Source organism: Poseidonibacter lekithochrous, from assembly GCF_018861145.1.
Classification (GTDB): Bacteria; Campylobacterota; Campylobacteria; order Campylobacterales; family Arcobacteraceae; genus Poseidonibacter; species Poseidonibacter lekithochrous_A.
The window spans coordinates 1-57671 of the sequence record NZ_JAHKQT010000042.1 but is presented as its reverse complement, the minus strand read 5'-3'; the positions used below and the strand labels follow the sequence as shown (position 1 = coordinate 57671).

The window sequence follows — 57671 nt, the reverse complement described above, 5'->3', positions numbered from 1 at the left end:
ACATATATTTGTGATTTCAATATGAACTTTTCTAAACTTTTTAATAATAAGAACCTTTGATAATTTTTCTTGTGATTGTATCAAATCCTTAATAAAATACACGCAAGAACTTAACAATACCTAATCAAGAAATAACCAAGCTTTGATTATAATTGCATTTTAATTAAAGGTATAGAATGGAAATGATTTTAAATGAAAATGATTTAGTTGTTGGTGCATCATTTGAAAATGGAACAATACAAGATTATGTTGATGAAAGAAAAACTTTTGGACTAGTTAGAATTGAAGAAGATAGTGCTAATTGGTTTTTATTTAACAAGCAAGAAAGTGATGATGAATTACAAGAATTATATAAAAAGGTATTAAAAGAAGAGCACTTTATTCAAGATGATTTTGGTGAAGAAATTGTTGTTTTTAATAAACAAGGAAACAGAAATTTTGATGAGTTTATTAAAAAAATTGATTCATATTTAAATGATGAAATGGGAAATATTTTTTAAACTCCCATTTTATCAAATCTACTTAAGTACCTAATCAATAAATAGTTTTTTATAAACCGTATCAAAGTTTTGAATACTATTTAAACTAAACTCTAACTCTTTTTCTTTAGTCCAGTATAAAAATCTATTTCTTAGTTTATTTGTACTAATTGGAAAACTAACAATATATGCAGTTGCTAAAATATCATTTGTCCAAGTATCAATAAATTTATATTCATACTCACTATATAAACTTGGATACAAGCTTTCTTTATATTCTTTTCTAATCGTATATTTTGCTTTTTGATTTGCATCTTCTAAAAATGAATTATCATATTTATATACATTTAGGAAAATTCTCTTATCATTATAAAAATATTTATTATATCTATATCTAACAGTTGTAATATCAATAAACTTATCTATATATAATTCATGGAGCTTTGTTATTTCATCTTTTTCATTTTGTGATAAAGATGACTTAGTTAGAGGATAATTATATACTCTACTTGTTGACAAACTATCAATCTTTCCATCTTCATTTTTTATAGGATAGGAATAAATTGTTCTACTCTTTTTAACAATTTCATAATAGTTTTTTATTGCATATTTAAATATCAAATCCGAATACATCAAACTTAAAAATCCTAATAAGGCAAGAAAAAAAACTATACTACTTTTAAAGAGCCTAAAGAAAAGAAAACTAATAAAAAAGCAAAAAGAAATATATGATAAGTTTGCTGGTATAAATAAAAAACTTTCAGGTACTACTAACTCAAAAGGAGGCATTTATTAACCTAATAAATAAGGTAAATCACGCTTTAAACTCTCAAGTAAGTCTTCGTTTAAAAAAAGTTTAGAATAGACTTTATCATCATTTTTATAACAATTTGCACATACATATCTATTTCTTTTTATTAGCTCAACAGCACCTTCTAAATCAACTTGTAAAGCCTCATTTTTAGTGTAATATAAGTACATTTCATTTAAAGAATCTTCTAATTCCGTATCTTTTAAAAATACTACTGATTCATCCATAAATTCAATAACATTTTCACCACTTGTTTTAATATTTAAAAATGCATTTTTAACATCATTAAATCTCATATCAAATTTTGCACCAACTAAAAGAACTTCCTTCAAGTTTTTTAAATCATTTTCTTGAAAATAATATTGTAATAATAAATTTATATAATGATCTTTAATATCACCATCTAAATCTTCAATATATTCAAAAACTTCATTTGCATTTTCTATTTTTTTATTTTGAATTAACTCATTATGTAATACACCAATTTCGGCAATTATCTCATGTAATCTATCGCTCATATAATACCTTATTAAAATTTTCTTATTATATCAAAAAATTATTTCTAATTTATTTATTAAAAGGAATTGTAAGAACAAACTCTATTCCTTTATATACTTTATCTTTATGTTGAAATTCTATATTATGTGCAAAAATTGAGCCTTTAAACTGTTTCGTCATAATTTGATTAGTCATATATAAGCCAATTCCAGTACCAATAGATTCATGTTTTGTAGTAAAATATGGCTCAAAGATTTTTTCTATCAAGTCATCTTTTATACCTCCACCATTATCTTTTATTCTTAAAATAATTCCTTTTTCTTCTTTTTTAATACTAATATTAAAATACCTATCAGATTTTTTATCAGATAAAGCATCTTTTGCATTATTATAAATATTTAATAAAGCTTGAATAAAAATATTCTCATTATAATCATGACTTACATTTTCTATATCTTCACTATATTCAATAAAATTACTATTAAAACTATCAATAGTAAGCTCCCTAACTCTTTTAATAGTATCTTTTAAATTATTATGTTCAACCGTATTTAGATTGTCTTTGAAAAAGTTTCTAAAATCATCAATTGTACATGAGAGATGCTGAGTATGTTTATTTATTTTATCAAGATTATGAGTTATTTCTTTTTTATCAAGATTCTCATCAAATTCTAAGTTTAATTTTAAACCTGTAGCAACTGTTGATATTACAGATAAAGGTTGCCGCCATTGGTGAGCAATATTTCCAATCATTTCTCCTATTGCAGATGTTCTTGATTGTTGGAAAATCATTCTTTGTTGTAAAAGATGCTCAGTTATATCAGTCATATATCCTAAATAATGTGTAATAATTCCATTTTCATATAAAAGAACTGTATTATCTAAAATCCATTTTTCTTTACCATCTTTTGTTTTAATTCTATATGGATCATGTTTTATATAATCTTCTTTTCTCAGTATTGCATTTTTAAATTCCTGATTAGTCTTTCTCCAATCTTCTTTATTTACTAATGAACGATATGTCATATTTTTATTTATAAATTCATCACTTTGATATCCACTTAATTTATAAATACTCTCAGATACATATTCTATACTTTTACTATCATCATTTTTCCACTTGAAAAGAACTGTATCTCCTTTATCAAAGAAAGAAAGAATACTTTTTTGATATTTATTTAATTCTTCAAAGGTATTTTTATCAGTAATATCTTCAGAAATAGAACGATAACCTACTTTTTTATTATCAATGTATAAAGGTTCCATATATATATTAAAATATTTTACTTTTCTGTTTTTAGTATAGTTTTTAAGTTTCCCAATCCAAGCTTTGTCATTTTCTATTGTATTCCAAATATCTTTTAATATCTCAACACTTGTATCTTCATGTCTCATAATTTTATGAGTTTTACCAAGAAGTTCTTCTTTTTTATAACCTAAAACTTTACAATATGCTTCATTTGCATCTGTGATAATACCTTTTAAATCTGTAGAAATAATCAAAACATATTTATTTACCATTTTTTGCTGTTCAAAAATTTCATTATTTGCTATTGTTAATTTTTTATTTATGATATTGATTGATCTATTCTTATAAATTACTAATAATAAGATAATAATAAAAAAAGCACTTAAATACAATATTTTACTGTAGTCAATGATTTCTTCGACTTTAATTTCAATCCATCTTTTTAGAATTGTTCTTAGTTCTTCTTCATTGATTTTATCTAAAGATTTTTGCATAATTGAATTCAACAGTGGTTCATCATTTCTTGAAGCAATACTAAGTTTGATATCAAATTCTAGTTTACCTGCAATTTTTAAATCATACATTCCGTGCTTTTGCATGTTATATCCAATAGCAGGCATAATATCTATATATCCAAAAAGTTCTTTATTTTGAACTTTCCTAAGCCCCTCTTCTGCATTTTTAACTTCAATTATTTTAATGCTAGGATTCCTTTGTCTTAAGACATTAATGAAGGCATAACCTTTTACTATCCCAACTTTCTTATTTCCAATACTTTTACTATCTTTAATAAAAAGTTGATTTAGTTTTGTAGCAATAACAAAAGGTTCAGTAGAATAAGGACGCGTAAAATTCATACTCATTTTTCGACTTGGAATATCCATAGCAACAGGTAAAACATCACATTTTCTATTTCTAATATTTTCTAAAGACTCTAACCATGATTTTGTAGGAACTAATGTAATTGGTAAATTAATTAACTTTGAAGTCAAGTTCATAATATCAGCACCAATTCCTTTATGTTTTCCATTTTCATCTATTTGCTCAAAAGGAAGCCAATTAGGTAAAACACATATTTTTATTTCTTTCTTTTCTTTTAAATACTCTTCTTCTTCATTTGTAAAATTTAAGAATAATTTCATATTTTTTTCTAGAGAGATGATTTTTTCAGATTTATTAAAAAACCATTTATTATCTAAACTTAATTTTTCAGATTTAGAGATTGAAGCTAATCCTTTATTTAAAATTGAAAGTGCTTCGGGGTAATCTTTTCTCAATGAAAAAACCAAATTAATCGTACTATTTGGAATAAAATCAATTATTTTTATATATGGCAATTCTAATTTATTTGCTAAATAAATTAATGTATAACTTCCAATAATAGCATCAACCTCACCTTTGATTAATTTAGTTAATATTTCTTCCAAAGACCCTAAAGGAACTAACACAGAATCAGTATATTTTACAGCTAATTTTTTATCAAAAAGATTTGATTTTTGATAAGCTAATCTCTTTCCTTTTAAATCATCTAAGGATTTAATATTCTTAGGATTATTATTTGCAACAATTAATATCTTTTTTGAAGAGATATAAACTTTTGAAAAGTTAAATAGTTCTTTTCTACTTTCATGAATAGCACTAGTACTTAAACCATCAATTTCTTTCTTCTTTGCTTTATTCAACATATCATTCCAAGAACCTGCAACGATTTTAAAATTAGCCCCAGTATTTTTATTAACTAGATCTAAAATATCTTGGTCGTACCCTGATATATTTCCATCTTTTTCTTTTATAATATAAGGAGTCCACTGCTCATCAGAACCTAAAGTAATTGTAGGGTTTGCTTTTAACCAATTTCTTTCTTCTTGTGTTAAATTAACATTGAAAGCATTGTTGTTATTCCCAAAAAGATTTGTAAATAGTAAGAAGTATATAAGAAATATAAACTTATGAGTCATTAAAAGTCCTGTGTTCATTTTTTTAAATTTTATTATAGGGTAAATTTGTTCTAAATAACTTTATTTTTACTAAGAATAAGTCAATATAACCAAATAATAACTATTATTATGAAAGTTTAATAACGCTTATATCATTTTAAGATATACTAAGAACAAAATTGAAGAAAGGAGCTATTATGGCAAAAGGTAAAGACGTTCAAAAATCTGTTAAAACAGCATCAACAAAATCATTAAAAGAAAAAAGAGCAGAAAAAAAAGCTAAAAAAGCTGGAAAGTAAGTTTTATTATAAAGAGTTTGGTGTCAGCATAGACACCAAATTTTTTAGTTCTTATATTTATTATTCTTTAGCAGAACCATCTTCTGTAGTACTAGTTTCATCATTGTTTTTAGCTAGTTTTTTTTTACGTTTTTCTTCTTTCTTTTTCTCTTTTTCTATTTCTCGTGCTCGTTTTTCATAATTGTAATTTACTTTAGCCATTATTAATCCTCTTGTTTTATATTTTTACCAATATTCTCTTTGAATATTCAGTATAACAAACTTCTATTACATTTAACTTTAACTTTTAGCTTCCTTATATATTAATAATCAATGTTATTAAACATTTTTATATTATTTATTGTACTATTATGCTTACTAAAAACATTATGTTTTTAAACGGAGTAAAGATGAGTTTATTGAAAAATAAAGAAAATATTATACTATTAATAATACGTTATGCTCCTTTACTTTTTATTTTATTATTTTCTTTATGTTTTACATATTATCTATCTTCTCAACACTCCTCAAATCTTATAAAAGAAAAAAACAATATTAAAAATGAATATATAACAACAAAGAAACAATACATAAAAAATAATGTTGAAAATACTGTTAATCAATATATTCAAGATATTTTTCCAAAATCTAGAGAATTATTAAAAAATGAATTAAAACATAAAGTAAATTTGGTTTACAAAATAATTCAAAATATATATCAAAAGAATAAAGGGAAAATACCAAAAGAAGAAATTATTCAGCATATGAAAGAAGCTATAGAAACTTTACGTTTTAGTAAGGGGGAAGGATATTTTTTCATTTATGATTTAGATGGGAATAATATTTTACATCCAATACTTAAAGATAGAGAAGGTAAAAATTTTCTTAATATAAAAGATACACATGGTACTTTTATTGTGCAAGAATCAATAAATATAGCAAAAAGTAAAGAAAAAGAAGGATTCCAAAAATGGTTTTTTCCCAAAAGCGTTGACTCTTTAAAAGAGAAGGAAAAAATTGGTTTTATCAAGAGTTTTGAAGAATACAATTGGTTTATAGGTTCAGGAATTTATATTCAAAATTTTGAAGAATTATTAAAAAAGAAAATCTTAGACCATTTAGAGAAAATAAACTACAGTAATAATGAATATATATTTATTATAGATTTTAAAGGTAATTTAATACTTAAAGACAATGAAATAATTCAAAATATTAATATTTTTGATAAAGAAAATTTTATTCCAATAAGTAAAAAATTTCTAAACTTTATAGAATCAAATGACAATTCTATATTCTTAGACTACAATATAAAAAATAAAGAAGACAAAAACTATTCAAAAATATCATATATAATGAAAAATCAAAAGTTACAATGGATATTTGGAATTGGTTTCAACTTACAAAAAGTGGATATTTTAATAAAAAAAGAACATGAAAAACTTACTAATGAGTATAATAATAACATCAAGTATTTAATACTTGTTTCTCTTCTTGTGACAAGTATACTACTTATAATTTCATATTTTCTTTCAAAGATTATAGAAAAAAAATTCAATGCTTATGAAAAATCAATTATAAACCAAGAAAAAATAAAATTTGAATCTATGAGACAAGAGTTAAGAAATATTTTTGATAATCTTCCTATGCTACTATTTTATAAAGATGCTAAAAACAATATTTTAACTGTAAATAAAAAAGTTGCCCAATCGCTTGATAAAACAATTGATGAGTTGACAAATATCTCTTCGAAAGAGATTTTTCCTAATGACCATGAAAAGTATTATCAAGATGATTTAGAAGTTATAAATACAAAAAAAGCAAAATTAGAATTTATAGAATTAGTTGAAACAAAAGATGGTTATAGAACTCTAAGTACTTCAAAAATTCCTATCTTTGATAATAAAGGGAATGTAGTAAATATTATGATATTTTCAATAGATATTACAGATAAAGAAAGCTTAGAAAAAGAAAATACTAAACAAAGAAGTATCTTATATCAACAAAGTAAATTTGTAACAATGGGAGAGATGATAGCAAATATTGCTCATCAATGGAAGCAACCATTGTCTACAATAACTACAGCTTCAACAGGATTAAAAATTCAAAAAGAGATGGAATGTTTAAGTGATGAACAATTCATATCAGCTGTTGACGTTATTAATAACTCCGCTCTGTATTTAGCACAAACAATTGATGATTTTAGAGATTTTTTTAAACCAGACAGAAATAAATTTGAAGAAGTTAGTATTTCACAAATAATTGATAAAACATTAAAACTTTTAGAACCAAAACTTAAAACTCAAAATATTAAGATAATAAAAAATATTAAAGATACAAAAATAAATACAGTTGAAAATGCACTAATACAAGTTTTAATAAATTTAATAAACAACGCAAGAGATGAGCTAATTAAATATGATTATAAAAGACTAATTTTTATAACCTCATATAAAAAAGATGACTACTTATACATAGAAATAAAAGACAATGCAAAAGGAATTTCTCCAAATATTTTAAATAAAATATTCGATGCATATTTTACAACAAAAACAAAAAAAGAAGGAACGGGAATAGGACTTTATATGTCTAATGATATTATTACTAAACTCTTAAATAGTGAAATTTATGTAGAGAATAAAGAGTTTTCTTACCAAAATGAAGAGTATAAAGGTGCAGAATTTACAATCAAATTAAATATACAATTTTTTTAAATATTAGAACTTGGAATAGATAAAGTAAATAAAGCCCCTAAATCATTATTTACCACCTTTATAGAACCTTGTAAGTGTTTTTCAATAATAGTTTTAGAAATATATAAACCTAAGCCTGTTCCATTTAAAGACTCTTTTGTTGTAAAATAAGGTTCAAAGATTTTATCCATAAAATCAATAGGAATACCTCCTGCATTATCACTTATCTCTATAAAGGTAATATTTGATTCATCATAAGTTCTAATAATTATCTTTTTTGATTTAATTGATGTATTTAAAAGAAGTGCATCTTTTGCATTATTAATAATATTAATTATGACTTGAAGTAACTCATTTTCATATGTATAAATTTTTATTAGTGACCTATTTATAAATTCTACTTCAATTTGATTATCTTTAAATGCTTTCTTATTAAAACCTAATACTTTTTCTATTACATTTTCACTGCTAATTTCAATAAGCTTTTTATCTTTTTTAAAAAAGTTTTGAAAGTCATCTATTGTTTTAGATAAATATTGAGTAGTTTTAATTATATCTTTTAAATTATCAAAATCATCACTAGTATCTGGCTCTTCTAACTCTTTTTGCATGCAAATACCACTAGCTATTGTACTAATTATAGACAAGGGTTGTCTCCATTGATGTGCAATTATCGCAATCATTTCTCCCATTGCAGCATGTCTTGCTTGTATTAACATAATATTTTCTTGTGCTTCTAGTGTTTTAGCCATAAGAATCTTTTCATCAATATTTGTCTCAACTGAGATAAAATGTGTAATTTTATTACTTTGAGAATCAGATATTGGACTAATTGCACTTGCAAAAGAATGAACTTCTCCATCTTTTGTATTATTTTTAAAAATTCCTTTCCATGTTTTACCTTCTGTAATTGTATCCCATAGCGTTTTATATTCTGATTCCGATGTATAATTAGATTTAAATAAACTTGGAGTTTTCCCTATCATTTCATCTTCTGAGTATCCTAAATCATTACATATCTCTTTATTAACATAAACAATTCTAGCATTTGTATCTGTAATGATTACACCTACAGGTAATTGTTCTAAAATAGTCCCAAAAATGTGAAGTTTTTCAGATCTTAGCCTTTTTTTAGTGATATCAACTACTGAATATAAATGAATATCTTTTGTATTAAAATTAGATTTCACATGAGAAAGTTCAATCCATTTAAAAACATCCCTCTTATCTCTAATTTCAATTTCAAAAGTTTTTTTTGAAAAAGACTTTGTCCACTCAAGAAAAGATTCAATTTGTGATAAATCTTTAAAAGATGAATAAATATATGGATTTAATGCATTCGTTTTAAAACCAAATATTTCACTTGCTTTTATATTATATTTTATAGTACAAAATTTATCATCTAAAACAATATATCCAATAGGCGCATCCATAAATAGTAGTGTTAGTTCTGCTTGTGATTCTAAAAGTATATTTTCTTTTTCTCTTAATTCTTGATTTTGTAATTCAAGTTCTATTTGGTAGACATTAAGTTCATGAATTAATTCTTTAATATCACTAGATGAATAGTCATAATTTTCATAGTTATCAAGTAATTTTAAAGCCTTGTTTCTTAAGTTAGACATATTCCTCTCCATTAGGTTTAATTCTATCATCTCAATCTTTAAATATTACTGCCTTTTTAGATATAATAAACTATATTTTAAATGTTTAGGAAAGTAGTTATGCAAAAAGAAAAAAGAAATGATGAATTAATAATTGTAGGAATAGGAGCTAGTGCTGGAGGATTAGAAGCCTTACAAGCATTTTTAAAATATTTACCAGTTGACACTAATTTTGCATATATCACAGCTCAACATTTATCTCCAACATATAAAAGTATGATGGTAGATTTACTTTCAAAAGATTCACCAATAGAGATAAAAGAAGCTAGAAATTCACAAAGAATTCTTGCTAATACAATGTATATCTGTCCGCCTAATAAAAACATTATTATTGAAGATGAACAAATTATCTTAATAGAACCTAAACAATTAACATATGGACCTAGACCATCAATTAATATATTATTTGAATCAATTGCAGCAAATAAACAAAGTAAAGCAATTGGAATTATCTTAAGTGGCACAGGAAGTGATGGTTCAAGAGGCCTTAGAGCAATTAAAGCCGAAGGTGGTTTTACAATAGCTCAACAACCTCAAAGTGCAAAATATGATGGTATGCCTAATTCTGCGATTAATACAGGAAATGTTGACTTAATACTTGATGTAGAGGTAATGGGCCAAGAAATACTTGAAATTATAAATTATCCAGATAGTGCAAAAAATGTTAGTATTGGTGGAGAAACTACACAAATTTATAAAAATATTTTAAATAAATTACAAAGAAATAAAAATATCGATTTCTCACTTTACAAATCTTCTACTATAAATAGAAGAATTGAAAGAAGAATGGCTGCTTTAAAAATTACAAATCTAAACAATTATTCTACTTATTTAACTGAAAATGAAGAAGAAATCGAATCATTATTTAATGATATTTTAATAGGTGTAACATCATTTTTTAGAGATGAAGATGCATTTAGATCACTATCAAAAGAATTAACAAGTTTAATAAATAAAAAAGAAAATAAAAATATACGAATTTGGGCACCAGGATGCTCAACTGGAGAAGAAGCATATTCAATAGCAATATTATTAAGTGAAATATTAGATAAAAATATTATAGACTATAAAATTCAAATTTTCGCAACAGATATAGATGATAGATCAACTTCTTTTGCAAGAATGGGACGTTACCCGGAAAGTACACTTTTAAATATTGACAAGAAATATGTAAAAAAATATTTTACTGTAAAAAGTGATGAGTATGAAGTTATTAAACCTATTAGAGAAATGTGTATTTTTTCAAAACATGATATTACAAATGACCCTGCCTTTATGCGTCTTGATTTAATAGTTTGTCGTAATCTTTTAATATATTTTACAACAGAATTACAACAAAAACTTTTTCCAATCTTTCATTACTCTTTAAACGATAATGGAATACTTTTCTTAGGAAGATCTGAATCTATTGGATCTTTTAATAATCAATTTAAAATTATTGATAAAAAATGGAAACTTTATCATGCTTCATATTTAGGGCAAAAAGTTCCTCCTGTTATTCATCAATCAGCTAGAAAGTCCTCTTACAAAAAGTTTGAACTTGAATCTAATCCTTTACAAAATATGCCTACAATATCTGATATGATTGTAGAACATATACAAAGACATATTATTCCTAAATGTATAGTTATAAATGACATTTTTGATATGATTTTTATAAAAGGTAAAAACCCCTATTTAATTCATCCTGAAGGTGAAATTACACAAAATGTATTTAAAAATATACATAATGGCCTTTCAATGGAATTAAGAGCAGCTTTACATACTTGTAAAAAAGAAGAAACCGTTGTAAAAACAACTTTTCATCGTATTAAGATTAATGATGAAGAGAAATTTGTAAGATTGATTGTAACACCTTTAGATAATGCTCTAACAAATGACTTATATTTAGTTGCTTTTCAAGAAGAAGATAGTGAAAATCTTAGAAGTTATGATATTCTTGAAACTGTAAATAATTCAAATGAAGAAGTAGAACGATTAAATTTAGAATTAGCAAGAACAAGAGAACATTTACAAACTGTTGTTGAAGAATTAGAAACTTCAAATGAAGAAATGCAAAGTTTAAATGAAGAGTTACAAAGTTCAAATGAAGAGTTGCAAAGTTCAAATGAAGAGCTAGAAACTACAAATGAAGAATTACAATCAACAAATGAAGAACTCCAAACAGCTTATACAGAAATGCGGTCAATGTTTGAAGAAAGAGATAATGATGCACAAAGAATGTCTACTGTTAAAAATGAAGTTGAAAACAGTAACTTTAGATTACAAAGTGTTTTAAATTCTGCAAAAATTGGTATCTTTGATTATGATGTATTATTAAAAAAACAGATATTTATTGATGATAATTGGGCAAATATATTTGGATTTGAAAAAGAAGAAATCTTAGCTACAACACATGATATTATGTCATGGTTTGAGACTAGAATACATCCTGAAGATATTGACATTCGTACACGAAATTTTGAAAAATTATTACTTGGAAAACAAGATAAATATGAAATAGAACTTAGAGTCTTAGATAAAAATAATGAATACAAATGGATTAAATGTTTTACAAATGCTATTAAAGATAGAGAAACTGGTGTTTTAAGAAGGATATTAAATACATTAATAGACATAAGTAAAGACAAAGATGACTTAATAGAAATGAAATCACTTTCTTATAGATTAGATAATGCAATAAAACTGACAAAACTAGGTACTTGGGAATGGAATCTTCAAAAAGATAATATATGGTGGTCAAACCAGATGTATAGCATATATGGATTTTCAAAAAATGAACCACTATCCGTGGCAAAAGTTGAAAATATAATTCATCCTGAAGATTTAAAAAAGCATCAAGATTATTTAGATGAGATTTTAATGAGTGGAGAAATTTTTAATATTGAATATAGAATTATAGTAAATAATGAAATAAAAAATATATGGGCAAAAGGAACTGTAATTAAAGAAGGGAATAAAGCTACTCATATAGTAGGTGTTGTACAAGAGATTATTAAGCCTAAAGAAAAAGATATTTAAATATGAAATATCTATTATTTATTTTTCTTAGTATTACTTCTTTATTATCAGCACCAATAGATTCAAAATTATTTGAAAACATTCAAGATACAAGTTATTTAAAAGAAATAGAAAGTTCAATACTACAATCACAAAAAGATAAGCTAAAAGATATTGAAATAATAAATACTGAAAAAAGACATCTAAAACAATTATATGAAGTTTATCCAATAAAAGTTAGCATTAAAGAGTTTGATTTAAACTTATTAAATCAAGAAAAAAACTTAATAGAGTCACTATTAAAATCAGTATTTTACATCTCTGAGATTAAAATTAAAGAAAAAAGTCAAAATCAGTTATCTTCTGAAATACAGAATAAACTAGTTTTATTAAAAAAAAGAATAGAAAATATAATTGAAGAAGATAAAAAGAATTTATTAACTTATCAACTACAATATGCTTACTATAAACTTCAAAGAAACCATATCCAAAATAGATTAGATTTATTTATTCAAGCTAGAGATACTGTATTTAAATCAATAATTACAACACTAGAAAAAAGAACAAAACTTCTTGAAATTGATACACAAGAAGAAATAGAATCCTTTGATGAAAAAATGAAAAAGTTAGTTGTGCAAAAAACTAGTTTAGAAATTGATTTAGAAAAAGAAATTATAAACGAAAATATCAAAAATAAAGAGTATTTAACTAAAGAAATTTCAAAATATGAAGACTTAATTCAAAAAGTATCAATTGAAAAAATTGACTTATTAAATAAAACTATTTTTAGTAATTTAATGCAAAATAAACATAAAGAGTACTTAAAAATACAAGAACAAGTAGATTCTTTAGTAGTATCTTTAAAAGGTGAGATAAAAGATACCTACCTAGAACAAAATAATATGATAAAAGATATTGCAAAAAAGATTCTAGGAAATACAAAAATTTTTATAGGAAGTTCTTTAACTCAAAGTGTTAACTATTTTCAAGAATTTAAAAATCTATTTACATCTACACTTTTTGTATTTAACGAACAAGCTATAAGTTTGTTAAGTATTATAAGAGCTCTTTTTTTAATAACTTTAGGTTTTGTTCTTGGTTCATTATATAAAAAATGGATAACTAAAATTTCATTAAAATGGCCGAATATGAGCCAAATGTCTTTAAAACTTACATCAAATGTAGGTTTTTATCTAATAGTATTTATTACAATTATGATTTCAATGAGCAGTCTTGGAATTGATATGTCTTCTATATCTTTAATTGCAGGTGCTTTATCTATTGGTATTGGATTTGGATTACAAACTGTAGTTTCAAATTTTATATCTGGAATAATTTTAATGTTCGAGAGAACTATTAGGATTGGAGATATCGTAGAAATAAATGACCTATTAAAAGGTACCGTAACAGATATAAGAATTAGATCTACGACTATTAAAACATTTGACAATATTGATATTATCATTCCAAATTCATCATTTATTCAAAACAATGTAATTAATTGGACTTTAGATGATCCAACAAGAAGATTGCACATATCTTTTGGAGTTGCTTATGGAACTAAGGTTGAAAAAATAAAAGAAGTGATTTTAGAAGAATTAAAACAAAGTAATTTAATTTATGTGAAAAATGATGAAAATAAAAAACCTGATATTAGATTTGAAAATATGAATACAAGTAGTATAGATTTTGAATTATTAGTTTGGGTAAAAGCAAATGACAAGATCAATGCAAACTCAATAAAATCTGATTTTTTAACACTAATATATAATTGTTTATATAAACATCAAATTGAAATTCCATTCCCTCAATTAGATTTACATGTAAAAAGAGATTCAAATAAAAATTTAAACTTATAAATATTAAAAATATTAAAGAAAATATACTAAATAAGAAGCCAATTTATCGGTCTTTATTTGGTCTTAAAAAAAATTAAGAAATTTTTTAGCTAAAAATACTTTTTATGATTTATAATTTCATATTAAATTACAAATGGTAGGAAAAATGAGAAAGTTAACAAACAAAGATTTAGTAAACTTATATTATGAAGAGCTATGGAATAAAAAAAATAAAGAATATATTGATATTCTTTTTGATGATGATATTACTTTTCATGGTTCACTAGGTCTATCTTCAAATGGGAAGAAAGAGTTCGAGCAATATATGGATATGATTCATACTGCAATACCTGCACTATTTCATAGTATTATTGATATGGTTGTTGATAATGAAAATATTGCAGTAAGAGCTCTATACACAGGAAAACATACAGGTAAACTTTTATCTTATGAAGCTACAAACAATAGAATTAGATATAATGGAGCTACTTTTTTTAAATTTGAGGAAGGTAAAATAAAAAGTGTCTGGGTATTAGGTGATTTAAATACTCTAATTAAACAATTAGATAATTCTGATAAATAGTATTAATTATTACAAAGGATATGGATGAATGATAAAAAGATTGTAGGCAGAAGAGAAATTATTTCTATTCTAGATCTTAACTTAATTGATTTAGATGCAAAAGTAGATACAGGTGCAGATTCAAATGCATTACATTGTGACAATATCGTTATTGAAGGCGATATGGTACACTTTTGTCTATTAGATGAAGTTCATGAGTCTTATCATGGAAAAAGAATGTCTATGCCTCTTCATAAAGTTAAAAAAGTTAAAAGTTCAAATGGTGAAACACAACTTCGTCCATCTATAAAAGTTTCAGTAGAATTTTTTGGAAAGAAATACAAAAGTGTAATATCTCTAACAAATAGAGCAGATATGAAGTTTCCTATGTTAATAGGAAGAAGATTCTTAAAAGACAGATTCATAGTAGATGTATCAAAAGAAAATTTAGCAAAAGAAGGCAAATAATGAAACTATATATATTATCAAGAAATCCAAGTTTATATTCAACAAAAAGATTAGTTGAAGCAGCCCAAGCAAAAAATTGGGATGTTAGAGTAATTGATTATTTAAAATGTACTATTGAAATCATGAAAGGTGAATTAGTAATTAATTATCTTGGTAAAGTTTTACCAACACCTGACGCAATTATTCCAAGAATTGGTGCTAGTAGAACATTTTATGGTACGGCTATGGTTAGACACTTTGAGATGATGGATGTATTTAGTACTTCAGGAAACTTAGCAATTGCAAGAAGTAGAGATAAGCTAAGAAGTTTACAAGTTCTATCTAAAAATGATGTAGATATGCCAAAAACTGTTTTTGCTTCAAATAAATCAAGTGCAAAGGATGTAATTGCTTTAAGCGGTGGAGCACCTTTAGTTTTAAAAATTCTAGAAGGAACTCAAGGGGTTGGAGTTGTTTTAGTAGATAGTGAGAAGGCTGCAAAATCTGTATTAGATGCTTTTTATGGAATGGATGTAAACTTACTTGTGCAAGAATTTATTGAAGAAGCAGGTGGAGCAGATATTAGAGCTTTAGTCGTTGGTGGAGAAGTAGTTGGTGCTATGAAAAGACAAGGTCCAGAAGGTGATTTTAGATCAAACTTACATCAAGGTGGAAGTGCAACAGCTTATAAACTAAATAGAAAAGAAAAGTCAACAGCACTTGCAGCAGCTAAAGCTATGGGATTAGGACTTTGTGGTGTAGATATGATTCCATCAAGTAGAGGTCCTTTAGTTATGGAAGTAAATTCATCTCCAGGATTAGAAGGTATTGAAAAATCAACTAAATTTGATATTGCAGGAAAAATTATGGATTATATTGAAAAAAGTGTAATTCCAGCAGATCCTACAAAGAAAAGAAAAATTAAAAGAGATAATATTGGAGCATAAAAATAGAACTATAGAATTTGCAGGTATCCAAATACAAAAAGGTACAAATGTAACTATAAATCTAGAACTACCAAAACTTTATCACTCTCCAATGGATTTACCAATAAGAGTAATAAGAGGTAAAAAAGATGGTCCGGTTATGTTTATAAGTGCTGCAATTCATGGTGATGAATTAAATGGTATTGAAATAATACGAAGATTTAGAAAATTAAATATTTTAAAAAGACTTAAAGGAACTATTGTTCTAATACCTATTGTAAATATATATGGGGTTATGACACTTTCTAGATATATGCCAGATAGAAGAGATTTAAATAGATCTTTTCCTGGAACAAAAAAAGGTTCCCTTGCAAGTCGAGTTGCAAAAGTATTTTTTGATGAAATTGTTTCTAAATGTGATTTTGGAATAGATTTACATACAGCAGCAATTCATAAATCTAACTTGCCACAAATTAGAACAAATTTGGATAATGAGTTTACTTATAATTTAGCAAAAGTATTTGAAGCTCCTATTGTTTTACATTCAGAACTAAGAGATGGTTCATTAAGAGCTGAAGCTTTTGAAAAAGGTATTCCAGTACTTTTATATGAAGCAGGAGAAGCTTTACGATTTGATGAAACATCTATTAGAATTGGTGTAAAAGGTATTGTTAATATTCTAAGAGAATCTCAAATGCTTCCAACAGTGACTAAAAAGAAAAAGTTTAAAAATCCAATTATTACAAGAAGTAGTCAATGGATTAGATCAACTGAAAGTGGCGTAATAAGAACTATTAAAGCTTTAGGGGATATGGTAATAGAAGGCGAAATAATTGCTTATGTTGATGAACCTTTAGGTGATGAAAGCTTTGAGATAAAAGCTACTTTTGATGGTGTTATTATTGGGAAATCTGAAATACCTTTAATTCAAGAAGGTGATGCAATTTTTCATATCGCACAATTAAAAGATTTAGAGATTGCTGAAAACAAGATGGAATACTTTAATGAAGATGCAATAGAAACAAGTGAATTTACTGAACTAAAAAAAGAAGAAAGTATAGAATAATACATACTTTCTTTTTCTAAACTTTTATTTTACCTACAATATGATAGAATCTCCATTCAAAAAATAACTCTTAAATAATCTTTTAATTAAGGATAATAATAGCGTGAAAAATCTACTAAAAGCTCTAGGAATAATTATTTTGCTATGTGAAATATCTTTTTCAAAAGAAAATAAACTAGATAAAATAATAAAAAATAATATTTTAAAAGTTTGTATTTGGCCACAATATTATGGAATATCATATCTTGATCCTAGAACGCAGAAATTAAGAGGTATAGATAGTGACTTAGCAATTGAACTAGCAAAAGATTTAAATGTAAAGCTAAAATTTGTTAAAAGTAGCTTCCCAACTTTAATAAATGATATTACAAATAATAAATGTGATATTGCAATGTTTGCGATTGCAAATACTGCTAAAAGAGAAGCAAAAATGAGATTTACAACCCCACATTTAAAAAGTGATATTTATGCAATCACAAATAGAAGCAATAAAAAAATAAAATCATGGGATGATATTGATAAAAAAGGTGTTATTGTAACAGTTTCAAAAGGAACTTATCACGAACCTATAATGAAAAAGAAGTTACATAAGGCGACACTTGTAATAAAGAAAAACTTCAAGCAAAGAGAAGATGAAGTTCATTCTGGTCGAGCTGATGTATTTATAACAGATTATCCATATAGCAAAAAAATGCTTGCAAAAACAAATTGGGCAAAATTAATAATTCCAAAAGAAACATATCACTTAACTCCCTATTCTTGGACTATGGCTTATGGATATGATAGCTTTTATCAAAGAGTTGAACAATTTATAAAAGACATTAAAACAGATGGTAGATTAATAAAAATAGCTAAAAACAATAGTTTAGAACCTATTGTTAATTTAAATTAAAAGCTTTTTATGTTTAAAAAAATATTAAAAAAAGATATCTTTATTATCCTATATGCTTTTATATTTATACTATTTATAATCATTGCAGGAATAAAATATTCTTCAAATATTCTAAAAGAAGAAATTGTTAATAAACAATTAAAAATAACCCAATTAAATGCAAATTTTTTAGCAGAAGAACTCAATATAAATATTAATAATATTGAAGTTTTTATTGAAAATATTGCTTCAATTATAGATTTACAAAATGACCAAATTGCAATAAGTAATTCATTGTTTCGTAGTCTAGATAAATTCCCTCAAATTAGATCTATTAATATTATAAATAAAAATAAAATTTTATATAGCTCAAATAATAAAAATATTGGATTTAATATTAAAAACTATAATTTTATTCCTAAACCACTATTTAACAATAATATAATTAGAGTATCTTCAACTAAAAAAGGAAGAGATGTATATTCAACATTAAATGATATATCTTCTAATAAAAATATTGATGATAGTTATATCCCCATACTAAAAGAAGCATTTATAAATGGTGAAAAATATTCTGTAATGATTAACTTAAATACAAATTACTTTTTTAATAAATTCAAAAATACAGATAAGGACAATAATCTAGATATACAATTGTTAAGAATTGATAAGAAGCTATTAATATCAACAAATAAAAGTAGTATACCTGAAGGGAAAATAGAGTCTAATTATATTTTAGAAAAAGCATTACAATTTAATAAAGCAAGCGATGTATATGATATAGATAATGATAAAATAATAACTTCATACTCTTTAACAAAAGACTATCCATTTATCTTAGGAATAAAGTTAGATTATAAAAAAAGTCTTTTAGACTGGAATGAGAAAAGTTATCAATTTTTTATTATTTCTACTATAATTATTTTTATTTGTATGATAGTTGTTCTAATTTTTATTCTTCTTTTTAAAAGAGGAAAAGAACGTGAAGTACTTGAAAAAAATAAATTTAAATTGTTATTTCAAGATTCACATTTAATGACTGTAATGATAAATAAAAGTGGTCAAATAGAAAATATCAATAATTTAGGTTTAGAATTTTTAGGTAAAAAAGAATTAAAAGAAGTAAAAAAAACCAACTTCTGGGATTTAGATTGCTGGGAGATAAATGAAAAGAATAAAATAAAAAAGTTTTTTGAAAGTAATCGAATTAAAAAAAGAATTAACCTTCAAATAAAAGCACTTGATATAAATAAAAAAATAGCAATCTTTGACTTTACTTTATATACTATTGATAATATTGAAGATGAATTTAACTATATAGCAATAACTGAAGATATAACGGAGAAAAAGAGAAAAGAAAGAAGATTAGAACAGTCATATACTGTATTTAATCATACTAGAGATGGTATTATCATTACTGATAAAGATACTAATATAATTGATGTAAATAAGGCCTTTGAACAAATCACAGGGTATAGTAAAAAAGATACAAAAAATAGAACTACTCGAATATTAAAATCAAGTTTAAATGATAAAAAGTTTTATGATGAAATGTGGAAAAGTATAAATGAACAAGGTTTTTGGGAAGGTGAAATAAGTAATTTAAATAAAAAAAGAGAAATTTACACAGAATGGCTAACAATAAATACAATATATGATGAAAACTCACAAGTACTAAATTATATAGGTATATTTAGTGATATTACTGAACAAAAAAATAAAGATCAAGAAATAAATGAAAAACAAAGGCTCTTATTCCAACAATCAAAAATGGCCTCATTAGGTGAAATGATTGAGAATATTGCACATCAATGGAGACAGCCTTTATCTGTAATCTCAACTGCTTCAACTGGGATAAAAATAAAAAAAGAATTAGATATTCTATCAGATGAAGAAGAACTAAAATCCTTAGATACAATTAATCACTCAGCACAATTTTTATCAACTACAATCGATGATTTTAGAAGTTACTTAATAAATGATAACAAGAAAGACAATTTTAATGTTGGTGAAACTATTGACTATTCATTAAAACTATTTAGCTCTAAACTTCATAATAGAAATATAACTATTATAAAAGACTATGAAGATACATATATTTGGGGAATAAGAAATGAATTTGTTCAAGTGTTAATAAACATAATTAATAATGCAAACGATGCCTTTGAAGCTATAACACAAGATGAAAAGTATATTTTTATCTCAACAAGACAGATAGAACAAAATATAGAAATAGAAATAAAAGATAATGCAGGTGGAATACCTGAAAAGATTTTAGAAAAAGTTTTTGATCCGTATTTTACAACAAAAGACAAATCTCAAGGTACAGGTATAGGTTTATACATGAGTAGTCAAATGATAAGAAATCATATGGATGGGCATATTCATGTAAAAAATAAAACTTATAAATTTAATAATATAAAATGTACAGGTGCCTCTTTTATTGTAACATTAAAAAAAGGGAATATTTAGGACTTATTTATTAAGAATTAAATAAATTCAGCTCTATTTCTTCCTGCATTTTTAGCTTTATATAATGCCTTATCTGCTCTTGAAATAATTGTATCAATTGTATCACCTTTTACAAAAGTAGTTGCTCCAAAACTTACAGATTGATTAGGACAATCTTCAAAACTATATTCTTCTATTTTTTTTCTCAATACTTCACAAAGGTTTATTATTCCATCTTTATTTGTATAAGGACAAATAATCAAGAATTCTTCTCCTCCCCAACGTCCTATTAAATCAATTTCTCTAATATTGTTCTTTAAAATATTAGCAATTGATATTAAAACTTTGTCTCCAATTAAATGACCATAGTTATCATTTACTTTTTTAAAGTTATCAATATCTAATAAAATTATCCCAAGTGAAGAACCATGTCTTATTGCACGTTTTATTTCATAATTTGAAATATCATCAATTCTACTTCTGTTTGCAATACCAGTAAGTTTATCAGTAATAGATAAATGTTCAATTCTTTTTTTATCCGTAATATCATTTCTAATTGCACTATAACCAATAACATTCTTATTATTATCATAAGAAGGAGAAACAATAACATCAGCCCAATAAAAAGTTCCATCTTTTTTTAAGCTTTTAATCTCTCCTTTCCATACTTTTTTACTTTTAATTGTCTTCCACATTTCACTAAATACAATATCTTTCATATCTTGGTGTCTAAAAATATTATGATTTTTTCCAATTATTTCTGACCTTTTATAACCAGTTAAATTACACAAAGCATCGCTAACTTCAATAATTACTCCATTTATATCAGTGCTTGATATTAAAACATGACTATTTATCATTTTCAGATATTTTTCATTCTCTTTATTTGCTAGTTCTAATTTATTTCTAGCATTTTCTAATTTTCTATTCCAATAAATAAAACTACCTATAACTAAAATTGAAATCAATATAATTTTTATAATTAGGCTATAATCAACTTTCTCTTCATATTTAAGAGTAATCCATTTATTAAAAATATTTTGTTTATCTTTTTCTTCAATATTAGTAATTAGTTTATTAAAAATATTCAATAAAATTTGATCATCATTTCTTACTGCAGTTCCTAATTCCCAACTTTCATCAAACTTAGCTGCGATTTTAAGTTCTCCTGCAAATTCTCTTTGAAATAAATACCCTATTGAATTTAAAGTACCTATATATCCAAAAAGTTGGCCATCTATAACTTTTTCTAAACCTTCATTAATATCTGTTACTTCAATAATATTTAAATTAGGATAAGACTTTTTTAATATTTCAGTAAAAGCATATCCTTTGGGAATTCCTAATTTTTCATTTGATAAGTTATTAAAATTATTAATAAAACTTTTATCAGGTTTTGTAGCTAAAACAAGTGGCGTTATCAAGTAAGGAAGGCTAAAATTCAAATACTTACTTCGTTCATCAGTTTTCATAGCTAAAGAAATGATATCGCATTTTCTTGATTTCGTAAATTCTAAAGTTTCATTCCAAGTTTTAGTTCTTATAATATTTATGGGAATAGACAACTCTTTTCTAAACTTATTAAAATAGTCAGAACTTAAACCTATGTGTTTACCATTTTTATCAAAAGCTTCAAAAGGCATCCAATTAGGATCAATACATGCATTTATTGACTTCTTATTTTTTAGATATTCAAGTTCTTCTGAACTTAAACTTTGTTCACTCTTTATCTTATTTGGATTATCTAAGAACCATTTATGTTGGATATCTAATAGTTTTGATTTTCCTATTGCATCTAAAGATTTATTTATAATACTTGTAGCTTCAGGGAAATCCTTTCTTATACTAAAAACCATGTCTAATTTATCTTCTAAAAATATTAAAGGCTCTAAGTATGGCATACCAATTTTATTTGCTACATATAATATTGCAGCTTCAGATATTAAAGCATCTACTTCTCCAAGACTTACAGCTTTTATTGATTCAACGTAAGTATCAAAAAATACGATTTTAACATTTTTAAGTTTTTTTGCTATTTTTAATTCTAAAAGATTATTTCTTAAAATAGCAATAGATTTGCCTTCAAGGTCTTTAAGTGTAAAGATTTCCTTATTCTTTTCTTTTTTTCTAGTAAATATTAGTTTTTGCATAGAACCATATACATTTGTGAAATCAAACTCTTCTGCTCTTTCTTTATGCGCTATACTCATAGCTAAACCATCGATATTATCTTTTTTCACTTCTTCTAAAACATTAGTCCAAGTATCAATAAAAAATTTGATTTCTAATCCGCTTTGTTTTTTTATCTCATTTATAATATCAACATTATGACCACTTATTGTTCCATCAGTATTTTCTATGATATAAGGAATCCATCCTTTTCCTATACCTACAGTTAGAATAGGATGGTTTTGAATAAATTGCTTTTCTTTATGCGTTAAATTTATCTCTGCAGAAGCAAAACAATTAAAAAAGACTAATATTATAATTATTTTTATTAAATAAGTTTTATTAAAATAATACATGAATACCTTCTTACTTTGAACATTATAACGAAGTTATGGGTTACAGTTTCATTAAAGTACATATTTTTAATATAAATAATGATAAAATAATAAATTTAATAATAAAAACCTTAAGGTAATAATAAATGAGTGAATATTCTTTTCTACTTACAATTGCTATTGTATTTATATTTGGAACAATGAGTCCAGGACCTAGTTTTATACTTGTAGCTAAAACAGCTGTATCTAAACCTATTAATGAAGGAATTGGTATTGCTCTTGGATTATCATTAGGAGCAGTATTTTTCACTATCTTAGCAATCTTTGGTTTATATACATTATTTCAAGCAGCACCATTTCTTTATTCATTATTTAAAATCTTAGGTGGAATGTATTTACTTTATTTAGCTTATAAAATATTGAAACACTCAAGTGAAACTTTAAGTGCAGAAGAAGTAAAGATACAAAAAAAATCAAAAAGTTTTTTTAAAGCATTAGGCTTTGGCTTTTTAACACAAATTAGTAATCCAAAAACTGCAATTATTATTGGTAGTATATTTGCAGCTTTATTACCTCAAGAACTTCCTCAATATGGTGAAGTATTATTATGCTTATTAGCATTCTTTATAGATTTTGCTTGGTATTCTTGCATTGTTTTTCTATTATCAACTAATAAATCTCAAAAATTATATTTGAGATTTAAAAAATACATTGATAGAGTTGCAGGTACTATTTTAGCAGGTTTAGGAATAAAATTAGCAATTGATTTTTAATTTACATTAATCTTAATGGTAAACTTAGCACCTCTATATTCTATTCCTTCAAAATTATATGATACGTTTTCTACTGTAAGATATCCATTTAAATGATTTTTGATAATTTCCTCACTCATATATAAACCAATTCCCGTACCTTGAGATTTGTGTTTAGTTGTAAAATATGGCTCAAAAATTCTATTTATAATTTCTTCTTTGATTCCATCCCCATTATCAATTATTTCTATATATGAAATATCATCTTTTTGATAAGCATTTATAAAGATAAGCTTTCTCTCTTTTTCTTTAATAAGTACGATATCTCTTGCATTATTTAAAATATTTATTAAAACTTGAATAAGTTCATTTTCAATTGAAAGTAATTTATAGTCTTCAATATTTTTTATAACTTTAATATTTTTTACTTTATATTGAGAACTAATTAATTTAAAAGTTTTAGATAAAGTATCAGAAATATTAAATTCTTTTATCTTGTTATTATTGGGATTAAAAAACTCTCTGAAATCATCTATCGTTTGAGAAAGATATTGAGAAGAATTATTAATAGATGTTAATGCAGAATATAACTGATCATCAGATAAACAATCCATCTCCTTTTGCAATTTAGCTCCAGTTGAAGCTGTTGAAATTGTAGATAAGGGTTGTCGCCATTGATGTGCAATATTAGCAATCATTTCACCCATTGCAGCCATTTTATTTTCTTGATAAAGTAATTCTTCTTTTTGTTTTTTTTCTAATTCTAATTTCTTAGTATCTGTTATATCTTGAACTGTACCTAGGATAAGAAATCTTTTACTATCTATTTCACCTCTACAATTTATCCATCTAACTTCATTATCTTTTTTAATTCTATATATACTGTTATGTTCAGATCCAGTTTCGATACATCTTTTAATAGAATCTTCAAAAGAAGGAATATCTTCTTTAAATATTACACCTTTTAAATATTCAGGAGAGAATTTGTCTTTATCTTTTGTATCAAATCCAAATATATTAATACATTCATCAGACCAAAAAGATTTATTTGTTTTTAAATCTAATTGCCAATCTCCCATATTTGCTATTTGTTGTGCTTTTATTAGTCTTTCTTTTTGATTACTATTTTCTAATATTTGTTCTTCTAAATTATTTTTATATTTTAAGATTTTTTTTTCTATTAATTTTGACATATAATAAGAAAGTATTAACAAAATTATAGTGAATATAAAGCCATAGATAAAAACATTTTTTTTATAATTATCATATTTTTCTTCTAAAATAATTTTTCTTTTTTCTGTAATTTTTTTTGTATCTGATAAATTAAAACTTGTAGCTATTATCCAATTCCAGTCATCAAATTTTTTTGCATAAATTATCTTTTCATCTTTAGTATCTTCTCCTAAAGTAATTTTAGGTTTTATTCTCAAGAATCCTTCGCTTTTGGCATTTTTTTTTGATAATATCCTATTAAAGAATTCACGAGTATCTTTAAACTTATTATCTTTATATATATTATAGTTTAGAATTTCTTTTGACTCATGTAAAATTATTTCACCTTCACCATTAATGATAAAAATAAACCCTTCATTTTTATATTGAATTTTTGAAATATCATTTAACACTTTTTTTCTTAAATTTCTTTCATATTCATCGACATATTCTGCTGTTGTTATTATTAAATTATATGGCTCAAATTTTTTAACAATTCCAATCTTTTTAAACTCTTTAGATTTATCATTAGGTTTAAAATAATACCAACTTAAAAACCCTTCTCCTTTTGTCTTTGCAATTTCAATTGCTTGATGCACAGAGTAGTTGCCTTTTGCGTCTTGTCTATTTAAGATACTTGTACCCTCAAATTTAGGATTTATAGGATGAAGAATATTTACTCCTTCCATATTATGAATAGAAAAATAACTTCTTCCTTCATTAAACCTTAGAATTTCTATTGAATTTTTTATTTGATTTATTATTTCATTTTTTGAAAGAGTATCTTTATTTTTAAGATAAAGATTAGTAGCAATTTTATGTACAGTATTTATCTTTATCTTTAAATCATCTTTTAATGACTTTTCTGAATTTTGAATTTCATTTTTTATATAATTATCTATTGTATTAACATTTGAATATATTGTATTTTTCTCAATTTCAATATATTCAGTTTCAAGAAAAAGTTTTTCTTTTTTAAACTCTTCATTTTGTTCATGATATAGTAAAGTTATTATAAAAAAACTAGCTATTATTATTCCTAAAGGAGGAGAAAATCTTATGATTCGTAATAAGTATCTAACTTTTTTATCCACAATAACTCCTAATATTTTTATAGTATAATCATTATACTATATTCTATTTTTTGTTTAATATGTATATTTAACTACTTAATATATAATTCTTAAAAATTAGGCAAAAAAAAAGCTTCTAGATAAAAGAACAAAGTTCAAATATCTAGAAGCTTTTAATGGAGCTGGTGAAGGGACTTGAACCCCCGACCTGCTGATTACAAATCAGCTGCTCTAGCCAAGCTGAGCTACACCAGCAATAATAAAGTTATTTATATCAGGACTTAAACCTGTATCTACAATTTCCTATCGGATTAATAATCTGATTATTCAAATAGTGGATGGGGTAGAAGGATTCGAACCTTCGAATGACGGCACCAAAAGCCGTTGCCTTACCACTTGGCGATACCCCAAGAACTAAGTTCGATAAGCTGTAATATTTTATTTAGTGGAGCTGGTGAAGGGACTTGAACCCCCGACCTGCTGATTACAAATCAGCTGCTCTAGCCAAGCTGAGCTACACCAGCAACAATAAAAATTTTGTTTTAAAATCACAATTGTGAAATTAAAAGTGGTGTCAAGAGAGGGACTCGAACCCTCGACCTCCGGCTTATGAGACCAGCGCTCTAGCCAGCTGAGCTACCTTGACACATGGCTAAATTGGTTGCGGAAACTGGATTTGAACCAGTGACCTTCGGGTTATGAGCCCGACGAGCTACCGTGCTGCTCTATTCCGCGTTAATAAAATTATAAAAAGTGGAGCGGGAAACGAGACTCGAACTCGCGACAATCTGCTTGGAAGGCAGAGGCTCTAGCCAACTGAGCTATTCCCGCACACTATAGTAATAAAAAATCAGCCTAAATAGTATTACTACTTCTATTTAGATAATGGAGCGGGAAACGAGACTCGAACTCGCGACAATCTGCTTGGAAGGCAGAGGCTCTAGCCAACTGAGCTATTCCCGCATACATTATAATGGTGGGTCTAGAAGGACTCGAACCTTCGACCACTCGGTTATGAGCCGAGTGCTCTAACCAGCTGAGCTATAGACCCTGGTTAAAGTGGCGGACAGTGAGGGATTCGAACCCTCGGTACCGTTGCCAGTACGTATCCTTAGCAGGGATATGGTTTCAGCCAGCTCACCCAACTGTCCTTGTTTCACAAGTTTCATATATCATGAAATTTGGATGGGAATTATAATAGTAAATCACTTAAAACATACTTAAAATAAATCATTTATAATAAATATATAATAAATGAAGAAAGGAGTATAATTAAAATAGATAGTTAAGGATTAAAATTTGAAAAATTTATTTAAATTATATAATGTATTTATACTCTTACTAGTACTGCTTTTTGTTGGATTAAACTACATTTATAAAAAAGAAGAAATAAATTTCAATAAAATTAAATTACAAAAACTTACCAATAATGCTAAGAAAATAAATCAATATTTTTCATTAAATAAAGCATTTATATTTTCTTTAAGAGATATATTAACTAATAATTTACAAATAAATGAATTAAGTCACCCTTCTTATAATGAAATAAATGAAAAAGAAGATACCTACCATATCTTATGCGTATTAGATAATATAGAATCATCATTAAATGGTATTGGCAACATACAAGAAATTGATCTAGATACTGTTCATGAAATACATTCTGTTTTATATTTAAAACCATTATTTAAGACTATTCTAAACTCAAATCATGATATTAAGTGGGTTTATTATACATCGGCAAAGAACTTTATTTATATAGCTCCTAGTAAAGAAGTATGGAAGAAAGAGTTTTTATCTAATATTTATAAAAAAGAGTTTTGGATAGATACAATTCCTAGCAATAATCTTGGAAAAGAATTAATACTTACAAAACTATACAAAGATCCTGCTGGCAAAGGTTATTTAACTACATTATCATTACCAGTAATGAATGCAGATAAATTTATGGGTACACTTTCAATAGATATTGGAGTTGAAACATTAAATAAAATGTTAAATAATGATATTTTAAGGGCATCCACATACTTAGTTAATGAAAATAATTTAATTATTGCAAGTAATAATTTTTTTGGAATAGATGATGTTTTAAGTCCAAATGCGAACACTATAGAATTGTCAATATTTGATGATAAGTTAAAACTAATTTATGTTGAGAATAAAAAAGAGAAAATAGTTTCTATTATAAAAAATTCAATAGCACAAGTATTACTTTTAATATTTATTTTATTTATTATTTATATTTTATGTTATTTACTTATTTTAAATAAAAAAGTTAAAAAGCTAGCAAATAGGGATTCTCTTACATCCCTTTTAAATAGAAGGGCAATGAGAATTGAATCTAAAAAGCTACTAAATATAGCAAATCGATATAATCAAGATACTTCTCTCTTATTATTAGATATTGATTTATTTAAAAATGTAAATGATACCTATGGACATAATTTAGGAGATGTAACAATAAAAGAAGTAGCTAGAGTATTAAGTAAAAATGCACGAGAATCCGATTTAGTTTCACGATATGGAGGAGAAGAATTTCTTATTATGTTATCAAATTCAAATATTAATAGTGCATATACTCTTGCTGAAAGAATTAGAAAAGAGATATCAGAATTAAAAATAGGAGATACTAATTTAAAAATTACTATTAGTATAGGATGCACAGAATATAAAAGAGATGAAAAACTTGATAGTTTTATAAATAGAGTCGACCTTTTACTTTATAAAGCAAAAGATCAAGGGAGAAATCAAACTATTAAAGGTTAGATTTCTTTTTTATATGTTTGATAATATTTTTTCTACAACTTCACTAGGATTACTAGCTTTATATATAGGTCGTCCTACAACAATAAAATCAACTTTATTCTCTTTTGAAAAAGGAATATCAGCAACTCTTTTTTGATCCCCAGCATCTTCACCAAAAGGTCTAATTCCAGGACATAGAGTAATAAAGTCTAAAGACGTACTATTCTTAATATCTAAGCTTTCAAATGCAGAACATACAACACCATCTATTCCTGAGGCATAAGTATCTTTTGCAAAAACAGTTGCTTTTGAAGTAATATCTTCATTATATACAGCTTTAAATGCTTCATTATCAAAAGAAGTAAGAGCTGTTACAGCTAATACAAGAGGTTTGTTTGGAATATCTTTAATTCTTTGCATTACAGTACTCATAGCTTCAACACCTGCACTTGCATGTACATTAAACATATCTACTATGCCAAACCTTGCAATCTCTTCTGCAGCATCTGCCATAGTATTTGGAATATCATAAAGTTTTAAATCCAAAAATATTTTAAAATTTGGATTTATAGCTTTTAAATCTTCTAAAAACTTTTTCCCATCTCTAATAAAAGATCTAAATCCAACTTTTAACCAAACATCAAAATCTTTTATTTCTCTAACTAAATCAAGATTTTCTTTTGCTGTTGGTAAATCTAAAGATACACAAAGTTTCATAGAATTATTCATTACTTAATCTTTTCAACTTTATCAAGTAAGCCGTTCATAAACTTTGGAGCACCATCACTTGCTAATTTTTTAGCTAATTCTATTGCTTCATTAATAATAATAGCTTTTTCTAACTCTTCGTATTGAATTTCATAAACTGCCAATCTTAAAATAGATTTTTCAACTGAACCAATATCAGTTAAAATACCTTGATTTAAATGAGAAACAATCTCTTCATCTATTTTTATAATATTGTCGATAACACCATTAAAAAGATTTAAGGCAAATTCTTTTTGTTTATTTCTGATTTTTTTATCTTCTAAAATATCATCAACAAATTTAACAATACCTTCATTACCTAAGTCATAAGCATATAAAAGACCAATTACAGATTCACGTGCTTGTGTTCTAGTTGCCAAATTATTTCTCCATCTTTGAGTAAAGATCTAACATTTCAATAATTGTAACCATTGCTTCAGCACCTTTATTACCAACTTTTGAACCAGCACGTTCGATTGCTTGTTCAATTGAATCAGTAGTTAAAACACCATTTGATACAGGTTTCCCATACTTTAAAGCAACAGTTGCAATACCTTTAGTAGCTTCTGCAGAAATATAATCAAAGTGTGGTGTTGCACCACGAATTACTGCACCAACACAACAAACTGCATCATATTTTCCACTTGCTAATACTTTATCTAAAGCAAAAGGAATTTCAAAAGCACCAGGTACTAAAATTAGCTCTAGATTATCTATATTTCCACCATGTCTTTTGAATGCATCTTGTGCACCTTCTACTAATCTATCTGTAATAATATGATTAAATCTTCCATTAATAATAGCAATTTTTTCGTTACCATTAAGACTTAAGTTACCTTCAATAATATTCATTTAATTCTCCAAAAGAATAAGTAATAACAAAAAAATTACTTATTATATTTATTTATATTTTGCGATTATATCTAAAATTTGATTAGTTTAAAGAAAGATTGTTTTTATAGCTTATAAAAGGACGAAAGGTCCTTTTATTTGTTTGTGTTAATTTAAGTTTTATTTATAGTTTAATGCATCTTGAATAGCAAACAAGTCATTTATTACTTTATATAACTCATCAACTTGAACCATATTTGGTCCATCACTTAAAGCAACACTTGGATCAGTGTGTGTTTCAAAGAAAAAACCATCAACACCAACAGCTGCTGCTGCTTTCGCTAAGCTTGGAACTATTGCAGAGTTCCCCCCTGTAGTTCCTCCAGTACTTGGAACTTGAGCTGAATGAGTTGCATCAAAAATAACTGGTGCATATTCTCTCATAGCAATTAAGTTTTTCATATCAACTACTAAAGCTCCATAACCAAATACATTTCCTCTTTCACAAAGCCATACACCATTTTTATCAGAATTTTCATAATTAACTTCGCTAATTCCTCTAGTTTTTAAAACTTTATCAACAGGATGTTTCATACTTCCTGCTGCTAAAAATTGTCCTTTTTTAATATTAATAGTACAGTTTGTTTTTGCAGCTTCAACTAATAAATCAGTTTGTCTACATAAAAATGCTGGTATTTGTAAAATATCTAATACTTCGCCTGCAGGTTTCGCCTGATAAGATTCATGAATATCAGTTACTAATTTGTAACCAAATTGTTCTTTTATCTCTTGAAATAATTTTAAACCTTCTTCAAGTCCAGGTCCTCTATATGAATCTAAACTTGTTCTATTTGCTTTATCAAATGAAGCTTTAAAATAAAACTCCACTCTTTTATCTTCACTTAATGGTATTAATTTTTCAGCAATTCTCATTACAGTGTCTCTATCTTCTAAAACACATGGTCCTGTTAATATTTTCATTTTTTTCCTTTAAAAATCATTTTCTTTTCTTCACCCGTTAAGGCATAGTGAAATTCATAAATATTTTGACAGATATATTCTATATCGTCTTTTGCATGTTCATCACATGCTAATAAAATTTTATCACCTATTTTTAAATTGTGTTCAAATACAGGTAGAAGAGTAACATTATCTTCTCTTTCTAAAAGTAATGGTACCACATTATTTCTCTGTTCTTTATTATGTAAAGACGTAGCTAGTAAATCTAAATTCAAGCTATTTTCTTCATATAAATGCCTATATATCTGAGGTGTATACTTCTCATTAATACTAAATTCTATAAGTATTGGATTATCATTTATATCTTCTACTAATCTTCGTACAACTTTTGAAGCCCATATTTCATCTTTTTTAAGAATCAATCTAATAAACTTGTCAGATAAGGGATTTATTAAAGCATTTGCTGTTTTATTAATCAAAATTTTTGAAGGCATAAAAATATGATCAATATTTGCATTATCAAAAATTGAGAAATCATCCATTTCATTTTCACGTACTATTGTCATAATTTCTGGATTTAATTTCTTTGCTGTTGCTAAAACAGATAAGTTTGTTGTATCATCATTTGTTGCTGCAATAATTGCAACCGATTCTTTAATTCCAATTTCTAATAACATTTCTTTGTCATCAGCATCTCCAAAATTAATATTTTCCATTTCTTCTTTACTAAAGTTATTTAAATTACTTTTATTTATCTCAACTAATTCAACTTCAATATTATTCTTTTTTAGTTTTTCATAAATTTTTTTACCCATTCTTCCATAACCACAAATAATATACTTTCCACTTGGAAAAGAAGGAAGACTTGCACTTAAATTATCAATACGGTAAAGCCATTTTTCAAGCTTTAATAAGTTTGGAGCGACTAAAGCTATATTTACTTCTGATGAGATTATTGAGAAAGGATTTGCAATTATTTCTACATCTAAATCTTTTAAGTTTTCACTATGATTCATCGTTGTAGATTTTGCTGCAATTTTAACATATTTATTTAGTAATCTTGAGATTAATGAAATTTTTAAATTTAGTGCATCATCTTCAAATAAAGATACAATTGCCTTACAATTACTCTTTTTAATTCCCGCTAGTTCTAAAGCTTTCAAACTATAATTTTCTGAAAATAAAACAGGAACAGTAGGAGTAAAACTTTCCAAGATAAGATGATTTATTTTATTTCTATCATCTTCAATTACAACAGTTCGAACACCTTGTTTTAAAGACTTTTTTATTATTTCACTAGTAATTTGATTATAACCTAAAATAATAATAAATCGCTCTTTTAAACCTTTTATCTGTCTCGTAAATTTTGCTCTTTCAATTTCTTGTAAAAATAGCTTATCTTGAAGTAGTGAAACTAATGACCCTATTCCATAAAACCAACCAAGAACAGTCAAATAAATAGAAAAAGTTACCCAAATTCTTTGAGAATAAGTAAACTCAAAAGGAGTTTCTCCAAATCCAATTGTAGTAGCTGTATATGTAATAAAATAAAAAGCATCAAATATTCCCATGTGATAAGGATTACCTTGAGCATCAACTCCTTCTATTAATATTAAGCCTATAATTGCAATTGTATAGGTTATAATGATTACTAAAAATGGTATTCTCATTCTATGTAAAATTATAAATAATGAACTATTTTCCAAAATTAAAACCTATTTTTATCTTTTTGATTTTAATGTATCACCCACATATAATGATACTGATACAATATTTGCTAATAATGCTCCACCTGATAAAGATACAATTACTCCAATTATCTCAGAGTCTACTACATAAACATATGAAGCTACTGTCCAAATAATTGCTGCTGCTAAAAGTTGAATATCGGCAACAAGCGATGTTGCTAATAATACAGAACCCATTTGAGTTTTATCACCTAATTTTAATGTTGTTGCAATTATATTGATAATAATTGCTGCAAATAATTCATATTTACTATGAGATTCTAAAGAGTGCATTTCTCCATAAAAGAATCCAAAGTTAACTGTCATTGCTAGAATAATAAAAAATCCAGATATTACCTTATCTAAATTCATAATACTTCCCCTTTTATATCTTTTTTAATATCATGTCTTCTTTCAAATACTTTATCAATATCATCATGAATTTTTGAGTTTTTATCTATAAATATTATACTATGTTTATTTAATTGATTGATATTCTTTAATCCCATGATTGCCAACATACCTTTAACGCTTTTTAATAAGTTATTATGGTAATTTCTTACTTTATTAGCTTGTTTATATACAAAATATTTTTTTCTTTTACTTTTATCTTGAGTAGCAAGTCCAACTGGACAAACATGCCCTGTTGTACCAGAACAATATCGTGCACGTATACATCCAGCACTCATCATAAAACCACGTGCTATTTGTATAAAATCAGCACCTAAGGACATAATAACAATAATATCATCAGGAGTTAATACTTTACCACTAGCTACAAGTTTCACCTCATCTCTAACACCATAAGCTCTTAATACTTTATCAACTAAATAAATTGAATCTCTAATACTTAATCCAACTCTTTCCATCATTTCAATAGGAGCAGTAGCACTTCCACCTGAACCTCCATCAATAGAAATAAAATCAGGATATCTTGAATCTCCAGCATCAATTCTTCTTTTCATTTCAGCTGCAAAAGGTTCAATATTTTCCATATCAGAAATTACAATTTTTATACCCACTGGCTTATCAGATATCTCTTGTAGTGTTCCTATAAAATCAAATAATTCTTCAATACTATTTGCATAAGGAAATCTATTTGGAGAGAATACATCTTTATATGCTTCAACATTTCTGTAATATGCAATTGCAGGAGTTACTTTATGAGCAGCTAATTTTCCACCCGTTTGTTTTGCACCTTGTGCAATTTTGATTTCAGTCATTTGGCAAAATCTCATTGTCTTTTCATATCTATCTGGATCAAAATTACCATCTTTGTCTCTTGCCCCATAAAGTCCTGAACTTAACTGTAAAATAATATCAGCCATGTCAGAAGGAACTTCTTTAGGAAAGTTTTCAATTGGAGCATCCCAGTTAATTCTATGAAATAATTGTGACTTTAAATCAAATACGTAAGTTTCAGCTTCTTTATCTTTTCCAAAAACCATACTTCTATAAACATCAGCTGCCATTGCACCATTAAAAAAGAATCTTACTATATCTTTTACTTTTTTTGCAAAAGTACTTCCATGAACAATTTTCATATATTCAGGTTTGTATTCTTGATGAGTTACAAAGAAATTAGAAGTAACCCCACCCTCACCTGAATTAATAGGGAAACCTCCCATATAAGCACCACGTACAAAAGCTCTTGTACCTTCTGGAGAAATTGATCCATCACTCATTGCAGATCTTGCAATTATTGATTTTGCAGTATATGGTTTTTTTCTATTTTTACCAAATGTTACTTCAAAATCTTTATCAACCTCATCATCATTTAACACAATATTTGCATGTTTAATCATAAATTTTGGATTAGGTAAAGGTTGAGAAGGAGAGAAAGATGCATAGTTTGGAACATCACTTGCTGCTTTATAAACCCAATCTAACTTATCTTTTGATTCATAAAACTTTTCATCACCAAAATATTGTCTAAAAGGTTCTCTTGCTTCTTCTAGAACAAATCGAAGTCTACCTATTATTGGATAATTTACTAATAGTTGATGATCTCTTTGAACATATTTATCATAAACATACCATGCAAAGATTACTAAAGCAAATAATATCCATTCTATAGTGCCTAATTCTAAATCCATAATTATCCTTCTTAGCTTTTTTTACTCGATACTAAAAGCCCACTTAAAATTATAAGTAGTATACCAAAAGAAATCCAAATATCAGGAAATGCATCACCTAGAATAATTCCTAAAATAACCGAAAATATAATGTTTGAATAAGATATAGTTCCAATAATCCCAGCTTTTGCACAAGAATAAGCTTTTGTCATATATATTTGAGCCATTGTTGCAAATATCCCTAATAAAACAATATAATACCAATCATTTGGTTTTGGAATTACAAATGTAGCAAAAAGAAAATCCAAATTAGGATTTTGATAAAAAGAACCAATGATTAATAGTATTAAAGGTCCTACTGTTCCTATAGTCATAAAAGATAATACAATTGCCCTTGAATCATAAAATTTACGAAGTTCTCTAATTGATGTGTAAGCTAATCCAGCCCCTACTCCACAAAGTATTCCTAAATAATCTGTTTTCTCTAGATTATCAGGATTAAAACCTGTCATAAAAAGAATTCCTATAAAACCTATAAAAACACCTAACCAACCTTTAAACCCCAACTTTTCTTGTACAAATAAGTATGCAAATATTGCAGAAAAAATTGTAGATGTTTTAGAAAAAGTCATAGCTTCAGCTAAAGGTATTTGTGCGATGTTATAAAAGAAAAATAACAAAGCAATAAACCCCGCCATTCCTCTAAAAATAAGCAACCATAATTTACCTCCAACTTGAGATAAAGGTTTTCTATAAATTGATATTAAAATTAAAAAGACACCAAATACGTTCCTGAAGAAAACTACTTCAATAGAACTCATTGAATTGCTTAACTCTTTTGCAACTGCTCCCATAAAAGCAAAAAGCAAAGAAGCAAACAACATGTATTTGGCACCTTGAAGTACTTGATTGTCCATTATTATTCCTAAAATTAAAATCGCAATTGTATTCCTATATATATTAAACAAAGATTATTAGTTTTATTATTTAAAGCATACTTTAGATAAAATATCTACTTTATATAAAATAACAATATATTTATAGTAGGAATAATATGGAATATTTAAAGATTCTTGGAGAAAATAAACTTTCAGGTGTTGTTAGTATCTCAGGTGCAAAAAATGCAGCTTTACCTTTAATCGCATGTACGATTTTAGCAAAAAATGAAATAAAAATGGGTAACTTACCTAATGTAGTAGATATCAATACATTTTTAAAGCTTATAGATAAACTTGGTGGAACTTATAGTAAAGAAGGAAATACGGCAAATATCTCTACTTCTATAATGAATAACACAACTGCTACTTATGATATTGTAAAAACGATGAGAGCTTCTATTTTAGTTTTAGGACCAATTCTAGCAAGATTTGGGCATTGTGAAGTTTCACTTCCTGGTGGTTGTGCAATTGGTCAAAGACCTGTTGATTTACATTTAAAAGCCTTAGAGCAAATGGGTGCAAAAATTGTGATTAATCATGGTTATATTGAAGCTACTGCTCCAGAAGGTTTAAAGGGTGCAAAAATTGTATTTGATAAAGTAACTGTTGGTGGAACAGAAAATATTGTTATGGCAGCAGCATTAGCAGATGGGGTAACAACAATTGTAAATGCTGCAAAAGAACCTGAAATAGTTCAACTTTGTGAAGTAATTGCAAGTGCGGGAGTAAAAATAGATGGTATTGGTACTTCAACTTTAACAATTACGGGAACAAATAAAGAACTATTAGAAATAAAAGATTTTGATGTTATTCCTGATAGAATTGAAGCTGGAACTTATATGTGTGCAGCAGCAATCACAAATCAAAAAATCAAAATCAATAATGTAATTCCATCACATTTAGATGCAATTACATCTAAACTTGAAGAAATGAATTTTGAAGTATTACAAGATGAAACAAGTGTAACTATTCTTCCTACAGATGAAATTAAACCTGTGAATATAATCACAACTGAGTATCCAGGATTTCCTACAGATATGCAAGCACAATTTATGGCTCTTGCAACGCAAGCAAATGGCACAAGTACAATTGATGAAAGATTATTCGAAAACAGATTTATGCATGTTAGTGAGTTATTAAGACTAGGTGCAGATATTCAACTAAATGGAAATACAGCTACAATAAATGGAAAAAGTGGGACATTGAATGGTACAGATGTAATGGCTACAGATTTAAGAGCTTCATCAGCACTTGTACTTGCAGCACTTGTAGCAAAAGGTGAAACAAATATTCATAGAATTTATCATCTAGATAGAGGGTATCAAGATCTTGAGGGAAAACTTACAAAAATTGGTGCAAATGTAAAAAGGTTTACTGAATAGCACATCATTTAAAATGATAAGTTAAAAACCCACAACTTATCATTTCTTTAAGTATAAATTAAATAAAATCATAAGAATTATACATATCAAAAGGTAAGCTATTAACATGAAACTAGAAATCTCTTTATTCAAATTTGACAAAAACTCTGATTATTTACCATTTTACACTAAGCATTTTTTTAAAACTACTAATGAAATTACTCTATTAGATATTTTAAATACTATTAATGATGAAAATCCATTTGGATATCAAAATGATGAAAACTTTGATCTTGTTGTAAATGGAACATATTTAAAAGCTTCTATAAAAATTGAGGACTTAGTTAAAATCTTTGGAAAAGATTTAACAATTGAACCAATTTCAGTTAGACGTGCAGGAAATGACTTAATAATTAATGAAGATGATTTTAATGAAAAGTTAAATATTTTAGATGATTTTATATCTCAAGAAGACAAAAAGAATTATCAAAACTTAAAACACTATTATTATGCATCAAATACATTAAATTATAAAAGTGACTATATTGGTGATGCTATTTTAATTTTAGCTGCTGATTTAATAGAAATAAATAAAGAAAATGAAAAAGAAATACTTGATATTTTAAAAAAACAAGAAGTTGGAGCTTCTTATCATACAAGTTTAGAAAAAAGAATACTAAACTTTGATAAATCAATTGAAGAAAAGATAATAAGTATTCAAAAAAAACTTCACTTATTAAATGAAAAAGAAACAAACTATAGAATTAAAAATACATTAATTATTGATTTTGGAAATTTTCAAGAGCAAACTGAAGTAAAGCATGATTTTAAAGATTTTAATATCGCATACTACCCTTCAAATAAAGAAGAAGAAACAAACTCTTTATTAAAAAAATTAAATGCTAATATTTTAAACTTAGAAACATTAAAATTAGATCTAGCAAAAAACACTTTTAATAAGAATCAAGAGATTACATATAATATAGCTACAACGATATCTTTAGATGCCTTTGATAATAATGCAGACTTCTTACTTGTAGATAATGATGATGACTTCTATTTATTTGATTATAATAGAAAAGCTTTAGAAAGATGTTCTGGAAGAGAAATGATTTTACCTATTATCCATGTAAATGAATTACAAAAACTTGTTTCAGGACAACATGAAGCTGCTAATGAAACACTTGTAAGACATCAAGTTAATCCTGAAATTATTTAAGGATTTATAAAAGTGATATTAGATTCTACTTTTATAATTTATTCTAGTTTAATAATTGCTTGTTTAATACCACTATATATTTATAGGCAGAAAGTTTTTTCTTTTGCTTATAAAACTGGATCTTTAGAGTTTTTTATAAAAGATTTAAAACAACATATGCAAAGAAATCATCCTAAAATCTCTTTAGATTACTCAATAATAGAAAAAACTAAAGATGAAAAAGATATTCGAATTAGAGAAACTTTAATAGTTGAAGATATTATAAGTCAATTTTTTTATCATGAATATGAAAAAAATACTCAAAAAGGAATTTCAAGAGAAAAGCTTTGGAGTACTTATGAAGAGAAGTCTTTCTCAAATCCAAAAACGCCTAATGACTGGATAGAAAGACGAGAGTTAGCTTGGATAAGAGATGAAAATAAATGTAATAGATGTGGAATGGAAATAAAACTAGATGATACATTTACTACATTTGCAAAAGATATTGCACAAGGTGGTGGATATAATTTTGAAAATATAATTATTTTATGCTCAGATTGTAATAAAGTATTAAATGACAAAAATCCAAAAAATACTATTGCATCATTAAATTTAAATGATGCACTTATTAAGTATGTAGAAGGATAATTTACTTTTTAAGTAAGAACCTTGATACAAACTTTTCTTCACCTTTAAACTTACACCAAGCAAACTTATTACAATACTCAATATAAACTAAAGTTCCTTCATCCAAGACATCTACAATTTTTGCAGTAGGAAAAGGCTTTTCACGTATATTTGTAGCATCTTCTTTTATCTTATATCTTTTTTCATTTAGAGCAACATCTTTTACTTTCTTTATTTCTGTATTTACTTCTAATTTTTTATCTAATAATAGTTTATTTATTTGAGTCTTTAATAAATTAATTTCATTCTTAAGAGTACTAATCTCTTCTTTCATACCTTCATCAGTACTATATTTAAGGTCAATGTTTTTAGAATCATTTGTTATAACTCTTTCATCTTTATATAATTTATCCATAATTATTTCAATTTTAGAGTTTAGTTTCTTTAATTCACTTTCATTTAAATTAGACTTGTTTTTTGTAATATCAACATCAGTTAATAAAGATTCAAAACCTACTTTAAATAAAAAAAGCTCTAATTCTGAAGTTTTAACAACATTTGATTGATTTGCAATTAAAATATTTATACTTATTAAAAAACACATTAGTAATTTCATTTATTCCTCTTTTATATTATTAAATTGATATGTATTAAAAACGATTCTTTCTTTATCTTTTTGTTTTATTATAAAAACATAGTTTTTATTAGTATTAATAATATTTTCTTTTACTTCAAAAAATTCTATATCTTCTAATAGAATATCAATAAAAGCATTATCAAAAAAGCTTAAAGGTGTTTCACCAAAATTAAACTTATCTTTGCTTTCAATTCTAAGAAGCTTATTATTTGAAGAAATCATATACGTAATATTATTAAAAAAAGAATCGTGATAGCTATTTGAGCTTCTAAATCTTAATATTGAATTCTCATCATTATCTATCTTTATCTCTATTTTACTTATTGATTCTAAAATATCTTCGATAAAAATGTCATTTAATTCATTTTGATATTTTAAAGTTTGAGAATGATTAATAAATTGTTTATTTGAATGTTTTGTCTGGTCTAAAGTTTTATATAAAAAAATCAATAAAATCATAAAAATTGTAATAGAAATAAGAACTTCTAATAAAGTAAAAGCCTTCTTCATTTTATAACTCAATCTTAAAAGTATAAATATTCTTTTTTATATCATCGCCAATTGAATATGAGTTTTCATTTGTTATAATTTTAAAATTTACACTATTAAAACTATAATCTTTGGAATTTATTTGTTCACTTTTTACTTTGATTTTTATATCTTTAAATTCTTTTCTAATATCATCATTTTTAAATCTATAACTTTTATCTAAAAAAATATTTTCATTTTTCTTATTTTCATTATCTATATTAACAACTAATTGAATATAATCACGTAGCTTGTTTTGTTCATTACTTTTGCTTACAAGAAAGATACTATCACTTTTTATTTGTAATAATGTGAGCATAACAACACTAAGCATTACAACAGCAATAATTACTTCCATTAAAGAAAAAGATTTTTTCATATTATTTTAAACCAATTCTAACAGCCTCTGAAACTGAAGTATCTCCATTTTCAAGCATTTGTTTTAATTGTACATCTAAAGAAATCATTCCACTTTCATGTGCTAATTTCATTAAAGTATTATCATCAACATCAGTTTTTAAATACTCTTTAATCTCATCATCAATTATAAATAATTCACCAATAGCTATACGTCCTATATATCCTGTAAAATTACACTCTTTACAACCTTTTGGTTTGAATAGTTTTGTATTAGGTGAAAGTTTAAAAAGTTGATGAGAGGCATTGGAATCATCTTCGCACTTACAAGAACTACAAAGTTTACGAACAAGCCTTTGTGCTAATACAGCAAGCAAGGAAGAAGAAATTAAAAACTTTTCAACTCCCATATCAATAAGTCTAGTAATTGCAGCAGGAGCTCTATTTGTATGAAGGGTAGAAAAAAGTAAGTGTCCTGTTAATGCAGATTGCACTGCAATCGAAGCTGTTTCTTTGTCTCTAATTTCACCAAGCATTATAATATCTGGGTCTTGTCTTAAAATAGATCTTAATCCAGAAGCAAAAGTAAGCCCTACTTTCGCATTAACTTGAATTTGTGAAAACTCATTTGATTTATATTCAACTGGGTCTTCTACCGTGATTATATTTTTTTCTTCACTTACTACTTGATGTAACAAAGAATGAAGTGTAGTAGACTTCCCACTTCCTGTAGGACCTGTTACTAATACCATTCCATATGAATTTCTTAATACTTTTTCTAATTCATCTGTAATATAAGAAGGAAAGCCTAACTCTTTAACGGACAAAATATCTTCACTTTGCATTAAGATTCTCATAACAACTCTTTCACCATAAAAAGTAGGAAGAATTGACACCCTAATATCTAAAGTTTTACCGGCAATTTTAATAGCAGTACGTCCATCTTGTGGAATTCTTTTTTCACTTATATCTAAGTTTGAGATTACTTTTATTCTTGATATTACTAATGACATAATATTTTTATCTAATTCAATATGTTTAACTAAAACACCATCTACTCGATATCTTACTTCAGCTTTAAATTCATGCATTTCAATATGAATATCTGAAGCTTTTTTCTTTATTGCTTGATAAAAAAGAGAGTTTACAAACTTGATAATTGGAGCGGATTCTTCAGAAGTTAAAATATCACTTCCAACTTTTAAAAACTCACTAACAGAAAAATCTTCATCTTCAACTGTTGCATCTTCTTGCTCTTGTTGAATATCACTCATTTCTTTATCTGTTTTTATTTCCAAAAATTTATTATAAAGTCTTTCATAAGATATCTCATCTAAAAATATTACTTCATATTTATATTCAAATTTAGAAAGATAATCAAAAGAAACACTCATATAATCTTTAGATATAGCAATAACAACTTTATCATCAATTTGTGAAAAAAGAACATAACTTTTTAGAGCTGTTGAATAGTTTTCAACTTCATAAGGTAATAAATTTATATTGTGTAATTCTTGAATATTCATCTAGTTTCCAAATATCTCAGCTACTCTTTTTTGGTGCTCAGTCCTATTATCAAAATCTTCTGAAATAGAGTTTACCGATGCTTCTTTTTTAGCTGTTATTAGTTCATATTCTTTTTGCAAAGATTGAAGTTTGTCTTTATAAATTTTTTCTTCACTTACTTCACTTATCTGTTTTTGTTTTAATCTAATCAAAGAATCTCTTAAATATTTATCTTCAAGAATTTTAAGTTGTGCTAATTGATTTCTTACATATGTTAAATCTTTTGATTTTGGAATAATATAAGGTGTTACTATAATTACTAAACTTCGTTTTCTTATATCAGTTTTATCATGAGTAAATAATCTACCTAATAAAGGTACATCACCTAAAACAGGGATTTTATTTATAGTTGATTCTTCTTTATCTTCAATTAATCCACCAAGAATAACAGATTCTCCATTATTAACAATTGCGGTTGTCTTCACTTCTTTTTTAGTTGTGTCTGCATTTCCACTTGTAGTATCTGTACTCTTAACATCTTCTAAAACTGTATGGATTTCTAGCGTAACTTTATTATCATTTGAAATTCTTGGCTTAACAGTTAATGTCAACCCAACATCTTCTCTTTTAAAATTTTCACTTTCCGTTCCACCATCTGAAACACTTGAAGATGTTTTTACTGAAATAGTTTCTCCAACATAGATTGAACTTTCTTTATTATTGATAGCTAAAATTGAAGGTTCTGAAACAATATCTAAAGCGCCATCTTGGTTAAGTAAACTAAGTGATGCACCTAAGGCTAATCCAGAAGTTAAATCAGGAATACTTAAACCAATATCCGCAATAGAAAAAGATACTCCACTTCCACCATTTAAAGAAGAAGAGAAAGTTCCAATACCTTTACTTCCTGTTGTTCCTCCAAAGATTCCATATTTTATTCCTACTTCATCAACTAAATCATCATTAACTTCAATTATTTTTGCTTGCACATAAACTTGTGCTTTTTCTTTATCTAATTCTACTAATATTGCTTTTATATACTCTAGTTCATCAGAAGGTCCCATTAAAACGATAGAATTTGATTCTTCATCAACAGAAGACAAAGGTTTTGAATTTGGGTCTAAATATTTTTTCTTTCCAATAATTCCATCAATGATTTTAATTACATTACTAGCTTCAACATTTTTTAAAGAATGTACCTCAACAATTCTTTTAACTAAAGAATCATTACTATCAATATTTTTTACATACTTTTTTAAATACTTAATATTTTGATTTCTTCCTACAATTACTAAAGAGTTATTATCCGCATTTGCAATAATAGAAACTTTTTCTGTCTCAATTTTTTCATTGAAAATAGACTTGGCAACAGCATCTAAATTTTTCTTTGCATCTGATGCTTTTATATTATTAAGTTCAATAATTTCAATACTTTTCTTAGCACCATAAGTCATAACACTTACAACTTTTTTAATAGTTTCAATATTGTCTTTAAAATCTGTAATAACTAAAGTATTTGATTCTTTGTTTGTTACAAGCTTTGCAGTTTTTGAAATAAGATGTCTAATTTTTGAAGCTATATAATCTGCATTTGCATTATGAACTGGAAATATTTCTGTTACCATTTGGTAATAAAGTTTTTCTTGATTTCCATTTATTAGCGGTACATTATTTTTTGCACTCTCACTTAATTTAACTATTCTCATAATATCATTACCTTGAATAAGTGTAAAACCTTTTGCCTCTAATGAGTATATTAAAATTTTTACTAGTTCTTTTTTTTCTAAAGGTTTAGTAGATATAAAATCAACATTTCCTTTTACTTCTTGCGTAACTAAAATATTCTTGTCAATGATTTTTGATGTGATTTTCACTAAATCCATTATCTTTAAATCTTTAAAATTTATATTTATTTTTTCATCTGCTTGCAATACAAAATTTAGTAAAAAAACTAAAAGTACAACTTTAATCAATCTCATAATTTAACTCCAATATTTCATTATTTCTTAAAATCTCTAAATTTAAATATTTAGTATCACCGATATTATTATAAACTTTAAATGCATCAGCATATGATGTTAAAATATTATTGTTTATTGATTTAATAATATCATTCTTTTTTAAGCCAAGTTTACCAAAAACAGATTTTTTAGCAACTCTCATAACTTTAAATCCATCTAAGTTACCATTTGTTCTAATCTCATTTATAGATATGTTATTCCAAACTTTATCAATATCTTTAACATATGAGTTTAAAAAATCTCTTTTAATTACTACACTATTCCCATTAACTACAATATTTTCTGTAATATTGTCATTATTATTTGTTACATTATATGCAACTTTTTTATTTGTTTGTGATATCTCTAAACGATATTCTTTTGCTTGTTTTTCTAAAACAACATAGTTTTTATAAAGTTTTGTAAGTATATAACCATCAAGCTCTTCAAATTGTGAAAGAATATAACTTTTACTATTTTTCTTATTTTCAATAGTAACCCAACCACTATTTGAAGTAGTTGAGTAAATTGCTTTTAAAGTATATGAAGAAAGTGTTTCTTGCTTTACAACTTTTTTAATTTCCTTCTTTTTTATAATTGGCTTTGCATTAGAATAAAAACCATCATACTTTTTATACTCTAAATTTTGAGTTGAATTATCTATAAAATCCACTCCATCTTTAGGCAAGTAAACAAAAAGTATCGTTGAAATTAAATATGCTAATAACAAAAGAAAAGAATAAGGAATTAACTTCTGAATTAATTTATTAAAATCTATATTCATAAATATACTTCCCCTCTTCTAGTTTCATTTGTTTTAATACTCTTTCATACTGCTTTTTCATTTTATTTGAAGCTTCAAGATTAAGTATCAAAGTTCTTTTTATCAAATCGATATTTCCTCTTAATACTCCAAAATCTCCTTGAGAATAAATATCAATATTTCTATAATCTAATACTGAATGTTTAAGAACAATATTTTTTATATATGGAGGAAAAAATGATGATAAACTCTGCAACAACTTAACATCATCTACTTCTATTTTTGAATACACTAGTACAGAAAAGAAATTTGCACTATTTATATTTGCACCTTCTATACCTTGATAATAAACTTTTGCATCACTAACTTTTAAATTTAAAAGTTTTTCATCTCTTTTTTCATCTGAGATTATAATATTTTGTTTTGATAGTTCTTGTTCTAATAAATTATAAATAGAATTTTTTGGTAAAAGAATCAAAGTAAATAATATAAAAATTAAAAAATATATGAATATCTTAAATATCTTTTTCATTAGTTAATTCCTATTTCTATATTAATAAAACTTTTTTCAATTTCCAGTTTTCTAATAATTAGTTTTTTGTTTAAAATCTTATTTAAAAATGCATTTAAAATATTTTGATCATTTGATTGGATTTTAACTTTTACACTATTTTTAGTTTTTGCTCTTAGCACTTTTTGATTTGAAAATTGACGACTTTTTAATATATCATTTAGTGTCTTATCTACAAAAGCTTCATTAATCCATGATTCTTTATACGACTTATAATCTTTTGCTTTTTTCTTTATTAAACTTAACTCATCTTTTTTTTCATTAAAAGTCATTTTCTTTTTATTTAAAGAATACAAAGATATAAAAAGAACAGTTAATGTTAATGCAATTATATATAAAGGATTTATTCTATTCATAGTTTTACCTGCATTTGAATATCTAGAGCTTTTACTTTACTTGAAATAATTTTATATCTTTTTGATATATATTTTTCTAGTCTTGTTTTATCAGTATTATTAAAAGTGATAAAGACTATATCTTTATTTAAATTTATTTTATTTATCTTAAATAATTTATTTGATAATAAATATTCTAAGAATTCTCTTTTTTTTATCTCTTTATTTACTATAGATTTGTATTTTTTCAATATTGAATTTGTTTGTAGCATACTAGAAGGAAGATTACTTTGTTTTTTTTCTATTTCAATTTGATTATCAATCTTAGAAATTTGTGTTTTATAATCGAATAATTTATAAATATTGATAATACAAATACATAATATAATAGCTAAAATCGAATAGATTTGTTTTGATGATAATACATTGTTATATAACTTGATATCTACTTTGTGTGGAGATAGTTCTACTTTATTTATGTTTTCATTTAAATCTATAGGATTTGAAAGTATATTACTTGGGACTTTTATTAAAATATTATCAGGAGAATAAATAAAACTTTTATTTTCAAAAGTAAACTCTTTAAACTTTTTACACTCATTTTGTGCAAAATAAATACTATCTACTAAGGATAAAGATATCCCTGATTTTTTAATTGCTTCATAAATAGTTTTATTGATATATGCAAAACATAAATATTTATTTTCTTCAAGTTTTACTACTTGAAATGAAAGTTCAGATACATTTGTCAAAATATCTTCAAATAATGTAGGTAAAACATGTCTAGCATGTGTGATATTTCTAACAGGAATATCAAATATTCTAACCCAATATAATTCAGGCGATAAGATAATATTTACTTTCTCACTATCATCTATTTTTGTATTTGTAGATAAAAAAACTTTTTTATTGTTACTTGAAACTAGACTCAAAATACTTTACAACCCCTTCTTCATTAAGAATATAATATGCTTTTGCAAAATCATTTAAATACTTGACTTTTACAAAAAGTTCATATAGTTTTTCATTCTCATTTTTCTTGATAAAACCTAGTTTATTTTTTATATTTAAAATTTCATTATTATAAGTTTTTTCTATAATTATATTAATTATATCATCAATTTGCTTATTATTTTTTACAAAACCTTCATTCTCATCTTTTGTATTTTTATACTCATCTTCTATTTCTTTATATACATATTTAAAGCCATCAAAATTACTAATTTCATAATCAGAAAAAAGCGTTGTAAGCTCTGCATAATCTTTGCTATCTTTATTTGATAATAAGTTTATATTAACTTTATCATATTCTGTAATTGTAAATGAAATTAAAATATCTTTTATACCAATAGGTATATATTCAGAGTTTAACTCAGCAATAATATTAGTAATATTATTCTTATTATTTTTAAATATCTTACTAATTTCAATTTGAATATTATTAAAAGATGTAAGTATTTGAGTCTTATTTATTTTATGGTTTTTTTCTTCCAAAAATAAGTTAGTATCTTCTAAGTTTTTTATAATCAAAATAGATAAAGCAGAAATAAAAAAAAGAGAGATTAATAAAACAATAGATTTTTTCATATTACTTTATACACTTTGTCTAACTTAAATTCATTGAGAATATTGGTAGCAACATTGAGATTACAATAAATCCAATAGTAACACCAACAAACAACATAAAAATAGGTTCAAGTAAAGCTAGAAAGATATCTGTTTTATCTTTATTCGCTTCATTATATAAAGTTGCTAAATTACTAAGTATTTCAGATAATTTACTAGTATCTTCACCAATTGCAATAGAGTGAATAAAAGCCTCATCAATTTTATATATTTTATTTGTACTTAATAAAACAGAAAGTTTTTTACCCTCAACTACACTTTTAGAGGCTTCTACAAATACTCTTTTTATAACAGAATTTTTTAAAATATTAGCACTTAGGTTTATTCCTTGTACTATTGGAACACCAGATTTAATTAAAATTGAGTTCATATATGAAAATCTTGCAAGTTCACCTTGTTCAATCATAGTTGAAAAAAATGGCAGTTTTAATACAAACTTATCAAAAGCATATTTAAAAGTTTTTGATCTTTTCATTAAAAATAAGAAAGTAAGTATTAGAGTAAAAACAACTGCTATAATATACATATAATTATTTGAAAAGAAATCCCCAAGTGCAATTACTATTTTTGTGCTATCAGGTAATTCTTGGTCAATTTGAGTAAAGATATCAGTGATTTTAGGAACAATAAAACTTAACATAAAGCCGACCATAAAAAATGATATGAAAAGGATAAATAAAGGATATGCTAAAGCAGAAGTTACTTGTTTCTTTATTCTATCTTGCTCTTTTAAAAATGTTGATAATTCTAATAATACAGATTCTAATAAACCACCATTTTCACTGATTTTAATAGATTGCTTATAAAATTCCGGAAGATTAACAACAGTTTGAGAATCAAGTGCAACATAGAAGTTCTTACCTTCATCTAAATAAGTTGATATTGATTCAAAAAAAGAATTTAAAACTTTATCATCTTTATACCTTTGTTTTAGTAGATTTATTGCAGAGATTAGAGAGATTCCAGAGTTTAAATAAATACTTAAATCTCTACTTAAATAAGATAAAGAAGATAGACTTAAAGTTCTTTTTCTTTTAAAAGAGATTTTTGAAAAGTTAAAGTCTTCTTCCTCTAAAGATGTATAAAGTATATTTTTTGCTTTTAATTTTGATTTTGCTTCATTTAAATTTAATGCTTCTATTTTTGATTTTAGTTTTTTTCCATTTGAATCAAAACCTTGATATTTAAAAAGCATCTTGAACCTCTATTTGATTAGTATTAAAAGTTTCAAAAACTTCTTGAAGCGAAGAATATGTTTTTGCTTCATCAAAAATTGAATTAAATAAGTAAACTTTATCATTTAAAGTATCAACAATTAGTTCATTTGTTTTATAATCACTATTTACTTTTAATTCAAAAATCACATCTTGACTTATATTATCTATATCAATTGACTCATAATCAATTATCTGCTCTTCTTTTTGATATTTATAAATATCAGGTTTATTTTCAAATAAGTTTTCAATTTTTATTTCTTCATTGATATTTTCGTCAATTTTAATATAACAAACTAAGTTTTCATTTATACAAACGAGTGATATTTCATTTTCAAATTCAAAATTTTCTATTAGATATTTCTTAATACTTGTCAAAGATACACTATTTTTTTCATCATTAATTTTAAAATTCGAATTTGAAAAAACCAAATAATAAGACAGCGATATTAAAATGATTACAATTATAAGTTCAAGTAGAGTAAAAGCTTTCTTTACTCTTTTTAAACTCATATTTATTTATTACACTTTGAGTAATAAATATCATCTTTAGTACTCTCTTTTTTGTCACTTCCCATTGAAACTAAATCAAAACTATCTTCATTTTGAATATAAATAAACTTATTTCCCCAAGCATCTTTTGGCAGTTTTCCATCTTCAAAATATTTCTTTTCAACTAACATATCTAAGCCCTCTTCAGTTTGAGGATAAGATGAAGTATCAAGTTTAAACATTTTTAATGTTTGAGCAATACTCTTCATTTGAATACATACAATTTTATCTTTTGCTTCTTCACTTTTTCCAGTAAGATTTGGTAATACAAATGCTGCAAGTAATCCTAAAATTATAATTACTACCATTAATTCCATTAAAGAGAATGCTTTTTTCAAGTTTGTACCTTTATTTTTTGTTATTATATTTAAATATCAATAAAGATATACTATTAGTAATGTAACCAAATTGTAATTATAATAATTTAAGTTTTTATGTTAATTGGAAGTTTTCTTAAAAGTTCTTCCCATTCTTCTGATGTCAATTCTATAGTTAAAGTAATATTTGTAGAAAAATCTTTTGACCTTATATTTATTTTTTCTTCTTTTAATAAATATTCTAGCTTTGAAAGCTCACTATATTCACAGAAGAGTTCTTTTTCTATAAGTTTTTTATATTCGTAAAATTCACTTATATTAATAACTTCATTTACACTTGAAGAATAAGCACGAACCAAGCCACCTGTTCCTAATTTTACTCCACCAAAATATCGTACAATTATAACTGCAGTATTAACAATCTCTGCTCCTGATAAAACAGCTAAAGAGGGTTTTCCAGAAGTCCCTCTTGGTTCTCCATCATCACTACAGTTTTCCACTATTTGATCAAATTCATTTAAGTATCTATAAGCATAAACAAAGTGTCTTGCTTTTGGGTGTTTATCTTTTAAATTTTGCATAACTTCATCAAATTTATTATAAGGCATAAGAAATGCAATAAATTTAGATTTTTTTTCTTCATAAGTATTTTCAAATTCATTTTGAATGTATTTCAATATATTTCCCAATAAGTAGTCTAATAAAATTATATATAAAGTAGTCTTGATAAAAATTTAACTATAATGCAAAAATGAGATTAGACCAATATATAACAATAAATCATGATATCCAAAGTAGAAACAAAGCAGCTGAGTTAATAAAAGCAGGCAAGATTGAAGTTGACGGGAAAATAGTAAAAAAAAGCTCTTTTGATGTTGATGAAACATCACAAATTAAAATACTTGAAGACGACTTTTTTGTAAGCCGTGCAGCATATAAACTAAAATACTTTCTAGAAGAATTAAAAGAGTTAGAAAACTTTTCAATTACAAATAAAAATACATTAGATATTGGAAGTAGTACTGGTGGCTTTACACAAATTTTACTACTAAATGAAGCGAATAAAGTAACATGTGTTGATGTAGGTTCAAATCAACTACATGAGAAAATCAAAAATGAAAGTAGAATTTCTTTTTTTGAAAATACAGATATAAGAGATTTTGAAAGTGAAGAAATATTTGAAGTTGTAACTTGTGATGTTTCATTTATTTCAATTTTATATATTATTGAAGATATAAATAGATTAACGTCAAAAAATATTATTATTCTTTTTAAACCCCAATTCGAAGTGGGAACAAATGTAAAAAGAGATAAAAAAGGTGTTGTAAAAGATAAAAAAGCAATAGAAAAAGCTAGAGAAAAATTTATAGATTATACAGAACAATTAAACTGGAAATTAAAATACTCTTCATTGAGTAAACTACAAGGAAAAGATGGAAATGAAGAAGAACTTTTCTACTTTAATAAATAAAAATACAATAACATCTTTAGCAATTGGAGGTTTTGATGGAATGCATGCAGCTCATCAAGAATTATTTAAAAGATTAGATGAAAATGGTGCTATTTTATCAATCGAATCAGGATACGCAACACTAACTCCAAAAAAATATAGACAAGAATATTCAAAATATCCAATATACTATTATGTTTTAGATGAAATCAAACATCTTGAAGGTAATAAATTTATTGAACTTTTAAAACAAGAATACCCAAAATTAAAAAAAATAGTAGTAGGTTTTGATTTTTGCTTTGGAAAAAATAGAGGCTATTGTATTGAACAATTAAAAGATATTTTTGATGGAGAAGTTATAGTAGTTGATGAGTTTCAAATAGATAATATATCCGTTCATTCAAGAACTATTAGAGAATATATAACAAATGGAGATTTAAAAACAGCAAACAAACTTTTAAATAAAGAGTATAAAATCTATGGAACTCAAATTAAAGGTCAAGGCTTAGGATCTAAGAGTTTTGTTCCAACAATAAATTTAAAAGTTGAAGATTTTTTATTACCTCAAGTTGGAGTTTATATCACAAAAACAATACTAAATGAAATTGAATATAACTCAATTACATTCTTAGGACATAGAGTTACTACAGATGGTTCATATGCTATAGAAACACATATTTTAGATGAAGATATTATCAACGATGATTATGAAATAGAAATTAAGTTTTGCAAAAAGTTGAGAGATAATAAAAAATTTGAAAGTTTTGAAAAATTAAAGATGCAGATTTTAAATGATATTGAAGAAACAAAAGAATATTTTATAAACAAAAAATAAATCTATAAATACTTATTAATAAGCATTTAGATAAAATAATACTATGGTAGATAAAGTATTTGAAAAATCAATAATAAAACAGTTCGAATTCGATGAAGAAGTAGCTTCAGTATTTGATGATATGTTAAATAGGTCTGTTCCTTTTTATAAAGAAATGCAAAGATTATCAATAAATTTTGCGTGTAATTTTTTAAATGAAAATGATAAGGTTTATGATTTAGGTTGCTCAACAGCTTCAACTTTAATAGAGTTAAGTAAACACTGTGATCATAACTTAGAATTAATAGGTATTGATAATTCTACTGCTATGTTAAATAGAGCTTCAAAAAAAGCTAAAGCATTTGGTGTAGATATTGAATTAATAAATTCAGATTTACATGATGTAAACTATGCAAATGCAAAACTAATTCTCTCAAACTATACATTACAATTTATTAGACCTCTTCAAAGAGAGAAATTAGTTAAAAAGGTTTTTGATTCATTAGAAAATGAAGGAATATTTATTTTTAGTGAAAAAGTAATATCTTCAAACTCAAAATTAAACAAACAAAGTATAGATGAATATTATGAATTTAAAAAAACACAAGGTTACTCTGAATTTGAGATTTCTCAAAAAAGAGAAGCTTTAGAAAATGTTTTAATACCATATACAGAAGAAGAAAACAAAAAAATGATATTAGACGCAGGATTCTCACATTGTGAGACAATTTTTAAATGGGTAAACTTTGCCACATTTATTGCAATTAAATAAAAGCCCAAAGGATTTAGTTATATGTTAGAAATAGGAAATAAAGCACCAGATTTTTGTGCACCAAATCAAGATGATGTAGAGATTTGTTCAAGAGATTTAGATGGAAAATGGATTGTATTATATTTTTATCCAAAAGATTTAACTCCGGGTTGTACAACTCAAGCTTGTGATTTTACAACATCACATTTAGAATTTGATGATTTAGATGCTGTTATTTTAGGAGTTTCTCCAGATGATACTGCTAAACACAGAAAATTTATTGAAAAGCATGATTTATCAATTACATTACTTGCAGATGAAGATAAAAAGATTTGTGAAGATTATGGAGTATGGCAACTTAAAAAATTTATGGGTAAAGAATATATGGGAGTAGTAAGAAGTACTTTTATTATTTCACCTGAAGGAAAAATTGCAGCTATTTGGGAAAAAGTAAGTGTAAGAAAAAAGAAAACTGTTAAAGGTGAAAAAATAGAAATCTTACATGTAAATGAAGTTAAAGAAAAACTTCAAGAATTACAATCAAATTAATAGGATAAATAAAATGAATAAACTTTTACTAATTACTATCACAATACTACTATCACTTACAGTTTCAAATGCTAAAACAACTGTTTGTTATAAAAAAGATTGGACTTCCCCTTCTACAATTGAGAATACTGCCTTAGATGGAGGAGAATGTGAAAGTAAATATTCACTTACTCAAATGAAAGAGATGGGCTGGAGTGTATTAGATATAAAAATAGATTCAGAACAAAACAATTTAAGTTATCAATATTTATTAACAAATGATAAGATTGCAGAGACAAAACAAACTCAAGAAGTAGAAGTTCAAGAAAAAACAAACTCTCAAAAGCAGTTAACATTTAAAGCAATTGGTGTAAAAATTGAAAATATTCAAGATAATAAATCAACAATAAATGTTGGTAATCTAATTATTGGTCAAAGTGGTGTTGTTATACATATCTATGATAATGATAAAAGATTAATCGTAGCAAATGCAGAAGTAATTGAATCAAATGAATCAACTTCTGTTATCAAGTTTTCAAAATTTAATGACTTAGTTCAAGATGCAATTCCTACATCAAATAGAACAGTAGAAAAAAATGATATTTTAGTTTTAAATTATTTATATACTGCATCACTTTTAATTGCACCTGATTTAGATACTTTTCAAGCTATAAGATCAAATTTTAAATACAATAACTTTTTACATTCAGATATTTTTGCTACAAAACTTAAACAAGATAATATGCCTTTTTTAACAAAAAAATATATTCAACAATATGCCATTTCGCAAAACTTAGGAACAATTTTTATAGTTGCAAATCAAAACTTATATGTTTTAGATACTAAAACTTTAAAAGTACTAACAAGTTATAAAGTGTCTTATGACGCTAAAAAAGCTGAAATGCCATTTTATACAAGAGTTGCAGATATAGAAACTTCAAATTTAGATATAGAAATATTTTCAAATAACCAAAATGTACCATATGATGTATATTATAAAAGAATGTTAGGATTAAAAAAATGATAGAACAAAGACATTTAGACTTCGTAACAAGTATTGTAGGAGTTGAAAACGTAAAAAGTGATAAAGCTCACTTAATTGCATATTGTTATGATGCAACAAAATCAAGGTTTGAGCCTGATGCTGTAGTTTTTCCAAGAAATGAACAAGAAATATCAGAAATTTTAAAATATTGTAATGAACATGAAATTGTAATTGTTCCAAGAGGTGCAGGTTCTGGATTTACAGGAGGAGCGCTTCCAGCAAACGGTGGAATTACACTTTCGCTTGAAAGACATATGGATAAGCTTCTTGAAATAGATATGGAAAATATGGTTGGAGTAGTTCAACCAGGGTTGATTAATATGGACTTTCAAAAAGCTGTTGAAGCTGTTGGATTATTTTATCCGCCAGATCCTGCAAGTGAAAACTATTCTACATTAGGTGGAAATGTTTCCGAAAATGCAGGTGGTATGAGAGCTGCTAAATATGGTATTACAAAAGATTATGTAATGGCATTAAGAGCAGTTTTACCAAATGGTGAAATTATTAAAGCTGGTAAAAAAACTATTAAGGATGTTGCAGGATATAACACTGCTGGAATCTTAATAGCAAGTGAAGGAACATTAGCTGTAATTACTGAAATTACATTAAAACTAATTCCAAAACCAAGACATAAAAAAACATATATGGGAATATTCCCAAGTGTTGAAAATGCGATGAATGCAGTATTTAAATCACTAGCAAAAGGTGCAAATCCTGTTGCTATGGAATTTTTAGATGCACTTGTGATTAAAGCCTTAAGAGATAAGTTAAATGTAGACTTGCCTGAAAGTGCTGGTGCTATTTTAATTGGTGATGTAGATGGAAACTTAGAAGACGAAGTAACTTTTCAATTAAATACACTTAAAGAATCATTTGAAGAAAATGGTTCAAGTGACTTTATTATTGCACAAAATGAAGATGAAGGAAATAAACTTTGGTTTGCAAGAAGAAATGCATCCCCAGCAGTTACGATATATGGAACAAAGAAATTAAATGAAGATATCTCAGTTCCAAGATCTAAACTTCCTGAGGCTTTAGCTGCTATTTATGCTATAGGTGAAAAATATGGTTTCCAAGTTCCATGTTTTGGTCATGCAGGTGATGGTAATATTCACGTAAATGTAATGGTAAAAGATAAAGACAATGAAAAAGAAATGGAAGATGGACACAAAGCAATTGAAGAGATATTCCAACTAGTTGTTGATATGGGAGGAACATTAAGTGGCGAACATGGTATTGGAACATCAAAAGCTCCATTTATGTCAATTGCTTTTAATGATGCTGAAATGGAACTATTTAGAAGTATAAAAAAAGCCTTCGATCCAAAAAATATTTTAAACCCAAACAAAATGGGATTATAATGAAATTATGAATGAAAATAATAGTCAAAAAAGCTTAACAAAAAAAACTCTAAATATATTAGATTCTTTTTTTAATGATGACACTACATATTATGCTGCATCATTAAGCTTTTTTACTATATTTTCAATTCTACCTATTATTGCCCTACTAATAGCAGTAGTTTCAAACTTTCAAGAATTTGATAGTTATCTAGATATATTTACATCTTATATCTTTGATATGATTAACCCTACACATTCTGAAGATATAGTTAATTCTTTAAAAAATTATATATCGAATTCAAATCAACTAGGAACTCTAGGAATTGTTTATATGCTTTTTGTATTTATTATGTTTGTAAAAGATTATGAATATATAGTTAATAAAATACATAAAGCAAAAAGAAAATCAATTCATATTTCTTTTGTATTTTATTCTATATTTTTAGTTCTTATTCCTATAATCTTTATAGCTTTAAATATTATGATTTCAATCTATGATAACAATATATTAAATGTCTTTATTTCATATTTATTTTCTTGGCTGATTTTTTATTTACTATTTAAATTAAGTGTAAATAGAGCAATAGATAATAAAGCAGCTTTAATATCATCTCTAATAACACTCATAAGCCTTTCTCTTACAAAAAACCTATTTATCTACTATGTAATCTATAATAAAACATATACAACTATCTATGGCTCATTAGCTACATTATTATTTACTTTCTTTTGGATATATATATCATGGATAATATATTTATATGGTATAAAAATGTGTCACAAGTTAAACTTAAAGGCCATAATTACTAAAGATATGTGAATAATTAATTAATAATCATGTACAATAAATGATGAAAAAATTATTATTACCCCTAATCCTAATAAACAGTATAAATGTTTTAGCTCAAGAAGAGCCTTCATTCTTGGAAACTTTAATCTCAGATACAAATGATCATAGAAAAGATATTCATAATTATATTGTAGGTCTATCTAGCAGTGTAGATAATTATATGTATGATGAAGAAGATATTAAAATCAATAAAAAAGATTATTCAGCAGCATATGGATTAATTGAGTTATCTGTTTTTCAAAATCAACATGAAAATATACACTTTGATCAAAAAGTAAAAATTAAACTAAAGCTACCAAAATTAAAAGATGAATTTAGACTAGTTTTTGAAAGTGATGATTTAGATGAAAATAAAGATTATATTGAAAGAAAAAACTCTAATAAAAATGAGGATTTTAATTTAGGACTTAGTTATCAAACTTTTAAGAAACATATAGAGCTTAAAGCAAAAGTTGGAATAAAATTAAGATCAAAAATAGATCCATTCTTAAAATTAAGTGCAAGAAAAACATGGGAAGACATATATGGTTTAGATGTACTTATAGGTCAAGATGTAAGACAATCTGTCGTAAAGAAACTAGAAACAACTACTTATTATGAAGTATTTAAAAAATTCAATGATTATTATTCAATACATCAGTATACGGAATATTATTGGCATTCAAGTGAAGGAAGAGATAGTCAAGTATTACCATCTATACATTTAAAACAAATATTAGATCAAAAGAATCATTTAACATATAGTTTAAGTTCAAATATCGATAACACTGAAACTAACTTTAGAATAAAAAGACATAGTGCACAGATTAAATATAGACATTTTATAAAGAAATGGTTATATATAGATACTATTCCAGAAAACTATTATAGTTATGATGATAATTTTAAACCAAGATATGCAATGAGATTTAATCTAGGAATATATTTTAATAAAAGTTCATATAAGTAAAGAAGGCTAAAAAAAAAG

Annotated in this window: 53 protein-coding genes and 9 tRNA genes (1 of these 62 running past the window's edge); 23 read left to right on the top strand and 39 right to left on the bottom strand. The window is 25.5% G+C overall.

Features of this window, described 5'->3' with window-relative positions; all coding sequences use genetic code 11:
- Positions 1–84, bottom strand: the 5' end (the start) of a protein-coding gene (locus KO488_RS14170) for a radical SAM/SPASM domain-containing protein (RefSeq protein ID WP_228319214.1). Its footprint begins 831 nt before the window's first position; 84 of the gene's 915 nt are visible here — the first part of the coding sequence; the start codon lies at positions 82–84; its stop codon lies beyond the left edge, outside the window.
- 92 nt (positions 85–176) lie between these two features.
- Between KO488_RS14170 and KO488_RS14165 the strand changes: the two genes are divergently transcribed.
- Complete coding sequence (locus tag KO488_RS14165) at positions 177–500, top strand: hypothetical protein (protein WP_216059458.1); 324 nt, start codon at positions 177–179, stop codon at positions 498–500.
- A 30-nt stretch (positions 501–530) separates the two neighbouring features.
- Here KO488_RS14165 and KO488_RS14160 read toward each other — a convergent pair whose 3' ends face one another.
- The 4 genes from KO488_RS14160 to KO488_RS14145 all read right to left on the bottom strand — a co-directional run bounded on the left by KO488_RS14160 (position 531) and on the right by KO488_RS14145 (position 5474).
- Complete coding sequence (locus KO488_RS14160; protein ID WP_216059457.1) at positions 531–1115, bottom strand: hypothetical protein; 585 nt, start codon at positions 1113–1115, stop codon at positions 531–533.
- A 156-nt stretch (positions 1116–1271) separates the two neighbouring features.
- The gene (locus KO488_RS14155) at positions 1272–1808 is read right to left on the bottom strand and encodes a hypothetical protein (protein WP_216059456.1); all 537 of its coding nucleotides are present in this window, start codon (positions 1806–1808) and stop codon (positions 1272–1274) included.
- A gap of 49 nt (positions 1809–1857) precedes the next feature.
- The gene (locus KO488_RS14150) at positions 1858–4995 is read right to left on the bottom strand and encodes a transporter substrate-binding domain-containing protein (protein ID WP_216059455.1); all 3138 of its coding nucleotides are present in this window, start codon (positions 4993–4995) and stop codon (positions 1858–1860) included.
- A 338-nt stretch (positions 4996–5333) separates the two neighbouring features.
- Entirely contained in the window at positions 5334–5474 is a 141-nt protein-coding gene (locus KO488_RS14145; RefSeq protein ID WP_216059454.1) for a hypothetical protein, read from the bottom strand.
- Positions 5475–5662: 188 nt separating this feature from the next.
- Between KO488_RS14145 and KO488_RS14140 the strand changes: the two genes are divergently transcribed.
- Positions 5663–7963, top strand: coding sequence for a cache domain-containing protein (locus KO488_RS14140; protein ID WP_216059453.1), 2301 nt, complete (start codon positions 5663–5665; stop codon positions 7961–7963).
- Here the strand turns inward: KO488_RS14140 and KO488_RS14135 are convergent.
- Positions 7960–9567 (bottom strand): PAS domain-containing sensor histidine kinase, encoded by a 1608-nt coding sequence (locus tag KO488_RS14135; protein ID WP_216059452.1) that lies wholly within the window; start codon positions 9565–9567, stop codon positions 7960–7962. The genes KO488_RS14140 and KO488_RS14135 overlap by 4 nt on opposite strands.
- Positions 9568–9666: 99 nt before the next feature.
- Between KO488_RS14135 and KO488_RS14130 the strand changes: the two genes are divergently transcribed.
- From KO488_RS14130 to KO488_RS14095, 8 genes are all read left to right on the top strand, one after another.
- Positions 9667–12627, top strand: a complete 2961-nt coding sequence (locus KO488_RS14130) for a chemotaxis protein CheB (RefSeq protein WP_216059451.1) — start codon at positions 9667–9669, stop codon at positions 12625–12627.
- A 2-nt stretch (positions 12628–12629) separates the two neighbouring features.
- Positions 12630–14465 (top strand): mechanosensitive ion channel family protein, encoded by a 1836-nt coding sequence (locus KO488_RS14125; RefSeq protein ID WP_216059450.1) that lies wholly within the window; start codon positions 12630–12632, stop codon positions 14463–14465.
- A 145-nt stretch (positions 14466–14610) separates the two neighbouring features.
- Complete coding sequence (locus tag KO488_RS14120) at positions 14611–15027, top strand: ester cyclase (protein ID WP_216059449.1); 417 nt, start codon at positions 14611–14613, stop codon at positions 15025–15027.
- A 24-nt stretch (positions 15028–15051) separates the two neighbouring features.
- Positions 15052–15474 carry an ATP-dependent zinc protease gene (locus tag KO488_RS14115; protein ID WP_216059448.1) on the top strand — a complete coding sequence of 141 codons (423 nt, stop codon included), beginning with the start codon at positions 15052–15054 and terminating at the stop codon, positions 15472–15474.
- Positions 15474–16400 carry a 30S ribosomal protein S6--L-glutamate ligase gene (gene rimK, locus KO488_RS14110; RefSeq protein WP_216059447.1) on the top strand — a complete coding sequence of 309 codons (927 nt, stop codon included), beginning with the start codon at positions 15474–15476 and terminating at the stop codon, positions 16398–16400. The genes KO488_RS14115 and rimK overlap by 1 nt, the downstream gene beginning before the upstream one ends.
- Positions 16390–17445: a succinylglutamate desuccinylase/aspartoacylase family protein gene (locus tag KO488_RS14105; RefSeq protein ID WP_228319212.1), complete on the top strand. Its 1056-nt coding sequence runs from the start codon at positions 16390–16392 to the stop codon at positions 17443–17445. The genes rimK and KO488_RS14105 overlap by 11 nt, the downstream gene beginning before the upstream one ends.
- Positions 17446–17548: 103 nt before the next feature.
- A complete protein-coding gene (locus KO488_RS14100) occupies positions 17549–18337 on the top strand; it encodes a substrate-binding periplasmic protein (protein WP_216059446.1) in 789 nt (262 codons plus the stop codon).
- A 9-nt stretch (positions 18338–18346) separates the two neighbouring features.
- A complete protein-coding gene (locus KO488_RS14095; protein ID WP_216059445.1) occupies positions 18347–20788 on the top strand; it encodes a PAS domain-containing sensor histidine kinase in 2442 nt (813 codons plus the stop codon).
- Between the two features lie 17 nt (positions 20789–20805).
- Here the strand turns inward: KO488_RS14095 and KO488_RS14090 are convergent, their stop codons facing one another.
- On the bottom strand, positions 20806–23292 hold the full coding sequence (locus tag KO488_RS14090; protein ID WP_216059444.1) for a diguanylate cyclase: 2487 nt from the start codon (positions 23290–23292) through the stop codon (positions 20806–20808).
- A 125-nt stretch (positions 23293–23417) separates the two neighbouring features.
- Between KO488_RS14090 and KO488_RS14085 the strand changes: the two genes are divergently transcribed.
- Complete coding sequence (locus KO488_RS14085) at positions 23418–24044, top strand: LysE family translocator (RefSeq protein WP_216059443.1); 627 nt, start codon at positions 23418–23420, stop codon at positions 24042–24044.
- Here the strand turns inward: KO488_RS14085 and KO488_RS15425 are convergent.
- The 10 genes from KO488_RS15425 to KO488_RS14035 all read right to left on the bottom strand — a co-directional run bounded on the left by KO488_RS15425 (position 24041) and on the right by KO488_RS14035 (position 27459).
- Complete coding sequence (locus tag KO488_RS15425; RefSeq protein WP_216059442.1) at positions 24041–26329, bottom strand: cache domain-containing protein; 2289 nt, start codon at positions 26327–26329, stop codon at positions 24041–24043. The genes KO488_RS14085 and KO488_RS15425 overlap by 4 nt on opposite strands.
- Positions 26330–26485: 156 nt before the next feature.
- A tRNA-Thr gene (locus tag KO488_RS14075) sits at positions 26486–26563 on the bottom strand.
- Between the two features lie 80 nt (positions 26564–26643).
- Positions 26644–26718: transfer RNA gene (locus KO488_RS14070), tRNA-Gln, on the bottom strand.
- Between the two features lie 36 nt (positions 26719–26754).
- Positions 26755–26832, bottom strand: a tRNA-Thr gene (locus tag KO488_RS14065).
- Between the two features lie 45 nt (positions 26833–26877).
- Positions 26878–26954 (bottom strand) — tRNA-Met (locus tag KO488_RS14060).
- Positions 26955–26966: 12 nt separating this feature from the next.
- Positions 26967–27043 (bottom strand) — tRNA-Met (locus tag KO488_RS14055).
- Between the two features lie 19 nt (positions 27044–27062).
- Positions 27063–27139, bottom strand: a tRNA-Gly gene (locus KO488_RS14050).
- A gap of 55 nt (positions 27140–27194) precedes the next feature.
- Positions 27195–27271 (bottom strand) — tRNA-Gly (locus KO488_RS14045).
- A gap of 11 nt (positions 27272–27282) precedes the next feature.
- Positions 27283–27359, bottom strand: a tRNA-Ile gene (locus KO488_RS14040).
- Between the two features lie 9 nt (positions 27360–27368).
- Positions 27369–27459 (bottom strand) — tRNA-Ser (locus KO488_RS14035).
- Between the two features lie 148 nt (positions 27460–27607).
- Here KO488_RS14035 and KO488_RS14030 point away from each other — a divergent pair.
- Positions 27608–29074 carry a diguanylate cyclase gene (locus KO488_RS14030; RefSeq protein ID WP_216059441.1) on the top strand — a complete coding sequence of 489 codons (1467 nt, stop codon included), beginning with the start codon at positions 27608–27610 and terminating at the stop codon, positions 29072–29074.
- A 9-nt stretch (positions 29075–29083) separates the two neighbouring features.
- Here KO488_RS14030 and pyrF read toward each other — a convergent pair whose 3' ends face one another.
- The 8 genes from pyrF to KO488_RS13990 all read right to left on the bottom strand — a co-directional run bounded on the left by pyrF (position 29084) and on the right by KO488_RS13990 (position 36310).
- Entirely contained in the window at positions 29084–29782 is a 699-nt protein-coding gene (pyrF, locus tag KO488_RS14025; protein WP_216059440.1) for an orotidine-5'-phosphate decarboxylase, read from the bottom strand.
- Positions 29782–30180: a transcription antitermination factor NusB gene (gene nusB / locus KO488_RS14020; RefSeq protein WP_216059439.1), complete on the bottom strand. Its 399-nt coding sequence runs from the start codon at positions 30178–30180 to the stop codon at positions 29782–29784. Before nusB ends, pyrF begins: the two co-directional genes overlap by 1 nt.
- A 1-nt stretch (position 30181) precedes the next feature.
- Positions 30182–30652: a 6,7-dimethyl-8-ribityllumazine synthase gene (ribH, locus tag KO488_RS14015; RefSeq protein WP_216059438.1), complete on the bottom strand. Its 471-nt coding sequence runs from the start codon at positions 30650–30652 to the stop codon at positions 30182–30184.
- A 159-nt stretch (positions 30653–30811) separates the two neighbouring features.
- Complete coding sequence (kdsA, locus tag KO488_RS14010; protein WP_216059437.1) at positions 30812–31612, bottom strand: 3-deoxy-8-phosphooctulonate synthase; 801 nt, start codon at positions 31610–31612, stop codon at positions 30812–30814.
- On the bottom strand, positions 31609–33297 hold the full coding sequence (locus KO488_RS14005; RefSeq protein ID WP_216059436.1) for an NAD(P)-binding protein: 1689 nt from the start codon (positions 33295–33297) through the stop codon (positions 31609–31611). Before KO488_RS14005 ends, kdsA begins: the two co-directional genes overlap by 4 nt.
- A gap of 15 nt (positions 33298–33312) precedes the next feature.
- A complete protein-coding gene (locus tag KO488_RS14000; protein ID WP_216059435.1) occupies positions 33313–33690 on the bottom strand; it encodes a DUF6394 family protein in 378 nt (125 codons plus the stop codon).
- Positions 33687–35414: an FMN-binding glutamate synthase family protein gene (locus KO488_RS13995; RefSeq protein ID WP_216059434.1), complete on the bottom strand. Its 1728-nt coding sequence runs from the start codon at positions 35412–35414 to the stop codon at positions 33687–33689. The genes KO488_RS14000 and KO488_RS13995 overlap by 4 nt, the downstream gene beginning before the upstream one ends.
- 11 nt (positions 35415–35425) lie before the next feature.
- On the bottom strand, positions 35426–36310 hold the full coding sequence (locus tag KO488_RS13990; RefSeq protein WP_216059433.1) for a DMT family transporter: 885 nt from the start codon (positions 36308–36310) through the stop codon (positions 35426–35428).
- Between the two features lie 137 nt (positions 36311–36447).
- Between KO488_RS13990 and murA the strand changes: the two genes are divergently transcribed.
- From murA to KO488_RS13975, 3 genes are all read left to right on the top strand, one after another.
- Positions 36448–37713 (top strand): UDP-N-acetylglucosamine 1-carboxyvinyltransferase, encoded by a 1266-nt coding sequence (murA, locus tag KO488_RS13985; RefSeq protein WP_216059432.1) that lies wholly within the window; start codon positions 36448–36450, stop codon positions 37711–37713.
- Positions 37714–37819: 106 nt separating this feature from the next.
- Positions 37820–38911, top strand: coding sequence for an ADP-dependent glucokinase/phosphofructokinase (locus KO488_RS13980; RefSeq protein ID WP_216059431.1), 1092 nt, complete (start codon positions 37820–37822; stop codon positions 38909–38911).
- Positions 38912–38923: 12 nt separating this feature from the next.
- Positions 38924–39538 (top strand): HNH endonuclease, encoded by a 615-nt coding sequence (locus KO488_RS13975; RefSeq protein ID WP_216059430.1) that lies wholly within the window; start codon positions 38924–38926, stop codon positions 39536–39538.
- 1 nt (position 39539) lies between these two features.
- Here the strand turns inward: KO488_RS13975 and KO488_RS13970 are convergent, their stop codons facing one another.
- The 14 genes from KO488_RS13970 to KO488_RS13905 all read right to left on the bottom strand — a co-directional run bounded on the left by KO488_RS13970 (position 39540) and on the right by KO488_RS13905 (position 50600).
- Entirely contained in the window at positions 39540–40133 is a 594-nt protein-coding gene (locus KO488_RS13970; protein ID WP_216059429.1) for a hypothetical protein, read from the bottom strand.
- Entirely contained in the window at positions 40134–40664 is a 531-nt protein-coding gene (locus tag KO488_RS13965; RefSeq protein ID WP_216059428.1) for a PulJ/GspJ family protein, read from the bottom strand.
- Between the two features lies 1 nt (position 40665).
- Entirely contained in the window at positions 40666–41061 is a 396-nt protein-coding gene (locus KO488_RS13960) for a type IV pilus modification PilV family protein (RefSeq protein WP_216059427.1), read from the bottom strand.
- 1 nt (position 41062) lies between these two features.
- Positions 41063–42565: a GspE/PulE family protein gene (locus KO488_RS13955; protein ID WP_216059426.1), complete on the bottom strand. Its 1503-nt coding sequence runs from the start codon at positions 42563–42565 to the stop codon at positions 41063–41065.
- A complete protein-coding gene (gene gspD, locus KO488_RS13950; RefSeq protein ID WP_216059425.1) occupies positions 42566–44524 on the bottom strand; it encodes a type II secretion system secretin GspD in 1959 nt (652 codons plus the stop codon).
- Complete coding sequence (locus KO488_RS13945) at positions 44511–45329, bottom strand: hypothetical protein (protein ID WP_216059424.1); 819 nt, start codon at positions 45327–45329, stop codon at positions 44511–44513. Before KO488_RS13945 ends, gspD begins: the two co-directional genes overlap by 14 nt.
- Positions 45313–45840, bottom strand: a complete 528-nt coding sequence (locus KO488_RS13940) for a hypothetical protein (protein ID WP_216059423.1) — start codon at positions 45838–45840, stop codon at positions 45313–45315. Before KO488_RS13940 ends, KO488_RS13945 begins: the two co-directional genes overlap by 17 nt.
- Positions 45840–46235: a hypothetical protein gene (locus tag KO488_RS13935; protein WP_216059422.1), complete on the bottom strand. Its 396-nt coding sequence runs from the start codon at positions 46233–46235 to the stop codon at positions 45840–45842. The genes KO488_RS13940 and KO488_RS13935 overlap by 1 nt, the downstream gene beginning before the upstream one ends.
- Positions 46232–47146, bottom strand: coding sequence for a hypothetical protein (locus tag KO488_RS13930; RefSeq protein WP_216059421.1), 915 nt, complete (start codon positions 47144–47146; stop codon positions 46232–46234). Before KO488_RS13930 ends, KO488_RS13935 begins: the two co-directional genes overlap by 4 nt.
- Positions 47127–47801 (bottom strand): hypothetical protein, encoded by a 675-nt coding sequence (locus tag KO488_RS13925; RefSeq protein ID WP_216059420.1) that lies wholly within the window; start codon positions 47799–47801, stop codon positions 47127–47129. Before KO488_RS13925 ends, KO488_RS13930 begins: the two co-directional genes overlap by 20 nt.
- A 19-nt stretch (positions 47802–47820) precedes the next feature.
- Positions 47821–49035, bottom strand: coding sequence for a type II secretion system F family protein (locus tag KO488_RS13920; RefSeq protein ID WP_216059419.1), 1215 nt, complete (start codon positions 49033–49035; stop codon positions 47821–47823).
- Positions 49025–49567: a prepilin-type N-terminal cleavage/methylation domain-containing protein gene (locus KO488_RS13915; protein ID WP_216059418.1), complete on the bottom strand. Its 543-nt coding sequence runs from the start codon at positions 49565–49567 to the stop codon at positions 49025–49027. Before KO488_RS13915 ends, KO488_RS13920 begins: the two co-directional genes overlap by 11 nt.
- Before the next feature lie 2 nt (positions 49568–49569).
- Positions 49570–49944 (bottom strand): type II secretion system major pseudopilin GspG, encoded by a 375-nt coding sequence (gspG, locus tag KO488_RS13910; RefSeq protein ID WP_216059417.1) that lies wholly within the window; start codon positions 49942–49944, stop codon positions 49570–49572.
- A gap of 86 nt (positions 49945–50030) precedes the next feature.
- Complete coding sequence (locus KO488_RS13905; RefSeq protein WP_216059416.1) at positions 50031–50600, bottom strand: YigZ family protein; 570 nt, start codon at positions 50598–50600, stop codon at positions 50031–50033.
- A gap of 74 nt (positions 50601–50674) precedes the next feature.
- Between KO488_RS13905 and KO488_RS13900 the strand changes: the two genes are divergently transcribed.
- From KO488_RS13900 to KO488_RS13865, 8 genes are read left to right on the top strand one after another with little or no spacing between them, the layout of a single operon-like run.
- Positions 50675–51394, top strand: coding sequence for a TlyA family RNA methyltransferase (locus KO488_RS13900; RefSeq protein WP_216059415.1), 720 nt, complete (start codon positions 50675–50677; stop codon positions 51392–51394).
- Positions 51363–52208, top strand: a complete 846-nt coding sequence (locus tag KO488_RS13895; protein WP_216059414.1) for a bifunctional riboflavin kinase/FAD synthetase — start codon at positions 51363–51365, stop codon at positions 52206–52208. The genes KO488_RS13900 and KO488_RS13895 overlap by 32 nt, the downstream gene beginning before the upstream one ends.
- A 43-nt stretch (positions 52209–52251) precedes the next feature.
- Positions 52252–52959, top strand: coding sequence for a carboxy-S-adenosyl-L-methionine synthase CmoA (gene cmoA, locus KO488_RS13890; RefSeq protein WP_216059413.1), 708 nt, complete (start codon positions 52252–52254; stop codon positions 52957–52959).
- Positions 52960–52980: 21 nt separating this feature from the next.
- Positions 52981–53487, top strand: coding sequence for a thioredoxin-dependent thiol peroxidase (gene bcp / locus KO488_RS13885; RefSeq protein WP_216059412.1), 507 nt, complete (start codon positions 52981–52983; stop codon positions 53485–53487).
- Positions 53488–53500: 13 nt separating this feature from the next.
- Positions 53501–54490, top strand: a complete 990-nt coding sequence (locus KO488_RS13880; RefSeq protein WP_228319210.1) for a plasminogen-binding N-terminal domain-containing protein — start codon at positions 53501–53503, stop codon at positions 54488–54490.
- Entirely contained in the window at positions 54487–55872 is a 1386-nt protein-coding gene (locus KO488_RS13875) for an FAD-binding oxidoreductase (RefSeq protein WP_216059411.1), read from the top strand. Before KO488_RS13880 ends, KO488_RS13875 begins: the two co-directional genes overlap by 4 nt.
- A 7-nt stretch (positions 55873–55879) precedes the next feature.
- The gene (locus tag KO488_RS13870; RefSeq protein ID WP_216059410.1) at positions 55880–56674 is read left to right on the top strand and encodes a YihY family inner membrane protein; all 795 of its coding nucleotides are present in this window, start codon (positions 55880–55882) and stop codon (positions 56672–56674) included.
- A 28-nt stretch (positions 56675–56702) separates the two neighbouring features.
- On the top strand, positions 56703–57653 hold the full coding sequence (locus KO488_RS13865; protein WP_216059409.1) for a hypothetical protein: 951 nt from the start codon (positions 56703–56705) through the stop codon (positions 57651–57653).
- Positions 57654–57671 lie beyond the last annotated feature (18 nt).

Excerpts from the sequence above, each read along its gene's own strand:
- KO488_RS14165 (WP_216059458.1), top strand. The coding sequence starts at position 177 with ATGGAAATGATTTTAAATGAAAATGATTTAGTTGTTGGTGCATCATTT.
- KO488_RS14155 (WP_216059456.1), bottom strand. The coding sequence starts at position 1,808 with ATGAGCGATAGATTACATGAGATAATTGCCGAAATTGGTGTATTACAT.
- KO488_RS14150 (WP_216059455.1), bottom strand. The coding sequence starts at position 4,995 with ATGACTCATAAGTTTATATTTCTTATATACTTCTTACTATTTACAAAT.
- KO488_RS14145 (WP_216059454.1), bottom strand. The coding sequence starts at position 5,474 with ATGGCTAAAGTAAATTACAATTATGAAAAACGAGCACGAGAAATAGAA.
- KO488_RS14140 (WP_216059453.1), top strand. The coding sequence starts at position 5,663 with ATGAGTTTATTGAAAAATAAAGAAAATATTATACTATTAATAATACGT.
- KO488_RS14135 (WP_216059452.1), bottom strand. The coding sequence starts at position 9,567 with ATGTCTAACTTAAGAAACAAGGCTTTAAAATTACTTGATAACTATGAA.
- KO488_RS14130 (WP_216059451.1), top strand. The coding sequence starts at position 9,667 with ATGCAAAAAGAAAAAAGAAATGATGAATTAATAATTGTAGGAATAGGA.
- KO488_RS14125 (WP_216059450.1), top strand. The coding sequence starts at position 12,630 with ATGAAATATCTATTATTTATTTTTCTTAGTATTACTTCTTTATTATCA.
- KO488_RS14120 (WP_216059449.1), top strand. The coding sequence starts at position 14,611 with ATGAGAAAGTTAACAAACAAAGATTTAGTAAACTTATATTATGAAGAG.
- KO488_RS14115 (WP_216059448.1), top strand. The coding sequence starts at position 15,052 with ATGAATGATAAAAAGATTGTAGGCAGAAGAGAAATTATTTCTATTCTA.
- rimK (WP_216059447.1), top strand. The coding sequence starts at position 15,474 with ATGAAACTATATATATTATCAAGAAATCCAAGTTTATATTCAACAAAA.
- KO488_RS14095 (WP_216059445.1), top strand. The coding sequence starts at position 18,347 with ATGTTTAAAAAAATATTAAAAAAAGATATCTTTATTATCCTATATGCT.
- KO488_RS14090 (WP_216059444.1), bottom strand. The coding sequence starts at position 23,292 with ATGTATTATTTTAATAAAACTTATTTAATAAAAATAATTATAATATTA.
- KO488_RS14085 (WP_216059443.1), top strand. The coding sequence starts at position 23,418 with ATGAGTGAATATTCTTTTCTACTTACAATTGCTATTGTATTTATATTT.
- pyrF (WP_216059440.1), bottom strand. The coding sequence starts at position 29,782 with ATGAATAATTCTATGAAACTTTGTGTATCTTTAGATTTACCAACAGCA.
- ribH (WP_216059438.1), bottom strand. The coding sequence starts at position 30,652 with ATGAATATTATTGAAGGTAACTTAAGTCTTAATGGTAACGAAAAAATT.
- kdsA (WP_216059437.1), bottom strand. The coding sequence starts at position 31,612 with ATGAAAATATTAACAGGACCATGTGTTTTAGAAGATAGAGACACTGTA.
- KO488_RS14000 (WP_216059435.1), bottom strand. The coding sequence starts at position 33,690 with ATGAATTTAGATAAGGTAATATCTGGATTTTTTATTATTCTAGCAATG.
- KO488_RS13995 (WP_216059434.1), bottom strand. The coding sequence starts at position 35,414 with ATGGATTTAGAATTAGGCACTATAGAATGGATATTATTTGCTTTAGTA.
- KO488_RS13990 (WP_216059433.1), bottom strand. The coding sequence starts at position 36,310 with ATGGACAATCAAGTACTTCAAGGTGCCAAATACATGTTGTTTGCTTCT.
- murA (WP_216059432.1), top strand. The coding sequence starts at position 36,448 with ATGGAATATTTAAAGATTCTTGGAGAAAATAAACTTTCAGGTGTTGTT.
- KO488_RS13980 (WP_216059431.1), top strand. The coding sequence starts at position 37,820 with ATGAAACTAGAAATCTCTTTATTCAAATTTGACAAAAACTCTGATTAT.
- KO488_RS13970 (WP_216059429.1), bottom strand. The coding sequence starts at position 40,133 with ATGAAATTACTAATGTGTTTTTTAATAAGTATAAATATTTTAATTGCA.
- KO488_RS13965 (WP_216059428.1), bottom strand. The coding sequence starts at position 40,664 with ATGAAGAAGGCTTTTACTTTATTAGAAGTTCTTATTTCTATTACAATT.
- KO488_RS13960 (WP_216059427.1), bottom strand. The coding sequence starts at position 41,061 with ATGAAAAAATCTTTTTCTTTAATGGAAGTAATTATTGCTGTTGTAATG.
- KO488_RS13955 (WP_216059426.1), bottom strand. The coding sequence starts at position 42,565 with ATGAATATTCAAGAATTACACAATATAAATTTATTACCTTATGAAGTT.
- gspD (WP_216059425.1), bottom strand. The coding sequence starts at position 44,524 with ATGAGATTGATTAAAGTTGTACTTTTAGTTTTTTTACTAAATTTTGTA.
- KO488_RS13945 (WP_216059424.1), bottom strand. The coding sequence starts at position 45,329 with ATGAATATAGATTTTAATAAATTAATTCAGAAGTTAATTCCTTATTCT.
- KO488_RS13940 (WP_216059423.1), bottom strand. The coding sequence starts at position 45,840 with ATGAAAAAGATATTTAAGATATTCATATATTTTTTAATTTTTATATTA.
- KO488_RS13935 (WP_216059422.1), bottom strand. The coding sequence starts at position 46,235 with ATGAATAGAATAAATCCTTTATATATAATTGCATTAACATTAACTGTT.
- KO488_RS13925 (WP_216059420.1), bottom strand. The coding sequence starts at position 47,801 with ATGAAAAAATCTATTGTTTTATTAATCTCTCTTTTTTTTATTTCTGCT.
- KO488_RS13920 (WP_216059419.1), bottom strand. The coding sequence starts at position 49,035 with ATGCTTTTTAAATATCAAGGTTTTGATTCAAATGGAAAAAAACTAAAA.
- KO488_RS13915 (WP_216059418.1), bottom strand. The coding sequence starts at position 49,567 with ATGAGTTTAAAAAGAGTAAAGAAAGCTTTTACTCTACTTGAACTTATA.
- KO488_RS13900 (WP_216059415.1), top strand. The coding sequence starts at position 50,675 with ATGAGATTAGACCAATATATAACAATAAATCATGATATCCAAAGTAGA.
- KO488_RS13895 (WP_216059414.1), top strand. The coding sequence starts at position 51,363 with ATGAAGAAGAACTTTTCTACTTTAATAAATAAAAATACAATAACATCT.
- cmoA (WP_216059413.1), top strand. The coding sequence starts at position 52,252 with ATGGTAGATAAAGTATTTGAAAAATCAATAATAAAACAGTTCGAATTC.
- bcp (WP_216059412.1), top strand. The coding sequence starts at position 52,981 with ATGTTAGAAATAGGAAATAAAGCACCAGATTTTTGTGCACCAAATCAA.
- KO488_RS13880 (WP_228319210.1), top strand. The coding sequence starts at position 53,501 with ATGAATAAACTTTTACTAATTACTATCACAATACTACTATCACTTACA.
- KO488_RS13875 (WP_216059411.1), top strand. The coding sequence starts at position 54,487 with ATGATAGAACAAAGACATTTAGACTTCGTAACAAGTATTGTAGGAGTT.
- KO488_RS13870 (WP_216059410.1), top strand. The coding sequence starts at position 55,880 with ATGAATGAAAATAATAGTCAAAAAAGCTTAACAAAAAAAACTCTAAAT.
- KO488_RS13865 (WP_216059409.1), top strand. The coding sequence starts at position 56,703 with ATGATGAAAAAATTATTATTACCCCTAATCCTAATAAACAGTATAAAT.